Genomic DNA, 53640 nt, shown 5'->3' with positions numbered 1-53640 from the left:
TCAGCGAGCGTCTGGGGCTAACCCGGCTAAAGGTTTCTCGTCTGCTGGAGAAAGGGCATCAGTCCGGTATTATTCGCGTACAAATCAACTCCCGCTTCGAAGGGTGTCTTGAGTATGAAAATGCCTTGCGCAACCACTTCGCATTGCAGAATATCCGCGTGCTGCCGGCATTACCCGATGCCGATATTGGTCTGCGCTTAGGAATCGGCGCCGCCCATATGTTGATGGAGTCACTGCGGCCACAGCAACTGCTGGCCGTCGGCTTTGGCGAAGCCACGATGACCACATTAAAACGCCTCAGCGGATTTATCTCGGCGCAACAAATCCGACTGGTCACGTTATCCGGCGGCGTGGGGCCGTATATGACCGGAATAGGCCAGCTTGATGCCGCTTGTAGCGTAAGTATTATGCCCGCGCCGCTGCGCGCATCATCGCAGGAAATTGCCTGCACGCTGCGCAATGAAAATAGCGTGCGGGATGTGATGCTCACAGCGCAAGCTGCCGATGCCGCCATCGTGGGGATTGGGGCAATTAACCAGAAAGATCAAGCCAGTATCTTAAAATCCGGCTATATCACTCAGGGTGAACAACTCATGATTGGCCGCAAAGGCGCAGTAGGCGATATTCTGGGCTATTTTTTTGATGCTCATGGCGAAATTATTCCAGACATCAAAATCCATAACGAATTAATTGGCCTGAAGTTAAATTCACTTTCCACGATCCCAACCGTGATTGGCGTCGCCGGCGGCGAACAAAAAGCAGAAGCTATTATTGCCGCTATGCGCGGTAACTATATCAATGCGCTGGTTACCGATCAGAAAACCGCAGGGAAAATAATTCAACTTATTGAAAAATAAAAAAATAAAATAACACTTACCTCAATTCAATAAACAATAACTGACAGGATTTTATGTAACGATGTAAAAATAGCCGAGGATAAAAAAATGGCTCGACTCTGTACCCATACTGAATCAGGACATTACCTGATGGCTCTTGACGCCGGTACCGGTAGCGTCAGAGCAGTAATTTTTGATCTACAAGGAAAGCAAATAGCTGTCGGTCAAGCGGAATGGCAGCATCTGGCCGTGCCGGATGTGCCTGGTTCGATGGAGTTTGATCTTGCCAAAAACTGGCAACTGGCTTGCCAGTGTATCCGTCAGGCACTACAGAAAGCCGCCATTCCTGCAACGGCTATCGCTGCCGTATCGGCCTGCTCGATGCGTGAAGGCATTGTTATTTATGACAGTAACGGCGAACCAATTTGGGCCTGCGCTAATGTTGACGCCCGCGCGGCGCACGAAGTCAGTGAATTAAAAGAGCTGCACGATAACACCTTTGAGGAGGAAGTTTATCGTTGCTCCGGGCAAACGCTGGCGCTCAGCGCTATTCCGCGTCTGCTCTGGCTTGCCCACCATCGTCCGGATATTTATCATCGCGCGTCAACCGTCACTATGATCAGCGACTGGATGGCCTTTATGCTCAGCGGCGAACTGGCGGTCGATCCCTCCAACGCAGGCACGACGGGGTTATTGGATCTGGTGACCCGCAACTGGAAACGTAGTCTGTTACAGATGGCGGGCCTGCGTTCTGACATTCTCTCGCCGGTAAAAGAAACCGGGACGCTGCTCGGTCACATTTCACAGAAAGCGGCTGAACAGTGCGACCTGCAAGCGGGTACGCCGGTCATCGTTGGCGGCGGCGATGTGCAGTTAGGCTGTCTGGGGCTGGGCGTCGTACGCCCGGCGCAAACGGCCGTGCTGGGCGGAACCTTCTGGCAACAGGTGGTCAATCTTCCCGCGCCGGTCACCGACCCAAACATGAACGTTCGCATCAATCCTCATGTGATCCCCGGTATGGTACAAACCGAGTCTATTAGCTTTTTTACTGGGTTAACGATGCGTTGGTTCCGCGACGCCTTTTGCGCCGAGGAAAAACTAATCGCTGAAAGGTTAGGTATTGATGCGTATTCCCTGCTGGAAGATATGGCCAGCCGGGTTCCTCCCGGCGCGTACGGTGTGATGCCCATCTTCTCTGACGTTATGCGTTTTAAACGCTGGTACCATGCCGCGCCGTCGTTTATCAATCTGTCTATCGATCCTGAAAAGTGTAATAAAGCGACCCTATTTCGCGCGCTGGAAGAGAATGCCGCCATTGTTTCCGCCTGCAATTTACAGCAAATTGCCGCGTTTTCCGGCGTACAGGCCGACTCGCTGGTTTTTGCCGGCGGAGGATCTAAAGGCAAATTATGGAGCCAAATCCTTGCCGACGTTACGGGACTCACCGTTCACGTACCTGTCGTCAAAGAAGCTACCGCGCTAGGGTGCGCTATTGCCGCAGGCGTTGGCGTGGGTATCTGGCCATCGCTGGCGGAAACGGGAGAAAAGCTAGTGCGCTGGGATCGGGAGCATAAACCTAATCCTGAAAATTTCGCTGTCTATCAGCAGGCCAGAGAAAAATGGCAGGCCGTTTATCAGGATCAACGCGCGCTGGTCGATGGTGGCTTAACGACATCCCTCTGGAAAGCGCCAGGCCTGTAACAGGAGAATAAGCATGCAAAAAACGAATGAGAAGAATCATGAATACCGCTTTGGCGATAATGGCCCTAAATACTTAATCCGTGGGCCGGGCTGCGATATGGGCGTCGTTATACTACAACCAGGGCAGTCATTCCCTAACCATCGCCATAATACCGCTTGTGAGGTTTTTTATACCCTAAGCGGTGAAGTGTGCCTGTATCTGGAAGGAACACCTCATATCCTGCAAACTGGAGATGTTTTACAGTGCGAACCTGGGGAGGCGCATTACCTCATTAATAACGGCGATAAACCCTGGAAAGGCGTGTTTATTAAATCGCCGCATCTGGAAAATGACAGCCACCCCGCAGATCCACCGGCCTGGTAACGCCCGCGCCATCGCCAGATTTTGCCGGATAGCGCCACGAGAGCCTTGTCCGGCCTCCAAACGGTATTCGTTAATGCAATATCAAGCTGTCATTTGATGACCTGTTGGTTCAAGATATCACACTGATGATCCTGAATTTCCTCGGCAGAAGCGCGATTGAAGATCAGTAAATTACGCTCGGTCGCCAGCAGGACAAAAGAGCCATCGCTTTGGCGTACCACCGCCAGCGCGATACATCACAGCATCCCCGCCCGCGCAGGAGCTTTCCCTGGTCCCATCGCCACCACAGCAGCAAAAAACAGCAGTGCGGTCATAAACTCCGGCAGCAGCGAAGTCGCCCAGAGCAAAATGGTGATGCCAACGATGATAGAAGGAAGGAACAGAGGATGGGACAACCAGAGCGACATACCTGTCTCCTGACGATTTTTTCAGCAAGAATACGACGGACAGTCAGGCAGGTAAACGCCAGATATAGTGGGGTTATCGCAGGATTAAGCGGACAGATCAGTGATAATGAATTTCACCAAAGTATTCAGACAGCACGTAATAGCGACAATACTCAAAAGGGTTGTCTTGTCCGGCCTGAAACGTCTGTCTGGCAACGGATAGCAGCGGTTTATTCGCGGCAATTTGCAGTTTTTCACACAGGTCGGCGGAAGGTAAAATCGCCTCAACTTTTTCTATCGCCGAGTCGCTTGTGACGTTTAATAACGAATAGAGCGACGTATGCTCCAGCGCCTGCGGCGTCAGTTCCAGGCCGGGAAAGAAGCTGAGATCGAGATATATTTTCTCATGGTTAAATGGGCGGTTATTCAGGCAACGAATACGCGAAATATAGAGATAGTGATGCTGTGCGGGCAGGCTCAAGCCGTCTGCCTGAGCGTCGCGCGCGCGGCGCGGCGCGATTTCCAGAATACGGTTCTCAATCGCCACGCTGGCGTCCTGGAGATCGCGGGTAATACCGCGAAACGTGTGCCCGTAGCTCACGCCTTCCGGTACCGAGCACACCACCGAACCACTTCCGCGCTGCGACGAAATAATGCCCGCATTGATTAATTCGCTCCAGGCCTGTTTAACCACAATCAGCGAGACGTTGTAGGCTCTGGCAATCTCTTTTTGCGTCGGCAGCTGGCTGCCTAAAGGCAGGGATCCATTTTGGATCTGCTGACAGATGATAAAAAATAGTTGCTTATAAAGCGGAGTAAAGCTCGTTTTATCAACCTGCAAGCTGCGCACCTCACGTCTTCGCCAGCAGGGGACGTTTTACCGTCCCCGGCAGGGTGAAGTCGCTACCCTGCGATTTGCCTGGCCAGTTCTGCCAAATCGAAATGATTCATACGATCCAAAGTCGTTAAATAATCGGCGGGAAAAGCCTCCACGCCATGGAATGCGCCGGAAATCGCCCCGACCATGGTGGCGACAGTATCAGTATCATTGCCGATATTAACGCCGGAGATAATAGCATCTACGGCAGAATTCGGACAACACGCGAACAGGCCAAAGGCCGCCGGCACCGCTTCACTCACGTGCAGCCCGGAGCCAATAATATCAGCAAGTTCCACCACCGCCGTTTCCCAATGGCGATGACGTTTACCGATATCTACGGCCAGCTCAATGCGTCGGGCAACGGAAGGCCCGGCGACCATCATCGCCCCTTGCTCCTGCGCCAGCAGATAGCCCCTTTGCGCACCGTAAATACCGGCGGCAATAATGCTGTCTGCGTTGGTCTGCGCTCTTAACGCCTCGCTGGTTGCCGCCGCCATCGCCGCTGCGCCGGACATCGCCAGCACGTTATTATGGGTAAAGCGGCAAATCTGTAGCGCGCATTCAATCGCCGCGTCGATATCACCCGGATGCAGCACCGCCGCTGGCCAAATCTTCATGGCGGCACCGTTCGTTGCCTCCGCGTTACCCTTATTAATAATCTGTACCGACTGTTTTTCGCCTTCCAGCTCACCCTGTAAAGAGGCGCGGTTATCATTAAATATTGCCTTCATTGCCGCACGCGTCGTCGGACCGGTAAAGTTGGCGTAGTACGGGTAATCCAGCCACTGCTGAAAAGCCTCGCGCATCGCTTCGTCACTGACCTGACGCTGATGGCGCAGCAGCGCATCCATGATGTACTTCGCCTGAATAAAATCATCCGTGCACATCCCCGCTTCATTACAGCGGCCAAACGTGTCCGCAGGCGGTTTTTGAAAGGTCGTCACCCAGCCGCCAAAATAGTCTTTTATTTGCTGCTGGGTGCGTACTTCCGTCGCGGCTCCCATCGCGTCCGCGGCGGCGGCGCCCACCAGGCATCCCAGTATTTTGTTTTGATCAACGTGCATGATGACTCCTTATTTCACGGTCATGGCTTGTGCCAGCGAATGGCTGGAAAGAAAAGTGTTGAGTTGCTCAGGAAACGGCAGAGCGGTCATTGCGCCTTTTGCCGTTACCGCCATGGCGCCGCAGGCGTTGGCATTGCTGATGGCTTCCGCCAGCAGGGCATGATCCCAGCAATTTGCGCGGGAAAGGGTGAACAGCAGGCCGCCGACAAAAGCATCGCCTGCCCCGGTGGTATCGACGACATCGACGCGTGGTGCGGGAAAATGGAACTCCCCCTCGGCGGTAATCAACAGCGCGCCATCGGCCCCCAGCGAAATGATCGTGGTGTCACACCCAAGATCGCGCAGGTAATAACGCGCATCCTGCCAGTGACTGGCCCCGCTGAGCTGGCACAGCTCATCTGCCGAGACTTTGCAGATAGAAGCCAGTGCGGCGGACCGGGCGATCAGTTCAGGGATTTCATCAGTATTCCCCCACATTTTGCTGCGTAAGTTGACGTCGAATAACACGTAGCCACCGGCTTCTCGCATGCGTCTCGCCCCTTCCAGACATGCTTCGCGAGCGGGACTGTCGGTGAGGCCAATTGAGCTGAAGTAAAACCATTCGTACTGCCTGAACGGCGGCAAATCCTGCGGCGAAACGTAGGTATCAGCCCCCGGATGCACCAGATAGGTAAAGCTGCGTTCCCCGTCAGCCGTCAGGTTGACGAGCAGCACCGCGCTGGTCAGGTCCGCATCCAGCCTTAGAAACGTGACATCCACGCCGTTATCCTGAAAAACCTGGCGCAGGAAGCGGCCGGCGTCATCGTCACCAAGACAGCCAATAAAACCGCACTCTCCGCCCAGCCTGGCAACGCATACCCCCACGTTCGCCGACGCTCCGCCGGGGCATTTCAGATAGCTGTTCTGTTTTTCCGGCACCAGGTCAACGGAGGCATCGCCGATAACCCAAACCTTATTCATGGCCTTCATTTGCGCCTCCTTATGCCTGTTTCTGCGCCAGGGCAAGCTGAATATCACGATAATATTCGTTGTTAATCAGATACTTTTTCATAAGCAGCCCAACCGAAAGGTGAAACAGAGCCGGAATGAGCGTCATCATCAGCGCAATACCGGTGAGCGAACGCGCGCTCTGTTCAACATCGGCCTGATAGCCAAAGTGGCTCAGCAGGAATCCGAGTATCCCGCCCGCGATCCCCATCCCAAACTTCTGGAAGAAGAGGATGCCGCCAAACGCCAACCCGGAAACGCGCAGACCGGTTTTCTTTTCGCCGTAATCCACCGCTTCGGCGATAGAGGACCAGAACACCGGCATTTGCATATCGCAGAAGAAATTAATAAGAAAATAGAACGCAAACGCCAGGATAAGATTTTCACGCCCGACGGAGAAATACATCAGCGCGCTCAGGATAAAGGTAATAATCTGGGTGTAGCGGAACATCTTAATTTTGTCCCAGAACTTGGTTATCCAGGTGGTGGCGATCATCGCTAAAATAGAGGCAACGACACCGGTAGTCAGGAAGGGTGAAATCAGGCTATCTCCGCCGTTCAGATAATACTTGGCGTAATAAGCGGCAACGGAACCGCGAATAACATAACCGCACATCAGCAGCAGAATAACAACGCCGAGAATAATCCACTGATCGTTACGTAACAGATATTTAAACTGTTTCCCCACCGATAACGAGGTAATTTCCGGCTCGCTGCGTTCACGCGTGGTAAGAAAACAGAAGATAAACAGCAAGGCGCCCATCGCCCCCATCAGCCCCATCGAAAACTGGTAACCCAGCGCCTTGTTGCCCTGCCCCAGCCAGACGGCAAGCATCGGTACGACGATAGTCACCAGGAAAGCGGCAATCTTAGTCATCACAAAACGATAGCCGTTGGCGCTTAACCGTTCGACGGGGTCGCTGGTAATCACGCCAATCATCGAAATATAGGGAATGGTGATCGCGGTATAGACCAGGGTCATAAGAATATAGGTGCCATAGGCCCATGCCAGTTTGGCCATATAAGCCATATCAGGCGTAATAAACATCAAATACACGGCGAAACCAAAAGGAATGGCAAACCACAGCAGCCACGGGCGGTAACGTCCCCAGCGCGTGTTCAGTTTATCGGTCAGAACCCCCATGGCCGGATCGATAATGGCATCAATCATCCGCACAACCACAAACAGTACGCCAACATCAGCGGCGCTCAGGCCGTAGATATCGGTATAGAAATAGGCGAGGAGCAGCTGCATGGCGATAATCACAACGTTTATCGCCATATCTCCCGCGCCGAAGCCGATTTTTTCCACGATAGAAAGTTTCATGTTGATATTCCTTTACGCTTAACAGCGCAAATCTGGTGAACAATTAATGATGTCACTACATGAAATAAAAACGTTTTTATATAAGCCATCCACCAGACAATCTATGGAGGCTATGAAGAGAGTGTAACTAACCATCAAAAGATATAAAGATATACCTTTATATCTTTTGATCGGTTTCACATATTTTTATAGACACGATCTTACCCCAGTTTTAAACCGGGATAAGAATCAATAAGATAATGAGCAGGGGGTGTAACGAAAATCAGCGGGAAGACAAAATGGCGCAACTATGATCCTGAATCTCTTCCGCCGATGCGCGATTGAAGGTCAGTAAATTACGCTCGGTCGCCAGCAGGACAAAAGAGCCATCGCTTTGGCGTACCACCGCCAGCGCATAGCGTCCCATATGATCGCGCGCTTCCGGCACCTCTTCCGCCAGCATCATAAACGGACTACGCTGCGCCAGTTCGCTCTCGGTTACCCGGCGCGCCAGGTATTCATGCCCCATCAGGTCGCCCGGTAGCGGAAGCCAGCGAGTGCTGATACGCGTGAGATCGTTATCCAGTTGTTCCCGAACGTCAGGACGGATGCAAGAAATATGGATATGCAAATGGTCCTGTGAACGACCAAGCCGCGAATTAATCGCCAGCGAGACCGCGCTATCCGGAATATCATGCCCGTATTTTTTACTCATATAGCCGCGAGCCTGCCAGGCCAGCCAGAAAAAGTTGGGCGTAGCGGGTTCCAGCAATAGCGGGCTTTCTGTACCGTTGATACGGTAGGTGGGCATCAATAAATATTGCAACGGACCGTGACGATCTTTAAAGACGACATAGCCGGCGCGAGGTTTGACTTCCGCGCAAGGCGCTGGGTTTTGATGCTGTAACTGATCGGGCAGGCATTGTTCAAGCACGATTTCCCGTAATGCATCAGGGTTGCCGGAAAATTTCCAGTAACCGACGCCCGCCGCGGCGACAATCACTATCACCGCCAGTAAAAAGTAGCCTGTTTTTTTCATGATATGCGTTCCCTGTGACCCATAGACGGGGAAGAGTAACGCAAAATTGTGGCAAAGAAAAAACCCGGTAACATAATACGTTACCGGGTTTATAAACGGTTTAGCGTTTGCTGATTTGGTCGAACGTACCGCCATTAGCGAAGTGATATTTTTGCGCCTTCGCCCAGCCGCCAAACACCTCGTCAATGGTGAACAGCTTCAGCTTCGGAAACGCATCGTCGTATTTTTTCGCCACGTCAGCATCGCGCGGACGGTAGAAGTTTTTCGCTGCTATCTCCTGCCCTTCCGGCGAGTAGAGATACTTCAGATACGCTTCCGCCACCGCATTCGTCCCTTTCTTCTCAACGACTTTATCCACCACGGAAACGGTCGGCTCTGCGAGAATAGATTCACTCGGGGTCACTATCTCGAATTTATCTTTACCCAGTTCGTTCGTCGCCAGTAGCGCTTCGTTTTCCCAGGCAATCAGCACATCACCGATACCGCGTTCAACGAAAGTATTGGTTGAGCCGCGCGCGCCGGAGTCCAGCACTTCAACGTTTTTAAACAGGGCTTTGACAAAGTCCTGCGCTTTGGCCTGATCGTTATTGTTGTGGTGCAGGGCGTAGCCCCATGCCGCCAGATAGTTCCAGCGGGCGCCGCCGGAGCTTTTCGGGTTTGGCGTAATAACGGACACGCCCGGTTTAATCAGATCGTTCCAGTCATGAATTTGTTTTGGATTACCTTTGCGGACCAGGAAAACGATGGTGGAGGTGTAAGGTGCTGAGTTATCCGGCAGACGCTTGATCCAGTTTTTATCGATACGACCACGTTCCGCAATAGCGTCCACATCGTAAGCCAGCGCCAGCGTCACGACATCGGCTTCAATGCCGTTAATGACGGAAGTCGCCTGTTTACCCGAACCGCCGTGCGATTGACGGATCACGACGTTGTCGCCGGTTTCCTGCTTCCAGTGCGCGCTAAACGCTTTGTTGTACTGCTCGTACAGCTCACGCGTTGGATCGTATGATACGTTAAGTAACTGAATATCCTTTGCCAGAATGCTGGTTGACGCCAGCAATAATGTGAACCCCACGCCCCACTTTTTCATCGCCCGACTCGCTTATGTTGTGTTGTGATGAGCAAAGCGTGCCAGAAAGCGATCCAAACATTAAAGAATAAAAAAAGATTGGCTATAACTTCGAGGAATAAATCTGAGGGATTGCCGGATGGCGGCTAGCGCCTAATCCGGCCTACACGTTTCTGCAACCTGTAGGCCTGATAAGCGTAGCGCCATCAGGCGCGCAAAAACAATCAGTACAGTTTTTTCGCGCACTCCATCCAGTCGCTTTTGAACGGACGCTTCATGTTTTCAATCGCATCGATGATGTCATGATGAACAAGCTGCTCGTTCTGGATACCGACACAACGACCGCCATGGCCTTCCAGCAGCAGGTCAATAGCATACGCGCCCATACGGGAAGCCAGAATGCGATCGTAAGGTACCGGGGAACCACCGCGCTGAATGTGGCCGAGCACCGTCGCACGCGTTTCACGGCCCGTTTCTTTTTCAATAAAGTGCGCCAGCTCGTCAACATCGCACATATGTTCGGTGATAGCGACGATAGCGTGTTTTTTCCCTTTCGCGATCCCGGCTTTGATTTCCGCCACCAGATCTTCGCGATTAAATTCAACTTCCGGCACCACGATAAACTCACAGCCGCCAGCGATAGCCGCCGCCAACGTCAGGTCGCCGCAATAACGGCCCATCACCTCAACGATAGAGATACGCTGGTGAGAAGAGGAGGTGTCACGCAGACGGTCAATCGCTTCCACTACAGTGCCGAGAGCAGTGAAATAGCCGATAGTGTAGTCGGTGCCTTTGATGTCGTTATCGATAGTGCCTGGCAGACCGATGCACGGGAAGCCCATTTCAGTCAGACGTTTTGCACCCATATAAGAACCGTCGCCGCCAATAACTACCAGCGCATCGATACCGCGTTTTTTCAGGTTTTCGATCGCGACAGCGCGAATATTTTCGTCACGGAATTCCGGGAAACGGGCAGAACCGAGGAAAGTACCGCCACGGTTGATCATGTCAGATACGCTGTAACGGTCAAGCTGCACCATACGATCTTCATACAGGCCCAGATAGCCGTCATAAATGCCCATGACTTCCAGCCCTTCCGTCAACGCTGCGCGCACAACACCGCGGATTGCCGCGTTCATGCCCGGCGCATCACCGCCGCTTGTCAACACACCGATTTTCTTAATCATGACTACCTCTGAACTTTGGAATGCAAAATGAAATCTATTGCCGGAAGCCGATTTCGCACTTCGAAACGATCCAACGAATATACAGATAGTATAACAATCCCTTCCTGCTGAATTGATTCAGGTCAGGCCAAATGGCGGTAATTTATACACAAAATGCTGGCCTGGCTCACTTTTTAACAATCAATTATACAAGCTCGAACTTCCTGCCTTCCCTGGGGACGACTGAACAGGGATCCTGATGAATAATGACATCTGAACCCGGAAAACGCCGCAAAATCGCCTGCTCTACCTGGTCAGCCACAAAATGCGCCTGAACGAGCGGCAGATTATCTTCCATTTCCAAATGAATCTGAATAAAGCGAGTCGGCCCTGACTGCCGCGTGCGGAGATCGTGCGCGCCGCTGACTCCCGGCCATGACGTCACGATATCAATAATTTCCTGTCGTTCCGCATCGGGCAGCGCGCGATCCAATAATGACTGCACCGCCTCATACCCCATACGTAACGCGCTATACAAAATATAGATGCCGATACCTAACGCAAACAGGGCATCCGCACGATGCCAACCGTACCAGGATAACCCAAGCGCGATAAGAATCGCTCCGTTCATCATAACATCAGACTGATAATGAAGCATATCCGCCCGTACCGCCTGACTTTGGGTCTTGCGTACCACCCAGCGCTGAAACGTGACCAGTATAATAGTGCATATCAGAGCGATGACGGTAACGCCAATCCCCACGCCGGGGTCGTTCATTGGCGTCGGCTTAATCAGATTCTGGATACTGGTCAAAAACAGAAACAACGCCGAACCGGAAATAAACATACTTTGCGCCAGCGCCGCCAGCGACTCCGCTTTACCGTGCCCAAACGTGTGTTCATCATCTGCGGGTTGCAGCGAATAACGCACGACCAACAAATTCGTCAATGACGCGGCAATATCCACCAGCGAGTCCACCAACGCCGCCAGAATACTCACCGATCCCGTATACCACCACGCAAAAATTTTGATCAAAAGTAACGCTGATGCCATCGCCGTTGCCGCGATAGCCGCCCGGCTAACCAGCCGTCCATAGGTTTGATTCATAAATACTCCCGCTATCTTCTGCCGGTAGTATAACGGATGGTTTAAAACAGTAAGCTAATAACAGAATGACAAACTGGAGATAAAAAAACCCCCACATCATGTGGGGGAAGACAGGGATGGTGTCACAAAAAAGCACCTAACCTGATGATATAAATGGATTTATGTCAACCACTGTCCACATAGCGTCCACATCGACCATAAATAAAGCCCCTCAACTGAGGGGCTATTTTTGTGATCACATCCACATAATTTGCTGCCCTGACGGCAACGGGTGCGGCCTTACGGCGTGGACTTCTCCCGGCTTCACGATGTATCTCTGTACCGACTCATACGTGATGAACGTGGCGCTGCAATTCACGTTCTGGCACTGGTGATAACGCTCTTTTGTCGTGTCAGTGATATAGCGGCTTGTACGCGCATGTGCGGCATGCTGGCATAAAGGACAATGAAACATCGCGAGCACCTCTTCCGGTTTTGTTGATGGTGCTATTTTAGTTAATTTATCCTTATAAAACAAACAGATAAATAAACCACATCACTCATCATCTTCTGTTTCGTACTCCACATCAGAAAGCCTGACCTCAAGCTCCAAGGACGTCGTGAAGCCGCTATTATTCAGAAAATGTGTCACCTTAGTGATTGTCCAGTCCTGCTCGTCTATGACGCGCTTAAAGCCTGACACCTTAACCGGTGTTTCCGTGTAAATATCTGCCCGACCGGTAGCCAGGCTGATGGAGAACTCCGCAACGCCCCGTTGCAGTTTATCCCACTTCGCCTGAGCAGCGCGCATGGCCTGCGCTTTCGTGGCATATACCGTGGTCAGGGCAAAAACATTGTCAGCCTCACCGGCCATGTATTCACCTTCGCGCGCTTCCGGCGCTTTTGGCGCTTTCTTCTGCGTGACTGGTTTCGCTTTCGGGTGCTCCAGTGCGCGCAGGTGTTTTTCTTTCTTTTTGCGTTTCAGTTTTACCTTCTGCTTTTGCGGCTTCGGGTCTTTGGTGTGAAGCCACTTTGCCGTTACGCCGGTATAGGCTCCACGGTCAGCAATCGCAAAATGATGGCGGTCGCCGTCGCTGCGGGTTATGGTGACCTGCGGGATTTTTTTACCGCTGGCCGTCACTCCCTGCCCCGCTTTGAGAAACAACAGTTTTCCCATTTTTACCGACACCTCACCGCCGTTGCGTTCTGCAAGACGGGTCAGGAATTTCGCATCAGACTCCTGCGACTGGTCGATGTGTGGAATTTTTATTCCGGCCAGTGACGGAGCGACACTGGCTTCCAGCCTGTTACGGGTGGCTATCGCCTTAACAATCGCACCGAGCGTGGTGTCATGCCAGGAGCCTTCCCGGCGGGAATTGAGCGTCCCGCGAAAATCTGCACTCCGGGCGCGGATGGTGACTACATCCGGTGCGCCCCGATGTTCAACCTCATCAACGGTAAATTTCCCTTTGCATACCAGGGCAAAACCTTTCCAGCCGATATACACCGTCAGGACAGCGCCACGAACCGGCAGCCCGACCTGCCCGTCGGCATCGTTCAGTTCAATATCAAGCTGGTCAGCCTCAAAGCCCCGGTTATCCGTCAGGGTCATGCTCATCAGACGGTCGCTGATATTGCCGGTAATATCCCTGCTGTCGAGCATCAGCATGTAATCCGGCGTCAGCGTACTGCCTGCATCAAATGTCAGCGCATCCAGCATTATCCCGCCCCCGTCATACCTGTGAATCTGGTCGCCATACTGCCGGCCTTACCGATGAGCGATTCCGCCTGTTTACCGATATCGCCATAAAGCGCGGCCAGTGATTCATCAACGCGGGTGAGTGACAGCGTAAAATCAATTTTCCGGGGTGTGCCGTCTGCAAAGAAAATACTCCCTGTTTCACTCACCCTGCTGATGACATACATGCCGTAAATCATGCCGGTGCCATCCAGCAACGGCCACGCCCGCCCCTCCTCTGCCATCAGCCTGAGCGTGGTCATCGTCAGCTTGCCGCCGGTCAGTTCGGGATAAAGCACACCGGCCAGCGTGATGTTTTCCTCACCCACACCGAGAAACTGAAAAGCGTCCCGTTTACCGATACGGGAATTTGACGGCCAGCGATAATCTGATTCACGCTGCATGGTCTGGTGTGGCAGCGTCTGGCGCATAAAAACAAACATACCTAACGCGAGCATCATTTTTCGTCACCTCCTTAACCGTCATGCATCATGCTGGCACGGGCGCGCGCACGTTTATCCCGCTCGTATTTTTCGAGCGCATCCTGTAACTGGCGGTCAAGCTGTGTCCCCGGTGCAGTACCACCCGTCAGGCTGATGTGATATTCGTTTTTACTCTGGTCCACATAAGAGCGGCCAGCCGGTGCCGTGACCGGCTGATAAGCCTGATAGCCTGCATAAGAGCTGGTCGCCGGAATATAACCACCGGTGCCATACGTGGCGGCATGAGTTCTGGCGGCGGTCTGGTCAAGTGTGTCTGACTCTTTGTTGATGACACCGAGTTTTTCCAGTACCCAGTCAATACCACTGCGCAGTTTGTTGAACGCATTAAGCGGCAGCATCAACGCGTCAGCCAATGCCTGCCCGAACATGACGCCCGTGTCACGGCAACGGTTCAGGGTGTCCTGTGTGGCTTTAACCGGGGCAATCAGGTTTTTAAACCACTGCCACGCGGCCTGTAACTTTTCGCCCAGCCAGTCAAACACCGGCTTAAGTGGCGTGAACAGTTCCCCCACCGGCGCAAATGCCGCTTTCAGCCCTTCCACCACACCGCCAAAGAATGCGCTGACAGGCTCCCAGTATTTACGGATAAGCAACGCCCCGGCGACAATTGCGGCCACCACGGCCACAACCGGCCAGCTAATCGCCCCGATGGCCGTCATAACAGCACTGCCAACCGTCGTGAAGATTGCCCCCATTGCGCCTGCTGCCGCGATGATGGCATTAATGCCGGTGATAACCGGCCAGGCTACGAGGCCAATGGCACCGATGACACCAGTCAGTGCCAGTGCACCACCGACAATGATGCCGATGGTTGACGCCAGTGATTTGTTTTTCTGGATCCAACCGTCGAGTTTTAACACATACTTTGTGGCCGTCTGCGTGAGCTTACGCAGTGCGCCTTCCTGCTGGTCAAACAGGTCAGTCCCCACCGCCTCATAAGCGGACTGAAACTCCTTAAAGTCACCGCCGAGATTGTCCTGCATGATATTTACCAGCTCTGCGGTCTTCCCGTCTGAGGCTTTAAACGCAGCGGTCAGTTTGTCCAGCTTTCCGGTTGAGGCGGCAGTCATCAGCACGGCGGCGGCTGAGCTGGCCTCCTCCCCGAAAATAGTTTTCATGTATTCAGCCTGCTGGGCAGTACCGAGCCGGTTTTTCTCAAAACTGGCCTGCATTTCTTTCAGAATGGTAAATATTGGCCGGGTGTTTCCCTTGCTGTCTGAGGTTTTCACTCCAAGCTCTTTGAGTGCATCCCATGCTTTTCCCGTCGGTGCCTGCAGGCGGCTTAACACGGCACGGCTTCCCGTCCCCGCCATTGAGCCTGTGATTTTTGCATCATGCAGCGCCCCGACCATTGCGGCGGTTTCTTCAATGCTGACACCGGCATTTTTTGCCACAGGTGCGGCATAGGTCAGCGCATCGCTCATGCCGTCAAAATCGGCGGCGGTTTTGTTCATCGTCATGGAGAGAACATCCCCGATATGAGCGACCTTATCGTTTGAAAGCTGAAAGGCGGATTTCATCCCCATCAGCAGGGCGGCGTTTTCTTCCATCGTGCGGCGGTTCGCCAGCGCCATATTCAGCGTGACCGGCGTTGCCGCCTGAATGGCATCAACATCCCCACCCGCTTTCGCGATGATTATCTGTGCACCGGCCGCATCATCCGCTGAGGCGGCGGTATTGTCGCCGAGCTGGCGCGCCTGTTTGCGTAGTGCTGCCATTTCGGCGGAATCTTTTGCCACTCCGAGCACGGCCTGCAATTCTGAGTTTTTCTGCGCAAACTCATAACCGGGCATCAGCAACTTAACTCCGGCCATCGTTCCCGCCGCCGCAATCCCCACACCGGCAGCGCCCACTGAGGCCATATTTCCGGCCAGTTCCTTTCCGGCCTGATAACGCTGTTTTACTGCGTTAAGTTTTGCCTGTTGCGCACTGACACGCGCCAGCGCGTCACGCTGACGGTTAAGCTGTGCGGTGGTTTCACTGATACGGTTTTTCAGTCCCTGCTCATCATGTGCAAGATTGCGGGTATTAATTCCCACAACGGCCAGTTCCCGCTGCTGGCGTTTAACGGAATCCGTCAGGCGGTTATATTTCGCCTGTAAGTCCTCCGCCGCACGCTTTGCGGATTCCAGCACTTTCGCCTGAGCACGGGTCGGACGTTCGGTGTTTTTAAACTGTGTGGCAAGGGCTTCGGCCTCCTGCCGTGCCTTTTCAAGTGCATGACCAGTCACGGCGAGCTGTGCACTGGTCTTGCGAAATCCCTCAATACGGGATGCGTGACCGTTCAGCTCGCGCAGTGATTTTTGTGTTTCCCGGATATCCCCCGACAGCGATTTGCTCGCTGTGCGGATGGATTTAAACGGGCGGGATGCCTGGTCAACAGCCCTGAGCAATACCTGTAATTTTACATTGTTACTCATTCGTGTTTCCGCTTCGCCGGAGCGCCTTTTCGCGCCATGTGATGAGTTCGGTCAGGCTCATGGGATACAGTTCTGATGGCGGCCAGTGAAATATCACAGCCACATCCGCCATCAGGTCATCGACCGAGAGATTTTTCGGAAACGTCACTGCACCGAGTTCGGCGACAAAAAACCGACCACCTTACCGGCCAGAGCCACAAGGTCAGGCAGTTCCAGCGCGGCGACTTCCTGCTCGGTCAGCATCGGTGCCGTCATGCGCGGCAGCACCTTAATCAGTGCATCGACTTCGGAGTTCGCGACCGCAGCCAGACTGACACCGCGCAGCGTCCCGGCATTGGGTTTCATCAGCGTGACCTGTTCGATAACCTGCTCACCACGTTTGACCGGATTGTCCAGGGTAATGACATTTTCTTTGTTCATGGTTTTCTCACTTCTGAATCGGGGTTACCGGTCAGCCTGGCTGACCGGATGAAAATCACAGGCCGATATTGCGGCGGTGTTGCTCCAGCCGGTCGACGCCGTTCACCTTCTCAATCATGTTGATGGTGTCAATTTCGACCAGCTCCTTACCGTCCATCGTCAGCCGGAAATAGGTGCAGACCACGGAGATTTTCGACTCGGTGTCTTCTCCCTGTTTACCCTCGCCGGTGTCGATTTCTTTCTGACGTCCACGCATGACCACTTCAACGGCCACCGTTTCGCCGGTATCGTCACGCTGGTAAGAGCCTGCAAAACGAATCGGCACGGCATCCACACCAGTTGCAGCGTAAAGTTCCCAGATAACCGAATCCGGGAAACCACCGAGCGACCACTCCATTGACAGCGCATCGTCATCAAGGCCGAGGTCTACCGGTGCGCTGCCGTTCATCCCCGCACCGCGATAGTTTTCGAGCTTACGGGTCAGTTTTGGCAGCGTGACGGACTTTGCGACGCCCTGATAGCTGTAGCCGTTCAGAAAGACGTTCATTAACTTGAGTTTGCGCGGCATTGCCATCGGTCAGGCTCCTTAATTGCTGTTAACCGAGGTGACCAGATTTGCCAGATATTTATCGGTAATACGCTGGCGCAGGGTCAGGTTTTCGAGAGGAGGCACCGGGGTATAGTCGTAGTCGATATACAGTTTTCCGGCCTTGAGGGTTTCCGCATCGTTGGATTCTTCGCTGAACCAGCAGGTCGCATCCACGATATAGCCGTTTGTTTTCAGCTCACGGAATTTGGCATTGATGCCGTCAACGATGTCGCGAATCAGCGTTGCGGTGATGGGCTTGTCCACCGCCCACATGTGCGCCTCAGCCATCGTGTCGGCCAGCACCTGCGCGGTGCGGGTGTAGTTTTCAAAGAGGAACAGCGGGTCATCGGAGCAGGTACGGTTACCCCAGAAGCGGAAACCGTCGCGGCGAATCAGCGTTGTGACGCCTGACTCGTTAAGCAGGTCAGCATCGGTGCCGGACTCCTGCAAATCCCAGAATACAGATGCGCTGATGCCGGTAACACCGTTCACCCCGACATTGGACAGCGTTTTATGCCAGCCCTGCTCCTGGTCGATTTTAGCGCGCAGACCCAGCGCACGGGCGGTGGCATACGCGGTGGCGGTGGTACTGGTGACCGTATCCCATGCGAGGAAATCCGGCCAGATGACCATCAGCTCACGCTGGCTGAAATTCTGACGGTAGGCTTTCACCTCGGAAATAGTTTTACAGCCCCATGCGCTGATATACCCGAAAGCGCGCAGCTTCTGACAGACTGATGCCAGTGCAACAGCCACCTCTTTGGTATCCAGTCCCGGCACGCCGAGAATGCGAGGTTTAACACCGGTTACCGACTCCGCCGCCAGCAGGGCTTTCAGTCCGGTGTACTGACCATTTTCGTCGGTGGTGCCGATGATATTGGAAACGGTCTGCGCGAGCTTCGTTTCTTCGTCATCGCCGGTGCCGTCTTCCACGCGCACGACAACGGTGACCGGTTTTGACTGGTCAGCGATGGCCTGCAACGATGCCGCCAGCGTGCCTTTTTTACCGGCCTTTGCAATTGCACTCTGCACATTGGTAATCAGCACCGGTTTATTGAGGGGGAAGGTTTCCGCATCCGCATCGCTGGCCGTGCAGACCATGCCGACAATGGCGGTGGATACGGTGGAAATGACGCGGGTGCCGTCGTTAATCTCCAGCACCTGCACGCCGTGATGATAGTCACTCATCCGTTTAACTCCGTGGTTAATGGGTGAGTGATATTTTCAGTTGTGCCGGAGATGTCAGGCTATTTGTCCCGGTTGGCTAAGGGATGACACAATTTATTCTTTGTCGCTGATGAGGGGAATTTTTTATAGAGCGTGGACAGGCCAATATCAAAAATCAGCGCCACGCGTTGACGTGATTCACCCGCAGCCAGCAACCGTCCTGCCTGTTCCCACTCACTCGCGGTGAGCTTCGGACGTCTGCCACCAATACGACCTTTAGCTCTGGCCGCTTCCAGTCCGGCGCGTGTCCGCTCGACAATGAGTTCTCGTTCCATTTCAGCCAGGGCACCCATCACATGAAAGAAAAAACGCCCCATCGGCGTGCTGGTATCAATAGCATCTGTCAGGCTGCGAAAATTAACGCCGCGTTCGCGCAGTTCCTCAACCAGAATGACCAGATGCCGCATACTACGCCCCAGCCTGTCCAGCTTCCAGACTACCAGAGTGTCACCTGCTGATAATGTTCTGAGCAGTTTTTTCAGTCCCGGTCGGTCAGACTTCGTGCCGCTGATTTTATCCTCAAAAATCAGCTCACATCCTGCACACTCCAGCGCATTACGCTGCAATTCCGTGTTCTGGTCATTTGTTGACACGCGTACATAGCCAATAAGCATGAGCATCCCCCTGAATAAAAACCGGAGATGATGCCAGTTGCCCGTTATCTCTGCATTTTCATAAACGTTGGTTTGGGAGAAGTGCTATTTAAGGGGGACGGTAGGTTCCTCGCAGGAACATTTGTCAGTGACGCAATTGACCGAACATCAATTGGTGTTCGGGCGGCTACAGGTTGTCAGTTTATGCGCGCGTACAAAGCGCCTGATGCACCGAATCAAACAAGTTACTGGCAGATTGTTGTATTGCCTGAAGCGACTTCAGGAGCTGTCGCATGTCTCGCGATGAGCGGAAATGTAATTTATCTTGGCAGCGGAACTACGGCAGCTATTACAACATGGACGCCACTCACAGGAAGGCAACCGCTGGATGCCACGCTCACAGCCCTTTCGGGGAAATCCCCGTCCGATATAGTGAATTATCTGGGCATTTCGTCGAATCTGATCCCGGTCGGCGTCCCTCTCCCGTGGCCGCTTGCTGCACCGCCTTCGGGCTGGCTGCTCTGTAATGGACAAACATTCACTGCGACACAGTATCCGGCGCTTGCTGTCGCTTATCCGGCCCTTGCCACCCCTGATTTACGCGGTCTGTTTATTCGTGGGCTGGATAATGGTCGTGGTTATGATCCGTTGCGTGATCTGGGAACCGAGCAGCTTGATGCCTTTGCATCGCACCGACACCAGCCAGAACAGTCAGGTGCCGGTAACAGATTTGTTGCTGACTATTCAGAAGATGGTACAGGCTCAGGCGCGCAGATTGCGATGGGGGCAAACAACTATGCTATGTGTCGGTATACCAACTATGTCGGCGGTACTGAAACTCGCCCGCGTAACTTCGCGCTTAACTACATTGTGAGGGCCGCATAATGGATAAAAAAATTGCTGTAATGACTGATGGGTTTGCATCAAGTGAAGGCTGGCTCGACGTGTATCACTTTAATTGTGAAACGTTCGAATACACAGGAACAACAAACGAGTGGATATCTTTTGCCACCGGCGTTCCTGCATGGTCTACGGATATCGCGCCGGGAGACGCAAGGCAGGGTTTTACGCAGGTTTTTGACACTGATAAAAAAACGTGGGGTTATGTAGTCGATCATCGGGGGAAAACCGTTTATTCAACAGCCAGCGGCGAATCGTCAGAGGTTGATTATATCGGTGATATAGCACTTGGCTATGTTACCAGTGCCCCTGCAACAGCTTATGATAAATGGGATGGTAAAAAGTGGGTGACTGATACGGATGAGCAGCACGGCGGGGAGGTAGCCAACGCTAAAGTGCTTCAGGAGAAATACATTGCTGCTGCAAATGACGTTATGAACAGAAAGCAGTGGCCAGGTAAAGCGGCGATTGGTCGCCTGAAAGGTGACGAACTGGCGCAATACAATTTGTGGCTGGATTATCTTGATGCGCTGGAGGCGGTCGATATCTCCAGCGCACCAGATATTACCTGGCCTGCTCCCCCGGAGGCGTAGGCCATACGGGTTTTTCTGTATCAACGCGCATCAGCAAGACCCGGTACTTTTTCCACTCAGTTAACGCGGCGGTTTCTTCTGCCGTCGCCATTGCAAAATCAACCGCATCCTGCAACGTTGAAACCATAGTGTTTGCTTCCTGCATCAGGCTTTGTTTCCTTGAGTCAGCCTGTTGTTGTAACTCTTTTTCCGTAGAGGCTGGGCGTTCTGTCAACACAGGATAGCCGTCACTCCCTGCGGTGATTACCATTCCTGCCTGCTGACCTGAAAACAAGGTTTTATAATCCTCATCCGAAACAGGAATGGCATCTTTCGGCCAGCCTTTTCCGGCTTCGTATAATTTTTTATCGGCAGCGAAATAAAAACCTGATTCTTTTGCACTGTAATAATATTTGCTCATCAACTATCTCCCAAAAGCCATAAATGCCACCGGATATGGACTAACGTTTCCACCATCATTTTTGTTCGATGCAAAGAACTGGCTATTACTTAATGGATATCCAAATGCGTTATCCACACCGCTGCCCTGGGCGCTCGTATTGGTGACCAGAACGGCAAAGCACTGATTTGGGAATCCTCGTGGGAAATTGTACGTCCCGTTTGCACCGGCGATGAGTCCCCACTGCGTAATCAATCCAGTGGACTCATCGCGATGCCAGCCGTTTGTATCCAGACTTGCCGTATTTTTCTTGTTGAATGTATTTTCTAAATACGCCTTTAAGCCGATTCCAGTCCCCCAGGCACTGCCCTGAAGATTCCCCGTCTGGTCAAGCCAGGCATTACCACTGCGAACATTGCCGTCAGCTTTTAAATCTCCTCTCAGCCCAATTTCTCCCGTTCGCGTATTGAAATAAATACGTGTGGTGCAGTCATAAGTACACGTCAGGCCGATACCATTCCACGAACCAATTTCAACATTATTACCGCCAAACCCCGCATCATCAGCGGCGGTATGCCTGAGGAAATGTGTCAGGCCACCAAGAAGCAATGCGCCATTTACCAGACTCGCATTGCCAATAATCTTAAATTCAGTGTTAGTGAGTTCAGCGATTTTCTGACTGTTCGCATAAACACCAATAACCCCGTCTGACTCGAACACAAAACCACTATCTGAATCACCGATGTTGATTGCAGGTTTTGAACCATCAAACGGCCCAGTTCCCAGCGTACCAATACTGACGCGTTTTGACGGATTAAGGGTTTCGTTTAAACCAAGGTATGCGAGAAGACCGGCAACATCCTTTCCACTCAAATGAGTCAGCGTATTGTCCAGCGGTTGTTTACCTGCCAGCGCATTGTTAATGGTGGTGCTGAATTTCGGGTCATTGTTAATGGCCGCGGCAATTTCTTTCAGTGTGTCCAGCGTGGCTGGCGCGCCGTTAATCAGAGCGGTAATAGCAGCCTGAACAAACTCAGTGGTCGCAATCCGCGTGGTGTTATTTCCTGCGGCAGGCGTCGGCGCTTTTGGTTCTCCGGTAAATGTCGGATTATGTTTCTGCGCATACTGGGTATGAGGGTCCTGTGCGGCAATGTGTTTGCTCATCTGGTCATCCACATACAGCCTTAATTCCAGGACTTCATCATCCACGTATTTACGGGTCGCCAGTACCACCGACGGGTCGATTTTCAGCGTGATAGCTTCGGTATTCGTGACAACCAGAATCATGCGGATAGTCTGGGTACGACCACTGCCTTCCTGCAACTGCGGTTTGTACGTTTCCGGGCAGTTCGCCACCGCAATGAGTACGCCTTCATCATCATAAAGCCCAATCTCACGGATCCAGAATCCGCCCTCGTTCTCAGGGATGATTTGCTCCGCAATAATCTGGCTCTGGTTGTTCGGGTCAACACTCAGAAGATTCAGCGGCGCGATGCGTTTCTGGTTAATCAGTTTTGTCTGTGCCGGGTCTGGTGTCGGCAAGACACCATTCGCATCACCAACGGCCATTTGCGTCAGATTCAGCTTACTGCCGAGCATCGTCGCGTTAGCCAGCCGTGCTGCGCCCTGATTAGTCAGAATGGCGTAGTATTTCACTGTCATGCGTTTACTCTCAGGTTATCAATTAAATGAATGGCCGAGGCCGGGAAATAATCCCCTCCGACAATAATGGCCTCCGGGGTGTAGGGATAAACCGTCAGGGCGTCGCCGTGATAGCATCCCGCACCGGCAAAAATGTTGCCGGTTGTACTTAAACTGATAGCCAGTCCCGTCAGATGGCGGCTTGCCGGTTTTGCATCAGCAACGAGGCGCTCCAGCTCCTGATACATTTCCTCGGTAATACCCTGCTCAAGCACGCCAACAACGATACGGAACGTCCCCGGCTCCTCGTTGAGCTGCCACCACTCCCTCACCTCAATCAGATAGCCGAGCGGCTCCACCACACGCCGGATTGCGCCTATAGTGCCCTTATGGCAGTGAATGAAATACGCATCGCGGATAACAGCGCGTTTTGTCGCTTCCGGCCACTTATCATCCCAGCGGTCAACCGAAAATGACCACGCCAGCCACGGCAGCAGATTTGCCGGGCAGGTGTCCGGGTTCCACAGCTCACGAATACTGACCGGCGTTTTTTCAATTTCCGCACAGGCTTTTGCGGCGGCAACTTCAAGCGGCGATGAGCCGGTTGGCAGCAGGCGCGAATCACTCATCCGAGCCTCCGGTCACGACGCGGTATTCAGTACAGAAAGACGCCTGCGTATTGTTGAGCACGATGTCGGCCAGCGGTGCAGCCAGTTCGACACGCTGCACGCCTTCCACATGCAAAGCGGCATAAATGGCAGACAGACGGATATCGCGCCCCAGCCGGTGCTGTGCCGTGATATACGCTTCCAGTTTTTTCACGGCGGCGGCGCGGATGGGTTCGCTTTCTGGACCAGGGTAAAGATACAGCGTGGCGTTTATCTGGTATTCAACGATGGCGGCAGACTGCACGGTCACACGGTCAGCCACCGGCCTGACGTCCTCGCCATTAAGGGCGTTACGCACCACGGCCAGCAGGTCTTCGGATGCGACACCGTTATTTTCACGTGACAGCACAGAGATAGTGACGCAGGCCGGAGACGGACTGGTGACAGAGATATCCGCGACACGCCCGTCGGCACTGCGGCCATGATACTGATAGGCACCCACCGACCCGGCGACGCTTAAACCTTCAAACGCCTGCTGAATACGCAGACGATAATCGGTGTCAGATTCCATCACTGCCGGTGTCGGCGGGATAGTCGAATCATCTGCCGGAGTGATAATCAGGCGCGTGGTGTTGTAATTGGCACCAATCACATCAAGGTCATTACCGGCTGCACAGGCCAGCATCACAGCCCGTGCGGCCTCATTCACACGCTGACGCCAGATAAGCTCACGATAAGCATTTTCCTCCAGCAGTTTGACGAGAGGCTCAGATTCCAGCGTCAGGGTACGGGCGACCGCCTCCTGCTGGTCTTCCGGGTAAAGGGAAATCAGTGTCGCCTTGCGTTCGGCGAGAATGGTTTCAAAGTCCAGCTCCTCGACCACATCCGGTGCGGGTAGCTGGTTCAGGTCGATAATCGGCATGGTTTCAACTCACAGGGATGGTTAACGAAAGTGGCTGGCCGGTGTCGTTGTGCTGACCGGTTAACGTGACCGTCATTCGCCCGTCAAAACTGCGCGCCGTGGTGACGGATGACAGGGTGACGCGGGGTTCCCATTTCAGCACTGCCATGTAACAGGCGACCTTAATCTGCAACTCAAGCGCCGGAGTCTGCGGCTGGTCAATCATTGACGCCAGCAACGAGCCGTAATCACGACGCATCACCCGTGAGCCGACCGGTGTGCGCAGGATATCGCCGATACTCTGGCTGATATGCTCAAGGTCAGTGACCGTCAGGCCATCACTGCGATTCATTCCGAGATAACGCGCTGTCATAAAGGACTCCCGGTTGTGCCGCCGCTGTCGCCGGGGTGTTTGTGGGTATGCAGTACCTTACCGTTTGATGAGAGTTCACCGCCGGTGTGTTCAATGTTGCCGCGCATCGTCCCGCCCTTCTGCACTTCCAGCGTGCCGGTAGTCAGTTTGTTAGTGCAGACCACTTCCGGTGTGTCCAGAGTGACACGGGTTGACGCTTTCACCGTGACCACCGGTACCGTGGCAGTAACAGAATCAGAAGCCGTCACGCTGGCCGTTTTAATTCCGCTTACCGTGAGTGCACTGGTTTCGGGTTCATATTCAATCACCGCCCCGTCAGGGAAACGGATATGCAGGGCATCCGCCGACGCAGACGGCGCGGGGTTATCGCCGGAATAAATCCCCGGCAGAACAAACGCCGTGTCAAGTTCACCGCCCACGGCCAGAATCAGCACCTGCTCCCCCACGGAAGGTGCCCACCATGTGCGCGAACGCCCGGCACGACAGGTCAGCCACTGAAGCCAGTCGGTGCACATGCCGCCGGTCTGCACACGGCAGCGACCGGCGTTAAGGTCGGTTTCGACGATAATGCCGGTGCGTATCATGTTGCGCAGTGCGCGCGCGAGTTCCTGAATATTTGCGAGAGTGTTCATAACGGGAAGGATGCCGCCGGGTCATACCGGCGGCAATGTGACGATGAGGTGTCGGGAATGGCACAACTAACGGTCGAGGTGAGCCAGGATAATCTCTTCAATCATCTGCACATCCTCACCGGTAAAGCCGAGCAGAGGACGCGCCGGATAATCAATTTTCTTACCGTCTTTCCGGGTTTCTTCCGACAGACCGAACTGATGCACACTGGCGATTTTCGGTGACTTCCCGCCGTAAAACTCCATTGATGCCTGTTCCGGGCTGGCGCGGATATGCAAAAAACGACTGGTGATAAGTTTCGCAAACATTTTTCGCTTAACACGACCAGTCTTTTTTCTGGCGCTCTGCTGCTGGCGTGGCGCGTAGGGTGTGCCGTCCGGGGCTTTCTGAGCCATCACCCGACGCTGCTGACTCTGCCGCAGACGTTTCGCCAGTTCGGCACTCAGTCGCCGACGCCCTGACGGTGACAGCGACTCAATCAGTCCGGTCAGCCGGTCTTCAAAACGCTTAAACTCATTCATCCCACTTGCTCACCAGTTCGCCATTGATATACAGCTCCATCGGGCGGGTGACCGGCTCCGGCGGCGAAGGTTCCGGGATATTCTTCACATGCAGCGCGCCGTCCACCTCACTGACCAGCGTGCGCTCGGTCAGCATCAGGCTGATGCTGATATCAAAGCTGCTGTCATTGTTGATGTCTGCATAAAACGTGAAGCCCTTTTTCTGGCCTTCGTCGGTGGTCATGATGTCGGGCTGATTTTCCCGCAGCCACGCCAGCACCGGCACGATGAGCAGGTCAAAATCACCGGTAAAGTCGGTCACAATGACATTGAGCGTGTAACGCTTTTCAAATGACAACGACGCCGCCAGTGTGGAGGCAATACTCCCGTTATCCACGAATATCCGCAGCATCTCGGGACTGGTTTTCAGCACCGTGACGGCATCAGTCAGCGCCCTGCGCAGGCTGTCGGGTTTGAGCATCGTTTTCGTCCTGACAGTGTTTAATCATTTTTACCTGGCTGGCACAGCGTGCCAGCGCGTTCTCAAGCTGCCGGATATCGGCACTTAAATCGCCGTTCGTCTGCGGGTCACTGCCCGGCATCGGGCAAAGACTCACTTTCGGGCAGGCGTTGGCGACAATCACTGGCGTCGGTGCAGGCCGGACGCTGGTGCAACCGGCGCACAGCATCAGGCAGGTCAGCGCCATACCAGCGGCGAAAATCCTCGTTTTCATTCAGTAACCTCGTGATGGTTTTCTCGCGCTGTGCTTCACGCTTCGCGGCGTTTTCCAGTTCCTGACGCAGTGCCACCTGCGCCAGCTCGTTTTTGTCTGCCCTGGTGATGGCAACATGAAGCTGATTTTTCAGCATGGTGATGGTCGCCTGCTGTTCACTGGCGACGTTATTCGCCCTGTCCAGCGAGGCGCGCAGGCTGGCGTTTTCATGCTTCGCCAGAAACAGCCCCGCCACCGCCAGCGATAACAACACAACCAGCACAGTCATCAGCTTTGACATGGTTCCCGCCCCTCAAAACGCTGACGGCAGGCCGTACGTACCAACCGGAAGAACAGCGACGCCATGAGATAAATCAGCGCGGTAAAAATCCACCCGGCAGCAATCAGCGAGACAAACGTCGCCACCATCACCACCAGAGCCGTCGCCCGTCTGCGCCACGGCACCGGCTGCAAAAACAGCGACGAGACAATCTTCACGGCCAGCGATTCCGGTGGCTGCTCCCGCCCGTAGAGTTCCAGTACATACTCCGTGGCATACACGCCGACACCACCGGCAACCACACAGATAACCGTCGCCAGAATCGCCCAGGCGGCGACAAAACTGACGGCCACGCTCTGCGGGTAAATCAGGGACAGTGCCAGCATCAGCGTCAGCGACACATTCAGCATCAGTGAAAGGGATAATTTCTTCATGGTGTTTACTCCGTTTAAGCCGGTACACCGCCAGCGGTACGCCAGACGGTGACCAGTTTTTCCAGTGAATGCTCACGCTGACCGTAACCGGCACCCGGCAGGGACGCCCAGATATTGCGACAGCGTGAAATGGCGCGCTCAATGCGTCCCGCCCGGATGTCATCCAGTGCACCGCGTTCGCGGATCAACTGAATGGCGAGCCTGTCCTGTGACAACGGACTGAAATCCGGCAGGGCAAGCTGTTTGCGGTAGTGCGGCCAGAACAGGTAAAGCTGCTGATAGCGACCGGAGGCCGTGGATTTTTCACCGCGACGGTTAAACACCTTCGCCGGTCGGCCATGCGCGAACGGGTGGTCACTGTAGTCAGTGAAAATTTCCGGCTTCCCGTCCAGTCCGGTGACTATCACGTCATAGCCCCGGTTTTTCGTCAGCGGATGATTCGCCGTCCCTTCGGACACGGCCAGCATGTCGAGAAAGGCCGCGATATTCTGATGCGTGTTAATTACCGGCATTACGGTTTCCCCCTGCCCTTAAAACGGCGCTGAATGGCAATCTCAATCACCTGATAACCGGCGATACCCAGCATGGAGCCGATACCGCACACCGCAGGCAGTGACAGGTCAGGAAACTGCACCAGAACAACACCGGCAACCATCGAGACAAAACCACCGAGCAACATGCGCCCGATAAACAGACGCGGGGTGATGGGTTCACCACCGGCAAGCACCTTGCCGACAACAATCAGCACCCCAATCATGAAAAGCGACAGGACGCTTTTTTCTTCTGCTGTCATGCGTTACTCCCACAGATTGACAGTTTCAGCCACGGGCGCGGTCTGAACGTCGGGCAGTTCGACGGCGGTGCCATGCGGCAGCACCGCACCCAGTTCAGCCAGTCCCGGATTTGCGGCGAGCACGGTCTCAACCACGCCCTCAGTGCGCCCGTAATACCGGACACAGATGGCGTCGAGCGTGTCGCCCTGTAGCGCAAAGGTCTTCATCAGATTTGACTCACGATGCAGCGCGGCTTGTCCTGGATACGCGCCACCGCCCAGCGCATATCCCGCCACAGTTCATCAATGGTGCTGTCAATGCTGTCAGCCTTCTTGTCGCCTTTCGAACTGGCATCCACGCCGCGGTAACGCTCATAAAGCGACGCGGTCGCCATCGCACACACGGCGCGCTCGTAGTAAAAAACTTTGATGCTTTCACCGTCGATGTCGTCCGCCGGGACGTCCGCCAGACGCGTAAAACCGGCGGCAATTTTCTGTTCGCGGTACTCGTACAGCTCCGCATTTGTTTCCGCCATGCCTGACTTGATGGCCTCACGCAGACGGGCGGGGGCGACGGTCTGCTCAAGGCGCATACGTTCCCGGACGCGCTTCGGGTCGATATCGGGAAAAAAGAACGTGTTTTTAATCACCGGCTCGTCGCCTGCCGGTTGCGGGATGACCACCGTACCCTCACCGGACACGGGAGCCTCCTTTCGCGGAATAATCAGCGTCATCATGACTACCTCAGAAAAGTCGGGCGGTGGACGCCGGTACAGCGTCAGGTGATTCACCCACACTGACCGGCGTGCCGCCCTGGCGCGGGGCGCATTCGGTTGTTAACTGGCTTTCTTTTTCGGGCGTCCACGTTTTGCCGGTGTCACGCTCCGGGTCTTACGCGGGGCGCGGGTGGCCGCTTTGGGCTGCGGCTCCGGCTTCGGTTTCAGCTCCCGCTCCAGTCGTTCAATCTCTTTTTTGACGCCTGCCTGACAGTCGAGCTGTGTCGCACGTTGCAGGTGAGCCAGCGCACCGGCGGCATCACCACCGTCACGCAGAAACAGACCGGTGATTTTGTGCAGCTTTGCGCGCACTTCATCAGGCATGTCAGCCGTGGCGGTCAGTTCAAGGGTGTCCGTCAGCAGGCGGGTATCCACAGACTCACCGGCAGCGTGAGCGCGCATGGCCGCAAGCGCTACCTCCTCGGTGAACATGTACGGCGGGGTACGGCGGTGTTTACCCGGCATGGTCAGACCGTACTTCAGGGCATAACGGGCAATCTCCAGCGCACCGGCAATATCGCCGGTATCCAGACGCCACAGCATGACCGTCATCAGAATGTCATCCTGTGCACCTTTGCCCTGCTCCAGCACGCCGTTCACCCACGGCAACCAGAACGGCAGCAGTTCGCGTTTTTTCGCGGCCTTCAGCTCTTTTGAATAAATCGCTTTCAGTGTGCGCTGGTCTGCGGCGAGCTTAACCAGCATCTGCTCATAGACAGTTGCATGTCGCAGCGGGGCGGCTTCCCGCTGCGCGGTCATCGCTGCCGAGACCCGCATCATGTGGCGCTGTGCGGGACTCGTCATCGGTTACGCTCCCGGCTCTGCGGTCGCTTTAGCCAGTGTGGAGAAATCACCGACCTTAATTTTTTCCACCAGACAACCGGCGGCGTAGTCTTCCACCACGTAATCAATGTTCATTGACTCGTAGTTCTCCACGCGGTCGAGTTTCGGGTTTTCCTCAATCACGCGGCGATGGCTGTCATCCATGTAGTAGATGGACAGGTTTTCCAGCTTCGTGATGAGCATCGCATCCGCCGGGAAGTACGGGACGCGTACCGCTGGCAGGTTACCGATGCGTTTCTGGCTGATGATGACGTCAGCGGCCAGCATTTCGCTGTTGTCCTGCTCCTTGTTAACGATGGGGAAATACTTGTCCGCCAGTAACTGACGTCCCACTATCACCACAAGGTCAGGGTCTTCCTGATACCACGGTTCGATCAGATTGTTGGTCGCATCCATCACCAGTGCATCAAGGCTGGCATAATCACCGCCCTTACCCACGCGGATGACCTCAGAGGTCGTGTGACCTTCCTCGTCAGTGACCTTGCTCATCACGCGCGCCGGGGCTTCATTGCGGTATTTCTGCAGCCAGCCGACCGCCACATCCTGCAGCATCGGATTACTGTTGCGGTCAGAGGTTTCGGCACGCTTCACGCCGTTAAAACCGGCCATGATGAAATCAAGGGACTGGCGTTTGATAATGGCGTTACGGATACGGAGCTGGAAATCCTGATAACGCGCCCACAGGTCCAGCGTTTTGTAGCGGATATAAAAATCGAAGTTAACCTGGTCGCATTCGTACTTGTTGGACGCCAGCTTCGAGAAGTCCTTCGGCTGACGCTCGGTGCCACCGGCGGTGTCGGTGGTGCTGGCGATGGAGCCGGTGACACCGATACCAATTTTTTCCCCTTTCATTTCGCTGACCGGCACAATGTTGATGCGGGTCAGAAAGTCAGAGGACTCCTGCATGGTGTTCATCAGGGTCTGGGTGACCGACGGTTCAACGGTGAATTTTTTCGACACATCACCGGCGTCGATGCCGTTCAGTTCGGCAACACGGGACAGGTAGGCATTAAATTTAAAGCGGGTTTCCTGGCGCATAGTTTTTCCTGAAATTAAGGGTTAATCGTGAAGGTTTTCCCGGACTGACTGACGCCGGTCAGCAGTTCGTCATCAGGGCGTCACCGCCACCGCCGGTGGCTTTACTGCGGCGCTGCTGGGTCAGACTTTCGGTGTGGTCGAGACTGTTTTTCAGGCGGGTGAATGCCTGACTGGTTTCATCCGCCCTGTCAGTCACATCCTGCTTAAGTGCGGAAAAGGCGGTTTCCATCTCAGCAAGGCGCTGCTCAGTGGCGCTCAGTTTTTCCTGCACATGTTCAGCAACAGCGGTCACCGCTTCATGCACGTCATTCAGACGGGCGTCATCGCTGGCCTGTTTGCGGCCAAAAATGGATTTCACCTTTTCGGTCAGGGCGGTGAACACGGTTTCAGGCAGGTCTTCAAATTCCAGCTCAACAGGCGTTGCCACTGAAATCAGGTTTTCAGGGCTTAATTTGAAGCGGTTCAGGGGGTTGTGTTTTGCCGTGCGGCAGAATTCCAGGTATTCCGTGCCGAGGCTTGCCGGGTCATCGGTGACGGCCAGACCCACCAGATAACATTTGCCTGTATTGGCAAAGTTCGGCTGAATTTCCATTGAGGTATAGACCTTCTGCGCGGCCTTGTTCATCGCGATAAGGTCATCGGTCGGGGTGATTTTCGCAAACAGCGCCCATTTGCCTTTCAGCGCCGAATCATCGTCAATCTTTTCGGCCTTCAGTTCGACCACATCGCCATAACGCTTAAAAATACCGTCAGGCAGGATGCCGCGCAGATGTTCCAGGTTAATGCGGCAACCATAGACTCGCGGGTCAAAGGTTTCGGCCATTTCCTGAATATCCTGCGCACTGATGACACGCCCGTCACAGGTGTCACCCTCAACGCCGATACGAAAGAATTTTGATGCTTTTTTTGCCATTGTCAGGAGTCCTGAATAGTGATTAGAGGAGTCACATGTCGGCATCAGTTTCCCGACGATGCGCATCCTCCGCCATCAGTCCCGGATGGCTTATCACTGACACAACAGCACCTTAGCGAATCGCGGGGCGCGACTCAGTAGCCTTGCCGTGTATTCATCACGGCGAGGTATTCATGACCATCACCACAGACACCACTCTTTTACACGACCCGCGTCGTCAGGCGGCGCTGCTGTACTGGCAGGGGTTTTCCGTGCCGCAGATTGCCGCCATGTTGCAGATGAAACGCCCGACGGTGCAGAGCTGGAAACAGCGCGACGGCTGGGACAGCGTTGCCCCCATCAGCCGTGTCGAAATGAGCCTGGAAGCGCGGCTGACCCAGCTCATCATCAAACCGCAGAAAACCGGCGGTGACTTCAAGGAAATTGACCTTCTGGGACGCCAGATTGAACGACTGGCACGGGTAAACCGTTACAGTCAGACCGGCAACGAGGCAGACCTTAATCCGAACGTCGCTAACCGCAACAAAGGCGGGCGTCGCAAACCGAAAAAGAATTTTTTCAGTGACGAGGCCATCGAAAAGCTGGAGCAGATTTTCTTTGAGCAGTCTTTCGACTATCAGTTGCACTGGTATCGCGCCGGGCTTGAGCACCGCATCCGCGATATCCTGAAATCCCGCCAGATTGGCGCGACGTTTTATTTTTCCCGCGAGGCGCTGCTGCGTGCCCTGAAAACCGGTCATAACCAGATTTTTCTGTCGGCCAGTAAAACGCAGGCGTATGTATTCCGCGAATACATCATCGCCTTTGCCCGGCTGGTTGACGTTGACCTGACCGGTGACCCGATTGTCCTGGGCAATAACGGCGCAAAACTGATTTTTCTCGGCACCAACTCCAACACCGCGCAGAGCCATAACGGCGACCTGTACGTCGACGAGATTTTCTGGATCCCGAATTTTCAGGTACTGCGTAAGGTGGCATCAGGTATGGCCTCACAGAGTCACCTGCGCTCGACCTATTTCTCCACCCCGTCCACGCTGGCGCACGACGCCTACCCGTTCTGGTCGGGTGAACTGTTCAACCGGGGACGCGCCAGCGCCGCTGAACGCGTGGAGATCGACGTCAGTCATAACGCCCTTGCCGGAGGGCTTCTCTGTGCGGACGGTCAGTGGCGGCAGATTGTCACCATTGAGGACGCCCTGAAAGGCGGCTGCACGCTGTTCGACATTGAACAGCTCAAACGCGAAAACAGCGCCGACGATTTTAAAAACCTGTTCATGTGTGAATTTGTTGACGACAAGGCGTCGGTGTTCCCGTTCGAGGAGCTGCAACGCTGCATGGTCGACACGCTGGAAGAATGGGAAGACTATGCGCCGTTTGCCGCCAATCCGTTCGGCTCACGTCCGGTATGGATTGGTTACGACCCGTCACACCGTGGCGACAGCGCCGGATGCGTGGTACTGGCACCGCCGGTGGTGGCCGGTGGCAAATTCAGAATACTTGAGCGTCACCAGTGGAAAGGCATGGACTTTGCCACCCAGGCGGAATCCATCCGCAAACTCACCGAAAAATACAACGTCGAATACATCGGTATTGATGCCACCGGCCTCGGTGTCGGCGTGTTCCAGCTCGTGCGCTCGTTCTATCCCGCCGCGCGCGACATCCGCTACACGCCGGAAATGAAAACCGCAATGGTGCTCAAGGCAAAAGACGTCATCCGCCGTGGCTGTCTGGAATATGACGTCAGCGCCACCGACATCACCAGCTCGTTTATGGCTATCCGCAAGACCATGACCAGCAGCGGACGCAGCGCCACCTATGAGGCCAGCCGCAGCGAGGAAGCCAGCCACGCCGACCTCGCCTGGGCGACCATGCATGCCCTGTTAAATGAGCCACTCACCGCCGGTATCAGCACCCCGCTGACATCCACCATTCTGGAGTTTTACTGATGAGCAAGAAAAAAGGGAAAACACCGCAGCCAGCGGTGAAAACAATGACCGCCAGCGCCCCGAAAATGGAGGCATTCACCTTTGGTGAGCCGGTGCCGGTACTCGACCGCCGTGACATTCTGGATTACGTCGAGTGCATCAGTAACGGCAGATGGTATGAGCCGCCGGTCAGCTTTACCGGTCTGGCAAAAAGCCTGCGTGCTGCCGTGCATCACAGCTCACCGATTTACGTCAAACGCAATATTCTGGCCTCGACATTTATCCCGCATCCGTGGCTTTCACAACAGGATTTCAGCCGCTTTGTGCTGGATTTTCTGGTGTTCGGTAATGCGTTTCTGGAAAAGCGTTACAGCACCACCGGTAAGGTCATCAGACTGGAAACCTCACCGGCAAAATATACCCGCCGTGGGGTGGAAGAGGATGTTTACTGGTGGGTGCCGTCCTTCAACGAACCGACAGCCTTCGCGCCCGGCTCCGTGTTTCACCTGCTGGAGCCGGATATTAATCAGGAGTTGTACGGCCTGCCGGAATATCTCAGCGCCCTTAATTCTGCCTGGCTGAATGAGTCGGCCACGCTGTTCCGCCGAAAGTATTACGAAAATGGCGCACATGCCGGATACATCATGTACGTCACCGATGCCGTGCAGGATCGCAACGATATCGAAATGCTTCGCGAAAACATGGTTAAGTCGAAAGGCCGCAATAACTTTAAAAATCTGTTTCTCTATGCCCCGCAGGGGAAAGCCGACGGCATTAAAATTATCCCGCTCAGTGAAGTGGCGACGAAGGACGATTTTTTTAATATCAAAAAAGCCAGCGCCGCTGACCTGCTGGACGCACACCGCATCCCCTTTCAGTTGATGGGGGGCAAGCCGGAGAACGTCGGGTCGCTGGGTGATATTGAGAAAGTGGCAAAGGTCTTTGTCCGCAATGAGCTTATCCCGTTACAGGACAGGATCCGCGAGATAAACGGCTGGCTCGGTCAGGAGGTCATCCGCTTTAAAAACTACTCACTGGACACTGACAACGGCTGAACATCGCCGCCTGCGGGCGGCTTTTTTACAGCACGTCATCACGCCCTCACACGCTCACCACCGCACAAAACACCCCGCAGACACACCAACGCCCCAGCAGGCCAAGTAAACACCTTCACGACGCGCTCAGACGCTGAAAAAATAAAATCAGCACCACCGCCAGCGCGCAGTGCTTTCCCCGCCTCGCCTGCCCGCTTTATGGGTCGGTTTTAATGCAGTTGCATGACCACTCTGGATCCGCGCCAGCACTGGCGGCGCACGGCCAAGACGGGCAGGCCTGACGCATGCAAAACAATGCACCTGTTGCATGCACGGCTTAAAAACGGGAAATTCGCGGAAAAATGGCATAAAAAAACCGGCTTTAATCGTGCCGGGTGGGGCGGTCTCTACGGGGCAGGCTAACGCCTCGCGGGGCTCGTTGTTCAACCCCGCCAGCACTGAAAGCAAGTTTCAGCACCGGCGGCGTTTGCTCGGGTCAGATAGGTCACCTCCCGTCAAAGCGACCATACCCCTTCACCATGCACTTATTGTTTATAAAAACAGCCGTGGTTTTCAGCTCTGTTGCTATCCGTTCCTCACAGTCTTTGCGGTCTTGTTCACCCGCCCAACCAAGAAGCAGAAAGAAAAGCCACAGCCCAGCAATCCACCCAACAATCACACAGATTTTTCTCACAATTACCCCCATTCAGATATACCAGTAAACCCCGGCCACTCATCAGCGACCGGATATGTGAATCTCTGCCCGCCGTATGTCACGGTCGCACCACGCGCCAGCGCCTCAAGCTCCCAGCGCTTCGGGGTGATGCCACGCTGCGCAAGGTCAAAGCGGATACGCGGTATTTGCGCGCGTTCGGATTTAGTCAGCCTGCCTGATGGGGCAACGTCATGCGGTTTTAATGGCTCTCCGCTTCTTTGCTGGCGATTTTGCTGCGGCGCGTCGTGTTTTAGTGCGCCCTTGAGCGCCGTCACGACTTCGGGGTCATCCCATGCGATAACCCCGTCATCAACAAGATTTAACACCGCTGCGGCATGCTCAGACGGTGTAGGGGTCATAACCGGAACGTCACCGCCGGTGAGCTTTCCACAGTTATTGACAGGACTCCGAGGCGCGGCGATGCCGCTTTTTAAAGTCAAAGGCTCAACGACCGGAACTTTCGGCACAATGCGCCAGTCCGTCGTTCTGGTGATATGAATATGACGCGCGCCGAGATGCGGCGCGTAAATGCCGACCACTCTCTCGACTTCTTCCTCGTACTCGTTAACGTCATCCGACGGGCTACGGGCAACCCTGACAGTCTGACAATCGCGTGGGACATTTGCCCCGCCCTGCGCGCTGATATACAACGCAAAATCACCACTGTCTGCGGCGGCGCGTGCAGCCTCGACGCGTTCGTCAAACTCATCAGCAATGCTGACGCCGCGAGGCAATTTGCGTAGTTCACGGTAAGCCCCCATTGTCGGCAGACCAACCGTTTTAAATTGCGGGATACGCCACGTTGACGCCCATGCGGTAACAGCCGCTGCAGTGTCTTTCAGCGGTCTGCCGGTATCGTTATCGAGCTGCTCATCCAGTGCATAGCCGTCGATATTTTTTGAGATGTATTTCGCGATATACCCCGCAGCACCGCCCCGATTAAGATGTTTTGCCTGAAAACGGTTTCGCGCAGCTCCTCTTTCGTCGCCATCCTCTTTGAGCGCGTAGCGACGCATGATTTCGATAATCTGGTTACGCTGGCGTGGATTACAAAAAAGCATCATATGCCAGTGCGGCGTTCCGTCGTGGTGTGGCTCGACGACTCGCAAACCGTAGACCTGTAAATCATTATCCTTGAATGCCGTGCGCATCAGGCTCCAGATACGGCAGAGATAACGCTGCGCATCCTTTGGATTAAATGCCTCATCGTTCCAGCCGTGATTTAGCTGGACGGTTTTACTTTCGCCTTTTCCAACCTGACGTGTCGGGTGATACTTTGACGGCGCGGTCAGCGTGATAAACATCCCCACATCACCTTCTGCGGCGGCGTAACGCTCAATACCGGCAATGGTGTTCATCAGCTCCATCCGGCGAATTTCAGGATTAGAAATACTGCCCATCACCTTACTGATAAGGTCGATGCGCTCGCCTGTTTCCCTGTTTTCGAGATCACACGATTTAAGAAATTCCAGATTTGCCTGGCGGCGTGCACGCACATCACGAATGGCATGTTTACTGGCATAAGGAGAACGGTCTTTATTGACCTCCCCGACAGCAATCAGTAACGCCTCATGCCAGCGCATACGCTGGCCTTTAAGCTGACTAATCCACCACTCATCGTTAAACAGACGGGCAATGGCAGAATATGCCTGCCTCGTGGTCATCTGTCCTTTACGGTATTTTTTCCAGTAGAGAGGGGAAATATTGAAAGCACGTGCAGCGCCAGCAACATGACCATAGAGGTGAGCCTGCGCCTCATCCGTAAACAGCGATTCTTTTTCGCCATGCGCATCCACCCAGGCATCGCTGAGTTCCTCATACATCATGAAAAGCTGCGATGAGATACGGGCGGCAAACTTTTTCAGCTCCTTGTCATTCATTCCCTGCAGGCGCGCATAGTGGTCACGCTCAGCCAGAAACAGCATCGACGCGTCGGTGTTCATTTCATGGCGCTGATTCACACGCTCAATGCGCGGCCATAAACGACGCTGAAAAGTAGATGTGAGGAAATAAAACCCGTGCACCGGGCTTTTATTGCGCCGGATGTAGTCATAGCGTGACGTAAACAGCGAGCGCAAAAAGTAAGGCAGGCGGTTAATCGTGGATAAAACACCTTGCACCTGACGCATCTCGTCACGTGTAAGGGGTCTTTCGCGCCCGACAGCCTCGCGTGGCGCGTTCCATGCATAAGCACCGGTAAACGCCTTACCGGTGCCTGCAGCAAATGCTGACGGAGGGACAAAACGCCCGGAGGCTTTAACGGCCATATGAGCCAAAAGCCTCTGAACAACGCTTGCTGAGTTGCTCAACCTGCGCGTTTAAATCAGCAAAAGACTTTGCGCTTCCGGTCAGAATATCGTGATGCATCAGGCCGGAAACGAGCTGGCTTAATTTCGGGTAATAACCAACCACCGCCAGCCATTCCTGACCGGCGTTTTTACCGCTTTCCGCTCTCTTTTTCTCGTGGAGAATAAACTGGAAGCTGTCACTGGTAACGACATAACGTTCGCCAATTTCAATACGAATACTCATGCCGTTCTCCGGTAATGTTTGTTTTTTGCTTCAAAGACTGACTGACAGGAAACACAACGCGTGGCTGACGGATAAGCCGCACGACGGGCAGCAGGTATTGGCGCGTCACACTCTTCGCAAACCAGCGCAGAAGCACCGCAATGTTTTACCCTTGCCGCGTTAATCTGGCGCTCCAGTAATTCAGCCTGTTGTTCCTGAATAAAATCTACGTTGTCCGGCATTATCAGCTCCTTTTATCGTTAAGTTTCCTGGATACATCAGCGCAATAACTGGCAAGTTCTGTCGTTAATTTTGTCAGTTCATCCACTGAGGAAATTTGCTTGTGGAATACAGCGCGTTTAACAAGTAAATTGACCACATCAGACAGGAGGTTTAATTCATTCTGATAAATCGCGATAACAGATTCAGTGATGTCGCGTTTTTCTTTATCAAGACAAAGTTGAATAAGAGACAAATCGCCATTTTTCATAACGGCGATTTTTAAGGCGTTATTCAGTAATACAACTGAATGAGAACAGGACATCAAAGCACCTCCCCGCGAGACAATCCGATATTGTGAAATTTTTCCGACTCCTGACTGAGCAGCTCGACTATCTCCACGCGGGATAACTCCGCCTTTGTGATATGGCGAATCATGGCGTCAAGATGAGAAGAAAAGCGCGTCGCAGCGTCGGCCTGTGCTTCGGTTCTGGCCTGTTGCAGCAGTAATGCGTATTTACCGCACTGATTTTCAGAAACTGTATGCATGACTTTCTCCAGGCAAAAAGAAGCCCCGCACGATTAAGTGCGTTAAAAACTCTGGTTAATTATTTAATGCAAATATTGCTCTGGTTTTACCGACGTCAGAATTGTCGGTGCATACTCAAACAGACTGAATAGTTCACGTAATGCACGGAATAAAGCATCACGCCAGTAACATGACTCTTCATTAATTCGCCAGTATGGCTGATTGAATTCTTTTTCAGTCAATCCGGCATGCATAAATAAAGTACGACGCTGACTGACTGTTAAAAAACTAATATATGCATACTCACTTGCGCCAACCTGACGGCGTTTTGAGAATGCCCCACGCAATTCATCAATTGCACAAACCAGCCGTTCACGTTCGACGTCGTTCATTTCTTCAAAACGCATCGTTGCGTGACGTTGTTTTAACTGCGCATGAAAGCAAACTGTTAGCCGTTCGCGCTCCATCATCTGATTATAATAATCACATGTATCCTGCCAACGAGGGACGGCAAGATGCTTACCAATTATCCGGCGCATAGCTGCTGGCTGTTTTTCGACGAGATTGAGCGTCATCACTGTCATTTCCAGACCCTCCGGCTTTTCAGAAAGGTCAGAGCCTTCTTTAACGGACTCTGTTTTTTGGTGCGGATAATGATTCCCTTACGCCCCTTACCGTGGGTGATGGTGAAGTCAATCGCCCTGGGGCTTTCGTTACGCAATAACTGAGCAATACAACGCGGCTCATTCATAATCACAACCCCATCCACAAAAGCCATGCATCACGCTGTTCAACCGGTCGGTTATAAAACGCCTCACGTACAGCGCGATTAAACTCAGGAATGAAAACCCATTTTTCACCGGCACGAGCCTTCGGTTTGCAAGGATCACGCAATTCAATAATTGGTAATTTATTTGCCTTCACCATTTCACTGACGGCTGTCTTTGGCTTCCCTAATAAATCAGCAAATTTATCCACATGAACCGCATCAAGCGGATACTGAATCACATAATTTTCAGCGTCCATATATGGTACCCTCATAGGATCCAGCTCTTTCTAAACCACTCAAAACCGTTTAGACGCTGGTTTATTCTCAAATCAATGGAACCTATATAGGTTCCAGTTTTGAGGGAATTTAGTCCCTATATAGGCACCATGTCAAATGAAATTAAGCGAAAAGATTAAGGCCTTGCGTGAGGCTGAAGGGCTAAGCCAATCAAAATTCTGTGAAATCATAGAGTTACCGCTAAGCACACTTAAAAAATATGAAGGAGGAAACTTTGAACCCGGTGGCACAGCTTTGCTAAAAATCACTATGCATCCCACATTCCAAAAATATGCTCTATGGCTTATGACAGATAAAACCGCGCCGGACGCAGGACAAATCGCACCGGCTCTCGCGCACATTGGGCCAGAGTCAACAGAGTCCAACCACTCCGCGAAAAGGATTGGCTAACTCTATATAAAGATTACATTTTCACCATTTGCTACCAAGATGGTGAATACAGCGCCGGAGGGCTTTCTTATGGCAATTAAGAAGCTCGATGATGGTCGCTATGAAGTGGACATTAGACCTCGCGGTCGCGACGGAAAACGCATCCGCAGGAAATTCGAAAGAAAAGCTGAAGCACTAGCATTTGAGCGATACACAATCGCCAATGCCAGTCAGAAAGAATGGGGAGGCCAGCGAGCAGACCGCCGGACTTTGAGTGAGTTGCTGGACATCTGGTGGAAATATCACGGGCAAAACCACGAGCATGGAACAAAAGAGTTTAATCATCTACTCAAAACCATCAGCGGCATAGGTGATATACCAGTGAGCAGGATGAGTAAAAGGGCTTTGATGGATTATCGTTCCATGCGACTACGTGATGGTATCAGTGCCGCAACGATAAACCGTGACATGTACAGATTATCCGGCATGTTCACAAAATTAATTCAATTGGATGAATTTTCCGGGCAACACCCAATTCACGGACTGCCGCCACTGGCGGAGGCCAACCCTGAAATGACGTTCCTGGAAAAAGCAGAAATCGAAAAACTGTTAAATGTTTTGGCTGGTGATGACTTACTTGTCGCGCTTTTATGTCTGAGCACTGGAGGAAGATGGACGGAAGTTGCCACGCTAAAACCAGCACAGATTACAAATTGCAGGGTTACCTTCCTGAAAACCAAAAACGGTAAAAAGCGAACCGTGCCGATTTCTGAGGAACTGGAGAAAAAAGTTAAAGAGGAGGCCAGCGCCAAATTATTCAAAGTTGATTATGAGAAATTTTGCGGGATTTTACGCAGAGTGAAACCTGATATACCACCCAATCAGGCAACCCACATCCTGCGGCATACATTCGCAAGCCATTTCATGATGAATGGGGGCAATATAATCGCACTGCAACAGATTCTGGGACATGCGAGCATTCAGCAGACGATGGCCTATGCGCACCTTGCGCCTGACTATCTGCAAAATGCCGTCGCTCTGAATCCACTAAAAGGCGGAGTGACGTTATAAATTTCCCCCTCTGAGTGTCCACATAGTGTCCACACTCAAGAAATTTTGAAACCGCTCCAAACCCTTACAGCTTTCGATAAGTAACTGTTTTTACTTTTGATTGCATGTAAGTATTTGATAAAAAAAACCCCCACATCATGTGGGGGAAGACAGGGATGGTGTCTATGGCAAGGAAAACAGGGTTGTTACTGGGAACGTGAGTTGCTACTACTCAATAATTTCAACGATGAACTTTTTTGCCATTGCGCCACGTCGCGCAGTTGCTCCATTCGTTGCTGATGCTTTTCATTCAAAACCGCTTGCTGCTCCGGCGTTAACAGGCGATACATCTGGTTACGCACGCGGGCCATTTCGACCTGGCGGGCAACCTGCTCTTGCGCCATTTTTTCTGCCTGAGCGCGCACAGCGCTTTCATCAAATTTTTCTGCGGTGACAAGCCGATGCATTGTCTCCATTTCGCTAACATTAACAGGAGGCTGTTCGTGCCTTGCCTGTTGCATAAGATCTCGCATCTGCTGACGCTGATGTTCGGTTAAACTTATGCCGTCAAACATATGATTTTGCGCGCTACGCTGCGTGGCCCCGTCACCGAGGTGCCAGTTATCGCTTGTAACAACTTCAGCTGCGTGGCTTAAAAAACTGAATGCCAGCGTTGAGGCCATAACAGCAGCGGTAACTTTGCGCATCGCTTGCTCCCAAAATCTTTTCTGTCGCGATTCAACGAGAGACAGTTTACGATTCGGGCTGCAAACATGCGTCAGGGGGTGTAAAACAACGTAAAGTCATGGATTAGCGACGCCTGATGACGTAATTTCTGCCTCGGAGGTACGTAAACAATGAATAAAATCCTGTTAGTTGATGATGACCGAGAGCTGACTTCCCTGTTAAAAGAGCTCCTCGAAATGGAAGGTTTTAATGTCCTGGTGGCCCACGACGGCGAGCAGGCGCTTGAGCTTTTGGATGACAGCATCGATTTACTTTTGCTTGACGTCATGATGCCGAAGAAAAACGGTATCGATACGTTGAAAGCGCTTCGCCAGACACACCAGACGCCTGTCATTATGCTGACCGCGCGCGGCAGCGAGCTGGATCGCGTTCTCGGCCTTGAGCTGGGCGCGGACGACTATTTACCCAAACCGTTTAACGACCGCGAGCTGGTAGCGCGCATCAGGGCTATTTTGCGCCGTTCCCACTGGAGCGAACAGCAGCAGAGCAGCGACAACGGCTCGCCGACGCTGGAAGTTGATGCGCTAAGCCTTAATCCGGGCCGCCAGGAAGCCAGTTTCGATGGCCAAACGCTGGAGCTGACCGGTACGGAGTTCACCCTGCTCTATTTGCTGGCGCAACACCTCGGCCAGGTGGTTTCCCGTGAACATTTAAGCCAGGAAGTGCTGGGTAAGCGCCTGACGCCGTTCGATCGCGCTATTGATATGCATATTTCTAACCTGCGCCGCAAACTGCCGGAACGCAAAGACGGTCACCCGTGGTTTAAAACATTGCGTGGTCGCGGCTATCTGATGGTTTCCGCTTCATGATAGGAAGTTTAACCGCGCGCATCTTCGCCATCTTCTGGTTGACGCTGGCGCTGGTGCTAATGCTGGTACTGATGTTGCCCAAGCTCGATTCACGCCAGATGACCGAGCTGCTGGACAGCGAGCAGCGCCAGGGATTGATGATAGAGCAACATGTAGAAGCTGAACTTGCGAACGATCCGCCCAACGACCTGATGTGGTGGCGTCGCCTGTTCCGCGCGATCGATAAGTGGGCGCCGCCTGGACAGCGGTTATTACTGGTGACCTCTGAAGGACGCGTGATCGGCGCTGAACGCAGCGAAATGCAGATCATTCGTAACTTCATTGGTCAGGCGGATAACGCCGATCATCCGCAGAAGAAAAAATATGGCCGCGTAGAGATGGTGGGGCCGTTCTCCGTTCGCGACGGAGAGGATAATTACCAGCTTTACCTGATTCGACCGGCCAGCAGTTCGCAATCCGATTTTATTAATCTGCTGTTTGACCGCCCGCTTCTGTTGCTCATTGTCACGATGCTGGTCAGTTCGCCGCTCTTGCTATGGCTGGCATGGAGTCTGGCGAAACCGGCGCGTAAGTTGAAAAACGCGGCTGATGAAGTGGCGCAAGGCAACCTGCGTCAGCATCCGGAGCTGGAGGCGGGTCCGCAGGAGTTCCTCGCCGCTGGCGCCAGTTTTAACCAGATGGTGACGGCGCTGGAACGGATGATGACCTCGCAGCAGCGTTTGCTGTCAGACATCTCCCATGAGCTGCGAACGCCCCTTACGCGCCTGCAACTGGGTACCGCGCTGCTGCGTCGTCGTGGCGGCGAAAGCAAAGAGCTGGAGCGTATTGAAACCGAAGCGCAGCGTCTGGACAGCATGATCAATGACCTGCTGGTGATGTCGCGTAACCAACAGAAAAATGCGCTGGTCAGCGAAACGATGAAAGCCAATCAGCTATGGGGCGAAGTGCTGGATAACGCCGCCTTTGAAGCCGAACAGATGGGCAAGTCGTTAACGGTAAATTATCCGCCGGGGCCGTGGCCGCTCTATGGCAACCCAAACGCGCTGGAAAGCGCGCTGGAAAATATTGTTCGTAATGCGCTGCGCTATTCACATACGAAGATTGAAGTCGGCTTCTCGGTGGATAAAGACGGTATTACGATCACGGTCGATGACGACGGGCCGGGCGTCAGCCCTGAAGACCGCGAGCAGATCTTCCGTCCGTTCTATCGCACAGATGAGGCGCGCGACCGCGAGTCTGGCGGCACCGGACTGGGGCTGGCGATTGTCGAAAGCGCCATGCAGCAGCACCGCGGCTGGGTTAAGGCTGACGATAGCCCGCTCGGCGGGTTGCGGCTCACGCTGTGGCTACCGCTGTACAAGCGAACCTAATGTTATTCATGGCTCGGTAATACTTTCCCTTACCGAGCCTTAACCATTTAAAGCGTATCAAGGATGCTGTCCAATTCATCACCATTCACGCCATACTTTTCCGTTATGAACTTAAACTGTTGATACAACTCAGCTAAAAACTCCTCATCCAGAGACCGCTCCCAAAGCTCCTCAATAGATTTGAGGTGATACTCTTCGAATAAGATGTGCTTAACTTCTTCCGTACAAGCCTCGAGAATATGTGCGTCCATAATTTACATATCTTTTGTGAATAATTAATAGGTTACCAGCGGAATAAGGCAAACGCCGTCATCCGGCAATGTACACCTGACAGCCTGACGGCGCTACGCTTATCCGGCCTACGCACCACGCTATCGGGAGATTTCCGGCGCTAAAATCCACTCGGCGCTGTCATTCCACACGTCCATCCGGGTAATTTTGCCATCGCGCACTTCGAAGCGGTCGATAAAGCGGTTATCGGCAAACGGGCGACCGTCGGGCCATTCGCCATACAACGTACCGTTGGAATAAATCACAACGTAATCATCATGCTGCACCGCATCAAACTCGCCCAGCGCCTTCTTCACCCACTTGTAGCGAGCGCCGTTAAACTGCGCGATATCTGCCGCGCCCGCCATTGCCCGGCCTCCGGTGAAGGTAATTTTCACCTCCGGGTGCATATACGTTGCGGCGCGTTCAGCATCGGGAATCATCGAGGCCACCAAAAATTCTTTTACGATCGCCACCGCATTTTCAGCTTCAGTCATAATCCTTCCTTTCATTTTGGCGGAGTTTTATCCCCCCACAGTCGTCTGGCGCTATCTTCAATTTTGCCGCTCAAACGACGCTTCTGCATGGTGCGGCTCCAGCTCGCCGACAGCCCGGCGGCGCTCAACAGCCGGTGATATTGTTCGTCATCAAACGGCATAGACCAGGCGATAACACCCGCTTCATGAACCGAGACATCGCTCAGACGCGACGCCAGTTCCAACGGCGCATCGCTGGAGACCTTACCTGGCGCAATGACCCGATACAGCCAGCCGGTTTTTCCGCTGTTCTGCATAAGGAGGGCCATGTCGCTGATGACAAGGTGGAAATTAAGTTTAAAGCATGGAGAGCGCGGCTGAGTGACCTGGATCAACGCCTCGCCCCAGCGGTAGATGTCGCCAATAAACACGTTGTGTTCGGTCATTCCGTCCGTCGACAGATTCTCGCCAAACGCCGGGGCGCAAAACAGCGTCGCCTGCTCGGGGAACTGGCGAATCCAATCAGCATAGTGTTCGCGGGGGTAATGGCATAGCGCGCGGTCGGGGCCGCCGTGGATTTTCTTTTCGGCCTGCTCATCGCCTGCCAGACCCAGCTCGGTCAGCATAAGTTCGCCATCGGCCTGCACTTTGGCGATAGCGCTCGGGCGGCTGCCGTCATAGTCACGAATTTTGCCAATAAACACGTCAACCGGATAATGCATCTGCTGCTCCTTACGCGGATACAAAAAAAGCGAGTCATCAGACTCGCTTCTACAGTCGTGCAATGCAAATTATTTTTTAGCGGCGAAACGCGCTGCTGCTTCGTCCCAGTTCACCACGTTCCAGAACTCTTTGATGTAGTCCGGGCGGCGGTTCTGGAATTTCAGGTAGTAAGCGTGTTCCCACACGTCCAGACCCAGGATCGGGAAGCCGGAAGCGCCGGAAATGGCTTCACCCATCAGCGGGGAATCCTGGTTTGCGGTAGAAACCACAGCCAGTTTGTCGCCTTTCAGCACCAGCCACGCCCAGCCGGAGCCGAAACGGGTTGCTGCTGCTTTTTCGAATTCAGCTTTGAAGTTGTCAACGGAACCGAAGTCACGCTCGATAGCCGCTTTCAGATCGCCCTGCAGAGTGGTGCCTTTTTTCAGCCCTTTCCAGAACAGGCTGTGGTTAGCGTGGCCGCCCGCGTTGTTACGCAGCACGGTTTTTTTGTCCGCTGGCACCTGATCCAGTTTAGTAATCAGTTCTTCAACCGGCAGGTCAGCAAACTCAGGCAGGTTTTCCAGCGCCGCGTTAGCGTTGTTGACATAGGTTTGATGGTGTTTGGTGTGGTGAATCTCCATCGTCTGCTTATCGAAGTGCGGTTCCAGTGCATCATAAGCGTACGGCAGGGATGGCAGTGTATAACTCATAATCATCTCCATTATTGTCGAGCGGCACAGTGTTAACGCCGCGTAAGCAGTTGGTTCATTATAGTTAATTAAATGATATTGAAAATGATTATCAATGCCGTACTTTTTCCAGGGTTATAAACGTTACGGCATCCGCTGAAAAAAACCGATTTTTACGCCTCCAACCGAAACCGCCTGTTGATGAATTCCTGGAAATCATGAAATGTGAAACAGGGTTTCAAAATCTTTCTTTTGGTGCCAATTTTTGTCAGCGGTGGCAAAATCAAGAAGGTTATAATTTCACCATGCAATTACATTCCCGGTAAATTATTACAATTGCGAGGGAATTATGAAGCAACCTGGTTTTATACGTCTGGCTACGTTGGCCTTACTCTCCACACTCTCTTTCTTCTCCCACGGCGAAACCATTTTGCGCCTGGCCTACGCTGAAAATAGCCAGCCGGTAAAAGATGCGTTGCACTTCCTGGGGCAGCAAGTTGAAGAGAAAACGGGCGGCGATATCAAAGTACAGTACTTCCCGGACGGACAGCTTGGCGGAGAGCGCGAACTGGTGGAGTTGACGCAGGTCGGCGTCGTCGACATCACTAAAGTGTCGTCCGGGCTGATGGAGAGTTTTTCGCCTGAGTACGGCGTGTTCTCACTTCCCTACCTGTTTGCCACCGTCGATGAATACTACCGCGTAATGGATAACCCACAGGTGATGGAGCCTGTTTATCAGTCCACCGCCGCGCAGGGGTTTGTCGGCGTAGGCTGGTATGATTCCGGCGCGCGTAATTTTTATATGAGCAAAGCGCCGGTTAAACGCATTGAGGATTTACGCGGGAAGAAGATCCGCGTCATGCAGAGTGAGACGGCGATCCAAACTCTCAAACTGCTGGGCGCTTCGCCCATCGCCATGAGCCAGGCGGAGGTCTATACCTCGTTACAACAAGGCATTCTCGACGGCGCGGAAAACAATGAGTTCGCTCTCACCATCGCCCGCCACGGCGAAGTCGCCCGTTATTACACCTACGATATGCACACCCGCATTCCCGATATCCTGCTAATGAGTACCCTCACGCTGGAAAAGCTGACGCCGGAACAGCAGCGCATCGTCGAAGCCGCCATCAAGGCGTCGATCGAATTTGAGAAAGCCGCATGGGACAAGGAAATAGAGAAAACCAGGCTGGCGGCGGTAAAAGATTTCAACGTTGAATTCTACGAGATCGACAAAAAACCCTTCCAGAAGGCAGTACAGCCTATTTACGACGGTCTGAAAAACAAACCGCGGCTTTACGGGCTGTATCAACGTATCCAGACAGCAAAAAATTAATCTAATCAGGAAATTAAGATGAACACATTCAGAAAAGGACTTGATTTATTGCTGGGCGCTATCTGTTGCCTGGTGCTGGCGATAATGGTGGGCATCGCCTGTTGGCAGGTGGTGAGCCGCTACATTCTGGGCGTTCCCAGCACCCTTACCGAAGAGATGCTGCGATTTCTCCTGGTGTGGGTATCAATGCTGGGCATGGCTTTTGTCGCCGGTCAGAAACAGCATATCAGCCTGACTCTCTTACTGGATAAGGTGTCGCCGACGATTCGTGGCTGGTGGGATATTATTCTGCAGGTCATTTTTATCGCGTTTTCCATTTGGGTATTGATTATCGGCGGCTTAAAGATTTCTGCGATTTCTATGCTGCAAATCTCCCCTGCGCTGGGCATCCCGATGGGGAAAATTTATTACGCGCTCCCCTGCGCGGGCGTACTGATCATCCTCTATGGGCTGCTGAATATCGTTGACGCCCTGAAAGCTATCCATTCCGCCACGGATACCACTGAGCACACTCTGGAGAAATCACATGATTGACCCTATTTTTGCGTCCTGTACGCTAATTGCCGTCTTTGTTGTTTTACTGGCCATGGGCGCGCCTATCGGGATCTGCATCGTTATCGCCTCTTTCAGCACTATGATGCTGGTACTGCCTTTCGATATTTCGATGTTCGCCACCGCGCAAAAAATGTTCTCCAGCCTGGACAGTTTTGCCTTGCTGGCCGTGCCGTTCTTCGTTTTGTCCGGGGTGATCATGAATAGCGGGGGAATTGCCGCCCGGCTGGTCAATTTTGCCAAACTGTTTACTGGCAAACTGCCCGGCTCGCTCTCTTATACCAACATCGTCGGCAATATGATGTTCGGTGCAATTTCCGGATCGGCGATTGCCGCCTCAACCTCCATCGGCGGCGTGATGGTGCCGATGAGCGCGCGCGAAGGTTACGATCGCGGCTTTGCGGCCGCGGTGAATATCGCCTCCGCGCCGACGGGAATGTTAATTCCGCCCACCACGGCTTTTATCCTTTACGCGCTGGCAAGCGGGGGAACATCGATTGCCGCTCTGTTCGCCGGCGGTCTGGTTGCGGGTGTGCTGTGGGGCGTTGGCTGTATGCTGGTCACGCTGGTGGTCGCTAAGCGTCGAAATTATCGGGTTTTCTTCACCGTCCAAAAAGGTATGGCGCTAAAAGTTGCCGTTGAGGCCATTCCCAGCCTGCTGCTGATCGTGATTATTGTCGGCGGCATTGTGCAGGGGATTTTCACCGCCATTGAAGCCTCCGCGATTGCCGTGGTGTATACGTTATTGCTGACGATGGTGTTTTACCGCACGCTGAAAATTAAGGATTTGCCTTCGATTTTGCTCCAGACAGTGGTAATGACCGGGGTCATCATGTTCCTGCTGGCAACCTCTTCGGCGATGTCCTTCTCGATGTCGATCACCAATATTCCTGCGGCGCTGAGCGATATGATCCTCGGTATTTCCGCCAATAAACTGGTTATCCTGTTAGTCATTACCGTCTTTTTGTTGATTATCGGCGCATTTATGGATATCGGTCCGGCCATTCTGATTTTTACCCCGATTCTGCTGCCGATCATGGCTAAACTGGGCGTCGATCCGGTGCATTTCGGCATTATCATGATCTATAACCTGGCGATTGGCACCATTACGCCGCCAGTTGGCAGTGGTTTATATGTCGGGGCGAGCGTCGGTAAGGTCAAAGTTGAGGAAGTGATTAAACCGTTGCTGCCTTTTTACGGCGCGATTATCGGCGTTCTGTTATTAATTACCTACATTCCGGAAATCACACTGTTCTTACCCCGTCTACTGGGCATCATGTAAGCGCATAGTTTCCTGCACATCTCGTTGCCGGATGGCGATTCGCGTCTTATCCGGCCAACACACGATAATAATTATCCGCAGGTCATCACCAGGTAAAAAAAACCGGCTACCTATAAAGTAGCCGGAAAAGGGAATAAATAATAAACAGGGATAATGATTAGAATGTGTAGCCTATACCCACACGGAAACGGGTTTGTCTTTCATCGCTGTTGCTATTGACGGAAACATTACCTACCTCAACGAATGGCGACCATTGATCAATAATATAGGCAGTTCTGAAGTTATATTCATAGTTATCTTTGCCGCCATCGTAAAGATCATATTTATCGGCTTTCTTATAAATTCCTTCGATTGTCCAGTCAAAATTGTTCCATTTATAACCCGCCCAGACATCCATACGATTGATGGTATCATCATCACGGATATCAGAAGAACGGCGTACATATTCAAAACGATAGCGCGCGCCAACCCACCAGCTTTCATTTAATGTCCACGTCGCGCGGAAGTAAGGCTTATAGGTAGAGTAACCGTTGCCTGTTTCCAGCACAAAACCCGGTTGCCAGGCGACATCACCGGTTTTAAATTGGTAGCTTATCGTATATTCGTTGCCCTGTGTTTCCAGGTCATTAAACGCTTTATTGGTGTCATCCCCGCCTGATTTTGAGATAGCTTCTATCGCAAAACCAACACCATTCGCAAACCGATGAGAAATATACGCACGGTCATAGTTAGCTTTACTGTCATCAAGATATTCATGACGAACATCGACATATACTGCATGCGCATTTGTTACAACAAGAGGTAATAGTAAGAAAAGAGATTTTCTCATAACAGAATCCATTTAATTTAAAATTAAAACGTTGTTTCATGTCAGACCGTTACAACCATAATACGCAATGTGAATGGCGACAATATAGACAAAGATCTTTAATTTAAAATTGGGATAATGTTCAAAAAGCAAAATAAAATAAATGAAATTCATATTCGTCATATAAAATAAAAATCAAAACACCATCAACAACGCCAATATAGGGATTTCCTTATATTTATATTTCATTGATTCCTAACGTTAATTTCAATATATTTAAATTGTAAATACAAATAAAACAACTAAATAATTACTGTATAACTACCCTTTTATCAAACGGTAAGTCAGACTATTCCCATTATGTGATCTCACGCAGCGTTTTCTTTGCATTGTTGCCAGCTAAGTCGTTTCGTGTCTTTATGATGAAGGTATTTTAGAAAACAAATATTACCCACTGATTTAAATAACATCCAGACGGTCACGATGCGCTCCGACTTTTTTAAAACGTGAAGTTAATCACTTCATTAACGTGCTGATTGCCAGAATACACCCAACGGCGGCAATCGTTATAAGGTTACCGGGCTGCGTAATTTTTAAACTCATGCAAACGGAAGGGGTATCCCGTCCATAAAAAATAATGAGGAACATGTCATGAGTAACGCGATTACGATGGGTATTTTCTGGCATTTGATAGGGGCGGCCAGTGCAGCCTGCTTCTATGCCCCGTTCAAGCAAGTGAAACAGTGGTCATGGGAAACCATGTGGTCAGTGGGCGGCATCGTCTCATGGCTTATTCTGCCGTGGACAATTAGCGCTCTGTTACTGCCTGATTTCTGGGCCTATTATGGGCAGTTTAACCTCTCCACCCTTTTACCGGTTTTTCTGTTCGGCGCCATGTGGGGCATCGGCAATATTAATTACGGTCTGACCATGCGTTATCTCGGGATGTCGATGGGTATCGGCATCGCTATCGGCATTACGCTTATCGTCGGCACGCTGATGACGCCTATCATCAACGGTAACTTCGATGTGTTAATCCATACCGAAGGGGGACGCATGACGCTACTTGGCGTTTTTGTCGCGCTGATCGGCGTCGGGATTGTGACGCGCGCCGGACAGTTAAAAGAACGCAAAATGGGCATTAAAGCGGAGGAGTTCAATCTGAAGAAAGGGCTTCTGCTGGCAGTGATGTGCGGTATTTTCTCGGCGGGGATGTCTTTTGCCATGAACGCCGCGAAACCGATGCATGAAGCTGCTGCCGCGCTTGGCGTTGACCCGCTCTATGTCGCGCTGCCGAGTTACGTGGTGATTATGGGCGGCGGCGCGCTGGTGAACCTCGGTTTCTGTTTTATCCGCCTGGCAAAAGTGCAAAATCTGTCGATAAAAGCCGACTTCTCGCTGGCAAGGCCGTTGATTATCAGCAATATTCTGCTGTCCGCGCTTGGCGGTCTGATGTGGTATTTGCAGTTCTTTTTCTATGCCTGGGGTCACGCGCGCATTCCAGCGCAATATGACTACATGAGCTGGATGCTGCACATGAGCTTCTATGTGCTGTGCGGGGGGCTTGTCGGTCTGGTGCTAAAAGAGTGGAAAAATGCTGGCCGCCGTCCCGTTGCCGTATTAAGCCTCGGCTGCGTGGTAATTATTATCGCGGCGAATATTGTCGGTTTAGGCATGGCCAGTTAATCGCTTTGATTACTGAGATGACGCCATTGGCTCGGCGTCATCCCGGTTTCCCGCGTGAACACCACTGAAAAATAATTACTATCTTCAAAACCGCACTGCATCGAAATCTCGCTAACCATCAGCGGGCTATGCTGAAGCAGATACTGCGCGTGGCAAATACGGACCTGGCGTAAATATTGATTAATCGTCATCCCGGTTTGGGCGCGAAACTGCTGCCGCAGCACCCGCTCGCTGCATTGTTCCTGCTGGCAAAACGCATCCAGCGCAAAGGGACACTCAAGGCTATTAGCCAAAGCGGTAATTAATTTATCCAACAGGGTTTCTCGGGAGGTTGCCGGAAGATCGTCGGTCGCGTAGCGATGCCGTTTTAACGTCATTACCAGTTGACCAAACAGCAATTCCGCCATCTCATTCGCCAGCGGATCGCGTCCATTACTCTCATGTTCAAGCTGGTTAATGACCTGCCGCGCCTGATTCATTCCCATACTGCCCAGCCGCCAGTGAGGATGCCACTGCGCTCCCTGAAAGCCGGGAATCATCGCCTGCCAGTTTACATTGAGTTTCAAACGCTCCGGGCAGTAAATAATATTTTGCAGCACCAGATCGTTAACGGAGGTATAGGAGTGTTTGTCTTCAGCACGAATGTAAAACAGATCGCCGCGGGTAATTCTGTATGGGCGCTCATTAAGAACGTGTAGGCCATTGCCCCGCCAGACCATCACCAGTTCACAAAACTCATGCGTATGTTCCGCAAAAACATCCTGTGGATAGCGATCGGCAACCGTAACGGCCTGCTGCTCATCAGTAAAAAAATCTTTTTTCAAAAGGATTAACTGATTTGCCACCGCAGCACCTCATGTTGAATGCTTGCCGGATGGCGCTACGCTTATTCTGTCTACCGCTCGCCGCCGTAGGCCAGGTAAGGCGCAGCCGCCATCCGGTATTAAAGGGTATAATTATCAGCATATTGGCGACGAAAACGTTGATAGCGTTCGCGTTACTGGATTATCGCATCGCGTCCCTGACGGATATCCCGCGGCGACCAGTTAAATTCTCGGCGAAACAGAGTCGAAAAGTGGTTACTGTCGCCAAAACCGCAGCGGTACGCGATTTCTGTCACGCTATGATCGCTATGGCGCAATAAATGCCGGGCTTTGATCAAACGCAGGCGATTAAGGTAACGTTGCGGCGTCAGCCCGGTATGCTGTTTAAGCTGACGATGCAGCGTGCGTAGCGACAGCGAAAACTGTTCAGCTACCGCCTCCCAGCAGACCTCCTCCGCAAAATGGTCTTCCAGCCATGCCATCAGTTGGTTGAGTTTGGCGTCGTTATTGGTCGCGCCTTCCATCAGGCTACTGCGGCGTAACAACACCAGTAGTTGCATAAACAAAATTTCGCGATTCGCCACGGCAGGCGCATCCATGCCGTCTCCGGCGTGCTCCATCAGACCGACCAACTGGCGCACCTGCTGCAACACACTCTGATTCACCCGCCAGTGAGAAGGATAGTAACCATCCTGCTCCTGCGGCAGCAATTGATCCAACCCCGCCAGGAACTGGAAGGCGTCCGGTGAACGCCACAGTACATTCGTCAGGCATAGGTTGTCGGTATGTTCATATAAATGCCGGTCGTGATCGCGAACAAAACACACGGTACCGCCGCTGATGGTATACGGCTGCCCGTTGAATACATGAATGCCCGTACCGTGTTCCACAATCACGATTTCATGAAAATCATGATGATGTTCAGGGAAAGCGGCTTGCGGCAGACGAGGTTCAATCGCCACGGGCGCTTTACCTGATGGAAAAAAATCCACGCTATGCAGTACG

66 protein-coding genes and 2 pseudogenes (2 of these 68 running past the window's edge) are annotated in these 53640 nt (G+C 52.9%); 15 read left to right on the top strand and 53 right to left on the bottom strand.

Annotated elements, in window-relative coordinates; translation table 11 throughout:
* From lsrR to ACLJQJ_RS21435, 3 genes are all read left to right on the top strand, one after another.
* Positions 1-857, top strand: the 3' portion of a protein-coding gene (lsrR, locus tag ACLJQJ_RS21445; protein ID WP_001283049.1) for a transcriptional regulator LsrR. It extends 103 nt beyond the left edge of the window; only the last 857 of its 960 coding nucleotides appear in the window; its start codon lies off the left edge, out of view; its stop codon occupies positions 855-857.
* Between the two features lie 87 nt (positions 858-944).
* A complete protein-coding gene (lsrK, locus tag ACLJQJ_RS21440; protein WP_000113084.1) occupies positions 945-2537 on the top strand; it encodes an autoinducer-2 kinase in 1593 nt (530 codons plus the stop codon).
* A 13-nt stretch (positions 2538-2550) separates the two neighbouring features.
* A complete protein-coding gene (locus tag ACLJQJ_RS21435; RefSeq protein ID WP_001173083.1) occupies positions 2551-2901 on the top strand; it encodes a cupin domain-containing protein in 351 nt (116 codons plus the stop codon).
* 89 nt (positions 2902-2990) lie between these two features.
* Here ACLJQJ_RS21435 and ACLJQJ_RS21430 read toward each other — a convergent pair.
* From ACLJQJ_RS21430 to ACLJQJ_RS21340, 19 genes and pseudogenes are all read right to left on the bottom strand, one after another.
* Positions 2991-3131: pseudogene (locus ACLJQJ_RS21430) on the bottom strand (CDP-diacylglycerol diphosphatase); the annotation flags it as partial.
* 51 nt (positions 3132-3182) lie between these two features.
* Positions 3183-3308 (bottom strand): annotated as a pseudogene (locus ACLJQJ_RS21425) (hypothetical protein); the annotation flags it as partial.
* A 97-nt stretch (positions 3309-3405) separates the two neighbouring features.
* Positions 3406-4128 carry a GntR family transcriptional regulator gene (locus ACLJQJ_RS21420; RefSeq protein ID WP_001533426.1) on the bottom strand — a complete coding sequence of 241 codons (723 nt, stop codon included), beginning with the start codon at positions 4126-4128 and terminating at the stop codon, positions 3406-3408.
* Between the two features lie 62 nt (positions 4129-4190).
* Entirely contained in the window at positions 4191-5231 is a 1041-nt protein-coding gene (locus tag ACLJQJ_RS21415; protein WP_000557884.1) for an ADP-ribosylglycohydrolase family protein, read from the bottom strand.
* A 9-nt stretch (positions 5232-5240) separates the two neighbouring features.
* On the bottom strand, positions 5241-6200 hold the full coding sequence (locus ACLJQJ_RS21410) for an aminoimidazole riboside kinase (protein ID WP_063809152.1): 960 nt from the start codon (positions 6198-6200) through the stop codon (positions 5241-5243).
* A gap of 10 nt (positions 6201-6210) precedes the next feature.
* The gene (locus ACLJQJ_RS21405; RefSeq protein WP_045900668.1) at positions 6211-7545 is read right to left on the bottom strand and encodes an MFS transporter; all 1335 of its coding nucleotides are present in this window, start codon (positions 7543-7545) and stop codon (positions 6211-6213) included.
* Positions 7546-7807: 262 nt separating this feature from the next.
* Positions 7808-8563, bottom strand: coding sequence for a CDP-diacylglycerol diphosphatase (locus ACLJQJ_RS21400; RefSeq protein WP_000750756.1), 756 nt, complete (start codon positions 8561-8563; stop codon positions 7808-7810).
* Between the two features lie 100 nt (positions 8564-8663).
* Positions 8664-9653 carry a sulfate ABC transporter substrate-binding protein gene (locus ACLJQJ_RS21395; protein ID WP_063809153.1) on the bottom strand — a complete coding sequence of 330 codons (990 nt, stop codon included), beginning with the start codon at positions 9651-9653 and terminating at the stop codon, positions 8664-8666.
* 203 nt (positions 9654-9856) lie between these two features.
* Positions 9857-10819 (bottom strand): 6-phosphofructokinase, encoded by a 963-nt coding sequence (gene pfkA, locus ACLJQJ_RS21390; RefSeq protein WP_000591793.1) that lies wholly within the window; start codon positions 10817-10819, stop codon positions 9857-9859.
* A 184-nt stretch (positions 10820-11003) separates the two neighbouring features.
* The gene (gene fieF / locus ACLJQJ_RS21385; RefSeq protein WP_001077321.1) at positions 11004-11906 is read right to left on the bottom strand and encodes a CDF family cation-efflux transporter FieF; all 903 of its coding nucleotides are present in this window, start codon (positions 11904-11906) and stop codon (positions 11004-11006) included.
* Between the two features lie 235 nt (positions 11907-12141).
* A complete protein-coding gene (gene ogrK, locus ACLJQJ_RS21380; protein ID WP_000468308.1) occupies positions 12142-12360 on the bottom strand; it encodes a prophage transcriptional regulator OgrK in 219 nt (72 codons plus the stop codon).
* A gap of 81 nt (positions 12361-12441) precedes the next feature.
* Positions 12442-13605, bottom strand: a complete 1164-nt coding sequence (locus ACLJQJ_RS21375; protein ID WP_001749286.1) for a phage late control D family protein — start codon at positions 13603-13605, stop codon at positions 12442-12444.
* Complete coding sequence (locus ACLJQJ_RS21370) at positions 13605-14084, bottom strand: phage tail protein (protein WP_000978897.1); 480 nt, start codon at positions 14082-14084, stop codon at positions 13605-13607. Before ACLJQJ_RS21370 ends, ACLJQJ_RS21375 begins: the two co-directional genes overlap by 1 nt.
* A 14-nt stretch (positions 14085-14098) precedes the next feature.
* Positions 14099-16546, bottom strand: a complete 2448-nt coding sequence (locus ACLJQJ_RS21365; RefSeq protein WP_001749285.1) for a phage tail tape measure protein — start codon at positions 16544-16546, stop codon at positions 14099-14101.
* Positions 16539-16694 (bottom strand): GpE family phage tail protein, encoded by a 156-nt coding sequence (locus ACLJQJ_RS21360; RefSeq protein WP_000143830.1) that lies wholly within the window; start codon positions 16692-16694, stop codon positions 16539-16541. Before ACLJQJ_RS21360 ends, ACLJQJ_RS21365 begins: the two co-directional genes overlap by 8 nt.
* Positions 16691-16966, bottom strand: a complete 276-nt coding sequence (locus ACLJQJ_RS21355) for a phage tail assembly protein (protein ID WP_001031303.1) — start codon at positions 16964-16966, stop codon at positions 16691-16693. The genes ACLJQJ_RS21360 and ACLJQJ_RS21355 overlap by 4 nt, the downstream gene beginning before the upstream one ends.
* Positions 16967-17021: 55 nt before the next feature.
* Complete coding sequence (locus ACLJQJ_RS21350) at positions 17022-17540, bottom strand: phage major tail tube protein (RefSeq protein WP_001251408.1); 519 nt, start codon at positions 17538-17540, stop codon at positions 17022-17024.
* A 12-nt stretch (positions 17541-17552) separates the two neighbouring features.
* Positions 17553-18743 (bottom strand): phage tail sheath protein, encoded by a 1191-nt coding sequence (locus ACLJQJ_RS21345; protein WP_001286716.1) that lies wholly within the window; start codon positions 18741-18743, stop codon positions 17553-17555.
* A gap of 59 nt (positions 18744-18802) precedes the next feature.
* On the bottom strand, positions 18803-19396 hold the full coding sequence (locus ACLJQJ_RS21340; RefSeq protein WP_001749283.1) for a recombinase family protein: 594 nt from the start codon (positions 19394-19396) through the stop codon (positions 18803-18805).
* A 282-nt stretch (positions 19397-19678) separates the two neighbouring features.
* Between ACLJQJ_RS21340 and ACLJQJ_RS21335 the strand changes: the two genes are divergently transcribed.
* Positions 19679-20260: a tail fiber protein gene (locus ACLJQJ_RS21335; protein WP_161976932.1), complete on the top strand. Its 582-nt coding sequence runs from the start codon at positions 19679-19681 to the stop codon at positions 20258-20260.
* Positions 20260-20868 carry a tail fiber assembly protein gene (locus tag ACLJQJ_RS21330; protein ID WP_107973971.1) on the top strand — a complete coding sequence of 203 codons (609 nt, stop codon included), beginning with the start codon at positions 20260-20262 and terminating at the stop codon, positions 20866-20868. Before ACLJQJ_RS21335 ends, ACLJQJ_RS21330 begins: the two co-directional genes overlap by 1 nt.
* Here ACLJQJ_RS21330 and ACLJQJ_RS21325 read toward each other — a convergent pair.
* From ACLJQJ_RS21325 to ACLJQJ_RS21240, 18 genes are all read right to left on the bottom strand, one after another.
* Positions 20840-21268, bottom strand: a complete 429-nt coding sequence (locus ACLJQJ_RS21325; protein ID WP_107973972.1) for a tail fiber assembly protein — start codon at positions 21266-21268, stop codon at positions 20840-20842. The two genes, ACLJQJ_RS21330 and ACLJQJ_RS21325, sit on opposite strands and share 29 nt — an antisense overlap.
* A gap of 3 nt (positions 21269-21271) precedes the next feature.
* Positions 21272-22909 (bottom strand): phage tail protein, encoded by a 1638-nt coding sequence (locus ACLJQJ_RS21320; RefSeq protein ID WP_198895296.1) that lies wholly within the window; start codon positions 22907-22909, stop codon positions 21272-21274.
* Positions 22906-23517, bottom strand: a complete 612-nt coding sequence (locus tag ACLJQJ_RS21315; protein WP_001285340.1) for a phage tail protein I — start codon at positions 23515-23517, stop codon at positions 22906-22908. Before ACLJQJ_RS21315 ends, ACLJQJ_RS21320 begins: the two co-directional genes overlap by 4 nt.
* Positions 23510-24418 carry a baseplate assembly protein gene (locus ACLJQJ_RS21310; RefSeq protein ID WP_001121473.1) on the bottom strand — a complete coding sequence of 303 codons (909 nt, stop codon included), beginning with the start codon at positions 24416-24418 and terminating at the stop codon, positions 23510-23512. Before ACLJQJ_RS21310 ends, ACLJQJ_RS21315 begins: the two co-directional genes overlap by 8 nt.
* A 4-nt stretch (positions 24419-24422) precedes the next feature.
* Entirely contained in the window at positions 24423-24770 is a 348-nt protein-coding gene (locus ACLJQJ_RS21305; protein WP_000127163.1) for a GPW/gp25 family protein, read from the bottom strand.
* Positions 24767-25402, bottom strand: coding sequence for a phage baseplate assembly protein V (locus tag ACLJQJ_RS21300; protein ID WP_001093697.1), 636 nt, complete (start codon positions 25400-25402; stop codon positions 24767-24769). The genes ACLJQJ_RS21305 and ACLJQJ_RS21300 overlap by 4 nt, the downstream gene beginning before the upstream one ends.
* A 66-nt stretch (positions 25403-25468) precedes the next feature.
* Complete coding sequence (locus tag ACLJQJ_RS21295) at positions 25469-25921, bottom strand: phage virion morphogenesis protein (RefSeq protein WP_001001786.1); 453 nt, start codon at positions 25919-25921, stop codon at positions 25469-25471.
* Complete coding sequence (locus ACLJQJ_RS21290) at positions 25914-26381, bottom strand: phage tail protein (RefSeq protein WP_001749231.1); 468 nt, start codon at positions 26379-26381, stop codon at positions 25914-25916. Before ACLJQJ_RS21290 ends, ACLJQJ_RS21295 begins: the two co-directional genes overlap by 8 nt.
* Positions 26344-26607 carry an Rz1-like lysis system protein LysC gene (gene lysC, locus ACLJQJ_RS21285; RefSeq protein ID WP_223228211.1) on the bottom strand — a complete coding sequence of 88 codons (264 nt, stop codon included), beginning with the start codon at positions 26605-26607 and terminating at the stop codon, positions 26344-26346. Before lysC ends, ACLJQJ_RS21290 begins: the two co-directional genes overlap by 38 nt.
* The gene (lysB, locus tag ACLJQJ_RS21280; protein WP_001697717.1) at positions 26489-26914 is read right to left on the bottom strand and encodes an Rz-like lysis system protein LysB; all 426 of its coding nucleotides are present in this window, start codon (positions 26912-26914) and stop codon (positions 26489-26491) included. Before lysB ends, lysC begins: the two co-directional genes overlap by 119 nt.
* The gene (locus ACLJQJ_RS21275) at positions 26902-27327 is read right to left on the bottom strand and encodes a DNZ54_00345 family protein (RefSeq protein WP_001749230.1); all 426 of its coding nucleotides are present in this window, start codon (positions 27325-27327) and stop codon (positions 26902-26904) included. The genes lysB and ACLJQJ_RS21275 overlap by 13 nt, the downstream gene beginning before the upstream one ends.
* Before the next feature lie 14 nt (positions 27328-27341).
* Positions 27342-27839, bottom strand: a complete 498-nt coding sequence (locus ACLJQJ_RS21270) for a glycoside hydrolase family 104 protein (protein WP_001144101.1) — start codon at positions 27837-27839, stop codon at positions 27342-27344.
* Positions 27839-28120: a phage holin family protein gene (locus tag ACLJQJ_RS21265; RefSeq protein WP_000123123.1), complete on the bottom strand. Its 282-nt coding sequence runs from the start codon at positions 28118-28120 to the stop codon at positions 27839-27841. The genes ACLJQJ_RS21270 and ACLJQJ_RS21265 overlap by 1 nt, the downstream gene beginning before the upstream one ends.
* A 3-nt stretch (positions 28121-28123) precedes the next feature.
* Positions 28124-28327: a tail protein X gene (locus ACLJQJ_RS21260; RefSeq protein WP_000846409.1), complete on the bottom strand. Its 204-nt coding sequence runs from the start codon at positions 28325-28327 to the stop codon at positions 28124-28126.
* The gene (locus ACLJQJ_RS21255; protein ID WP_000988638.1) at positions 28327-28836 is read right to left on the bottom strand and encodes a head completion/stabilization protein; all 510 of its coding nucleotides are present in this window, start codon (positions 28834-28836) and stop codon (positions 28327-28329) included. Before ACLJQJ_RS21255 ends, ACLJQJ_RS21260 begins: the two co-directional genes overlap by 1 nt.
* A 99-nt stretch (positions 28837-28935) precedes the next feature.
* The gene (locus ACLJQJ_RS21250) at positions 28936-29679 is read right to left on the bottom strand and encodes a terminase endonuclease subunit (protein WP_000203444.1); all 744 of its coding nucleotides are present in this window, start codon (positions 29677-29679) and stop codon (positions 28936-28938) included.
* Positions 29680-29682: 3 nt separating this feature from the next.
* Positions 29683-30756: a phage major capsid protein, P2 family gene (locus ACLJQJ_RS21245; RefSeq protein ID WP_001248595.1), complete on the bottom strand. Its 1074-nt coding sequence runs from the start codon at positions 30754-30756 to the stop codon at positions 29683-29685.
* A 58-nt stretch (positions 30757-30814) separates the two neighbouring features.
* Positions 30815-31669, bottom strand: a complete 855-nt coding sequence (locus ACLJQJ_RS21240) for a GPO family capsid scaffolding protein (RefSeq protein WP_001074420.1) — start codon at positions 31667-31669, stop codon at positions 30815-30817.
* A 173-nt stretch (positions 31670-31842) separates the two neighbouring features.
* Here ACLJQJ_RS21240 and ACLJQJ_RS21235 point away from each other — a divergent pair, with 173 nt between their 5' ends.
* A complete protein-coding gene (locus ACLJQJ_RS21235) occupies positions 31843-33615 on the top strand; it encodes a terminase ATPase subunit family protein (protein WP_000156861.1) in 1773 nt (590 codons plus the stop codon).
* Positions 33615-34649: a phage portal protein gene (locus tag ACLJQJ_RS21230; RefSeq protein ID WP_000038188.1), complete on the top strand. Its 1035-nt coding sequence runs from the start codon at positions 33615-33617 to the stop codon at positions 34647-34649. The genes ACLJQJ_RS21235 and ACLJQJ_RS21230 overlap by 1 nt, the downstream gene beginning before the upstream one ends.
* A gap of 675 nt (positions 34650-35324) precedes the next feature.
* On the opposite strand, the gene ACLJQJ_RS21225 is transcribed toward ACLJQJ_RS21230, so the two are convergent.
* From ACLJQJ_RS21225 to ACLJQJ_RS21190, 8 genes are all read right to left on the bottom strand, one after another.
* Positions 35325-37610 (bottom strand): replication endonuclease, encoded by a 2286-nt coding sequence (locus tag ACLJQJ_RS21225; protein ID WP_198895297.1) that lies wholly within the window; start codon positions 37608-37610, stop codon positions 35325-35327.
* Positions 37600-37875: a DUF5405 family protein gene (locus tag ACLJQJ_RS21220; RefSeq protein ID WP_000027664.1), complete on the bottom strand. Its 276-nt coding sequence runs from the start codon at positions 37873-37875 to the stop codon at positions 37600-37602. Before ACLJQJ_RS21220 ends, ACLJQJ_RS21225 begins: the two co-directional genes overlap by 11 nt.
* On the bottom strand, positions 37872-38096 hold the full coding sequence (locus ACLJQJ_RS21215) for a TraR/DksA C4-type zinc finger protein (RefSeq protein ID WP_001113264.1): 225 nt from the start codon (positions 38094-38096) through the stop codon (positions 37872-37874). The genes ACLJQJ_RS21220 and ACLJQJ_RS21215 overlap by 4 nt, the downstream gene beginning before the upstream one ends.
* A gap of 2 nt (positions 38097-38098) precedes the next feature.
* Positions 38099-38398 carry a DUF5405 family protein gene (locus tag ACLJQJ_RS21210; RefSeq protein WP_001277898.1) on the bottom strand — a complete coding sequence of 100 codons (300 nt, stop codon included), beginning with the start codon at positions 38396-38398 and terminating at the stop codon, positions 38099-38101.
* Entirely contained in the window at positions 38398-38622 is a 225-nt protein-coding gene (locus ACLJQJ_RS21205) for a DUF2732 family protein (RefSeq protein ID WP_000557703.1), read from the bottom strand. Before ACLJQJ_RS21205 ends, ACLJQJ_RS21210 begins: the two co-directional genes overlap by 1 nt.
* Positions 38623-38685: 63 nt before the next feature.
* Positions 38686-39186, bottom strand: a complete 501-nt coding sequence (locus ACLJQJ_RS21200; RefSeq protein WP_000217670.1) for a hypothetical protein — start codon at positions 39184-39186, stop codon at positions 38686-38688.
* Entirely contained in the window at positions 39183-39353 is a 171-nt protein-coding gene (locus ACLJQJ_RS21195; RefSeq protein ID WP_001005162.1) for a hypothetical protein, read from the bottom strand. Before ACLJQJ_RS21195 ends, ACLJQJ_RS21200 begins: the two co-directional genes overlap by 4 nt.
* Positions 39354-39355: 2 nt before the next feature.
* Positions 39356-39628, bottom strand: coding sequence for a Cox family DNA-binding protein (locus ACLJQJ_RS21190; RefSeq protein ID WP_001308179.1), 273 nt, complete (start codon positions 39626-39628; stop codon positions 39356-39358).
* Between the two features lie 136 nt (positions 39629-39764).
* Here ACLJQJ_RS21190 and ACLJQJ_RS21185 point away from each other — a divergent pair, with 136 nt between their 5' ends.
* Positions 39765-40058: a helix-turn-helix domain-containing protein gene (locus ACLJQJ_RS21185; protein WP_000777029.1), complete on the top strand. Its 294-nt coding sequence runs from the start codon at positions 39765-39767 to the stop codon at positions 40056-40058.
* Positions 40059-40127: 69 nt separating this feature from the next.
* The gene (locus ACLJQJ_RS21180; RefSeq protein WP_000985246.1) at positions 40128-41108 is read left to right on the top strand and encodes a tyrosine-type recombinase/integrase; all 981 of its coding nucleotides are present in this window, start codon (positions 40128-40130) and stop codon (positions 41106-41108) included.
* Between the two features lie 185 nt (positions 41109-41293).
* Here ACLJQJ_RS21180 and cpxP read toward each other — a convergent pair whose 3' ends face one another.
* Positions 41294-41794: a cell-envelope stress modulator CpxP gene (gene cpxP / locus ACLJQJ_RS21175; protein WP_063809154.1), complete on the bottom strand. Its 501-nt coding sequence runs from the start codon at positions 41792-41794 to the stop codon at positions 41294-41296.
* Positions 41795-41944: 150 nt separating this feature from the next.
* On the opposite strand from cpxP, the gene cpxR reads away from it, so the two are divergent.
* On the top strand, positions 41945-42643 hold the full coding sequence (gene cpxR, locus ACLJQJ_RS21170; protein ID WP_001033731.1) for an envelope stress response regulator transcription factor CpxR: 699 nt from the start codon (positions 41945-41947) through the stop codon (positions 42641-42643).
* Positions 42640-44013 carry an envelope stress sensor histidine kinase CpxA gene (gene cpxA / locus ACLJQJ_RS21165; RefSeq protein WP_000580402.1) on the top strand — a complete coding sequence of 458 codons (1374 nt, stop codon included), beginning with the start codon at positions 42640-42642 and terminating at the stop codon, positions 44011-44013. The genes cpxR and cpxA overlap by 4 nt, the downstream gene beginning before the upstream one ends.
* A gap of 47 nt (positions 44014-44060) precedes the next feature.
* Here cpxA and ACLJQJ_RS21160 read toward each other — a convergent pair whose 3' ends face one another.
* The 4 genes from ACLJQJ_RS21160 to sodA form a co-directional block, all read right to left on the bottom strand.
* Positions 44061-44264 (bottom strand): hypothetical protein, encoded by a 204-nt coding sequence (locus tag ACLJQJ_RS21160; RefSeq protein WP_000338672.1) that lies wholly within the window; start codon positions 44262-44264, stop codon positions 44061-44063.
* Between the two features lie 120 nt (positions 44265-44384).
* Complete coding sequence (locus ACLJQJ_RS21155; RefSeq protein WP_000133442.1) at positions 44385-44780, bottom strand: nuclear transport factor 2 family protein; 396 nt, start codon at positions 44778-44780, stop codon at positions 44385-44387.
* Between the two features lie 11 nt (positions 44781-44791).
* The gene (gene yiiM, locus ACLJQJ_RS21150; RefSeq protein WP_063809155.1) at positions 44792-45481 is read right to left on the bottom strand and encodes a 6-hydroxyaminopurine reductase; all 690 of its coding nucleotides are present in this window, start codon (positions 45479-45481) and stop codon (positions 44792-44794) included.
* 69 nt (positions 45482-45550) lie between these two features.
* Entirely contained in the window at positions 45551-46171 is a 621-nt protein-coding gene (gene sodA / locus ACLJQJ_RS21145; RefSeq protein WP_000122632.1) for a superoxide dismutase [Mn], read from the bottom strand.
* 328 nt (positions 46172-46499) lie between these two features.
* Here sodA and ACLJQJ_RS21140 point away from each other — a divergent pair, with 328 nt between their 5' ends.
* Genes ACLJQJ_RS21140 through ACLJQJ_RS21130 form a run of 3 tightly spaced genes read left to right on the top strand, consistent with a single transcriptional unit; the run spans position 46500 to position 49317 of the window.
* The gene (locus tag ACLJQJ_RS21140) at positions 46500-47483 is read left to right on the top strand and encodes a TRAP transporter substrate-binding protein (RefSeq protein WP_000812816.1); all 984 of its coding nucleotides are present in this window, start codon (positions 46500-46502) and stop codon (positions 47481-47483) included.
* Between the two features lie 18 nt (positions 47484-47501).
* A complete protein-coding gene (locus ACLJQJ_RS21135) occupies positions 47502-48017 on the top strand; it encodes a TRAP transporter small permease (protein ID WP_001091413.1) in 516 nt (171 codons plus the stop codon).
* Positions 48010-49317, top strand: a complete 1308-nt coding sequence (locus ACLJQJ_RS21130) for a TRAP transporter large permease (protein WP_000566800.1) — start codon at positions 48010-48012, stop codon at positions 49315-49317. The genes ACLJQJ_RS21135 and ACLJQJ_RS21130 overlap by 8 nt, the downstream gene beginning before the upstream one ends.
* Positions 49318-49474: 157 nt before the next feature.
* On the opposite strand, the gene ACLJQJ_RS21125 is transcribed toward ACLJQJ_RS21130, so the two are convergent.
* Positions 49475-50158 carry an oligogalacturonate-specific porin KdgM family protein gene (locus ACLJQJ_RS21125; protein WP_000378721.1) on the bottom strand — a complete coding sequence of 228 codons (684 nt, stop codon included), beginning with the start codon at positions 50156-50158 and terminating at the stop codon, positions 49475-49477.
* A 618-nt stretch (positions 50159-50776) separates the two neighbouring features.
* Here ACLJQJ_RS21125 and rhaT point away from each other — a divergent pair.
* Positions 50777-51811, top strand: coding sequence for an L-rhamnose/proton symporter RhaT (rhaT, locus tag ACLJQJ_RS21120; protein WP_000063541.1), 1035 nt, complete (start codon positions 50777-50779; stop codon positions 51809-51811).
* Here the strand turns inward: rhaT and rhaR are convergent.
* Both rhaR and rhaS read right to left on the bottom strand, forming a co-directional pair.
* Positions 51808-52656: an HTH-type transcriptional activator RhaR gene (gene rhaR, locus ACLJQJ_RS21115; protein ID WP_000013291.1), complete on the bottom strand. Its 849-nt coding sequence runs from the start codon at positions 52654-52656 to the stop codon at positions 51808-51810. The genes rhaT and rhaR overlap by 4 nt on opposite strands.
* A gap of 152 nt (positions 52657-52808) precedes the next feature.
* Positions 52809-53640, bottom strand: partial view of an HTH-type transcriptional activator RhaS gene (gene rhaS / locus ACLJQJ_RS21110; protein ID WP_000217109.1) — the 3' portion only. The gene runs 5 nt beyond the window's last position; 832 of the gene's 837 nt are visible here — the last part of the coding sequence; its start codon lies beyond the right edge, outside the window — the gene reads right to left on this strand; its stop codon occupies positions 52809-52811.

Source organism: Salmonella sp. SAL04202 (assembly GCF_046550775.1).
GTDB lineage: Bacteria > Pseudomonadota > Gammaproteobacteria > Enterobacterales > Enterobacteriaceae > Salmonella > Salmonella enterica.
This window is presented reverse-complemented; position numbering and strand designations above follow the sequence as displayed.

What these genes read in the sequence shown, in the direction of transcription:
- ACLJQJ_RS21325 (WP_107973972.1), bottom strand. Translation starts at nt 21,268, where the DNA reads ATGAGCAAATATTATTACAGTGCAAAAGAATCAGGTTTTTATTTCGCT.
- lysB (WP_001697717.1), bottom strand. Translation starts at nt 26,914, where the DNA reads ATGTCAAAGCTGATGACTGTGCTGGTTGTGTTGTTATCGCTGGCGGTG.
- ACLJQJ_RS21415 (WP_000557884.1), bottom strand. Translation starts at nt 5,231, where the DNA reads ATGCACGTTGATCAAAACAAAATACTGGGATGCCTGGTGGGCGCCGCC.
- ACLJQJ_RS21315 (WP_001285340.1), bottom strand. Translation starts at nt 23,517, where the DNA reads ATGAGTGATTCGCGCCTGCTGCCAACCGGCTCATCGCCGCTTGAAGTT.
- ACLJQJ_RS21230 (WP_000038188.1), top strand. Translation starts at nt 33,615, where the DNA reads ATGAGCAAGAAAAAAGGGAAAACACCGCAGCCAGCGGTGAAAACAATG.
- ACLJQJ_RS21435 (WP_001173083.1), top strand. Translation starts at nt 2,551, where the DNA reads ATGCAAAAAACGAATGAGAAGAATCATGAATACCGCTTTGGCGATAAT.
- ACLJQJ_RS21225 (WP_198895297.1), bottom strand. Translation starts at nt 37,610, where the DNA reads ATGGCCGTTAAAGCCTCCGGGCGTTTTGTCCCTCCGTCAGCATTTGCT.
- lsrK (WP_000113084.1), top strand. Translation starts at nt 945, where the DNA reads ATGGCTCGACTCTGTACCCATACTGAATCAGGACATTACCTGATGGCT.
- ACLJQJ_RS21255 (WP_000988638.1), bottom strand. Translation starts at nt 28,836, where the DNA reads ATGATGACGCTGATTATTCCGCGAAAGGAGGCTCCCGTGTCCGGTGAG.
- ACLJQJ_RS21330 (WP_107973971.1), top strand. Translation starts at nt 20,260, where the DNA reads ATGGATAAAAAAATTGCTGTAATGACTGATGGGTTTGCATCAAGTGAA.
- ACLJQJ_RS21125 (WP_000378721.1), bottom strand. Translation starts at nt 50,158, where the DNA reads ATGGATTCTGTTATGAGAAAATCTCTTTTCTTACTATTACCTCTTGTT.
- rhaT (WP_000063541.1), top strand. Translation starts at nt 50,777, where the DNA reads ATGAGTAACGCGATTACGATGGGTATTTTCTGGCATTTGATAGGGGCG.
- ACLJQJ_RS21350 (WP_001251408.1), bottom strand. Translation starts at nt 17,540, where the DNA reads ATGGCAATGCCGCGCAAACTCAAGTTAATGAACGTCTTTCTGAACGGC.
- ACLJQJ_RS21135 (WP_001091413.1), top strand. Translation starts at nt 47,502, where the DNA reads ATGAACACATTCAGAAAAGGACTTGATTTATTGCTGGGCGCTATCTGT.
- ACLJQJ_RS21185 (WP_000777029.1), top strand. Translation starts at nt 39,765, where the DNA reads ATGAAATTAAGCGAAAAGATTAAGGCCTTGCGTGAGGCTGAAGGGCTA.
- ACLJQJ_RS21355 (WP_001031303.1), bottom strand. Translation starts at nt 16,966, where the DNA reads ATGAACAAAGAAAATGTCATTACCCTGGACAATCCGGTCAAACGTGGT.
- ACLJQJ_RS21190 (WP_001308179.1), bottom strand. Translation starts at nt 39,628, where the DNA reads ATGGACGCTGAAAATTATGTGATTCAGTATCCGCTTGATGCGGTTCAT.
- pfkA (WP_000591793.1), bottom strand. Translation starts at nt 10,819, where the DNA reads ATGATTAAGAAAATCGGTGTGTTGACAAGCGGCGGTGATGCGCCGGGC.
- ACLJQJ_RS21250 (WP_000203444.1), bottom strand. Translation starts at nt 29,679, where the DNA reads ATGACGAGTCCCGCACAGCGCCACATGATGCGGGTCTCGGCAGCGATG.
- ACLJQJ_RS21245 (WP_001248595.1), bottom strand. Translation starts at nt 30,756, where the DNA reads ATGCGCCAGGAAACCCGCTTTAAATTTAATGCCTACCTGTCCCGTGTT.
- cpxA (WP_000580402.1), top strand. Translation starts at nt 42,640, where the DNA reads ATGATAGGAAGTTTAACCGCGCGCATCTTCGCCATCTTCTGGTTGACG.
- ACLJQJ_RS21375 (WP_001749286.1), bottom strand. Translation starts at nt 13,605, where the DNA reads ATGCTGGATGCGCTGACATTTGATGCAGGCAGTACGCTGACGCCGGAT.
- cpxR (WP_001033731.1), top strand. Translation starts at nt 41,945, where the DNA reads ATGAATAAAATCCTGTTAGTTGATGATGACCGAGAGCTGACTTCCCTG.
- ACLJQJ_RS21275 (WP_001749230.1), bottom strand. Translation starts at nt 27,327, where the DNA reads ATGAAGAAATTATCCCTTTCACTGATGCTGAATGTGTCGCTGACGCTG.
- cpxP (WP_063809154.1), bottom strand. Translation starts at nt 41,794, where the DNA reads ATGCGCAAAGTTACCGCTGCTGTTATGGCCTCAACGCTGGCATTCAGT.
- ACLJQJ_RS21240 (WP_001074420.1), bottom strand. Translation starts at nt 31,669, where the DNA reads ATGGCAAAAAAAGCATCAAAATTCTTTCGTATCGGCGTTGAGGGTGAC.
- ACLJQJ_RS21310 (WP_001121473.1), bottom strand. Translation starts at nt 24,418, where the DNA reads ATGCCGATTATCGACCTGAACCAGCTACCCGCACCGGATGTGGTCGAG.
- ACLJQJ_RS21405 (WP_045900668.1), bottom strand. Translation starts at nt 7,545, where the DNA reads ATGAAACTTTCTATCGTGGAAAAAATCGGCTTCGGCGCGGGAGATATG.
- ACLJQJ_RS21180 (WP_000985246.1), top strand. Translation starts at nt 40,128, where the DNA reads ATGGCAATTAAGAAGCTCGATGATGGTCGCTATGAAGTGGACATTAGA.
- ACLJQJ_RS21340 (WP_001749283.1), bottom strand. Translation starts at nt 19,396, where the DNA reads ATGCTTATTGGCTATGTACGCGTGTCAACAAATGACCAGAACACGGAA.
- ACLJQJ_RS21265 (WP_000123123.1), bottom strand. Translation starts at nt 28,120, where the DNA reads ATGACAGCAGAAGAAAAAAGCGTCCTGTCGCTTTTCATGATTGGGGTG.
- sodA (WP_000122632.1), bottom strand. Translation starts at nt 46,171, where the DNA reads ATGAGTTATACACTGCCATCCCTGCCGTACGCTTATGATGCACTGGAA.
- ogrK (WP_000468308.1), bottom strand. Translation starts at nt 12,360, where the DNA reads ATGTTTCATTGTCCTTTATGCCAGCATGCCGCACATGCGCGTACAAGC.
- ACLJQJ_RS21305 (WP_000127163.1), bottom strand. Translation starts at nt 24,770, where the DNA reads ATGACAGCGCGTTATCTCGGAATGAATCGCAGTGATGGCCTGACGGTC.
- ACLJQJ_RS21345 (WP_001286716.1), bottom strand. Translation starts at nt 18,743, where the DNA reads ATGAGTGACTATCATCACGGCGTGCAGGTGCTGGAGATTAACGACGGC.
- ACLJQJ_RS21395 (WP_063809153.1), bottom strand. Translation starts at nt 9,653, where the DNA reads ATGAAAAAGTGGGGCGTGGGGTTCACATTATTGCTGGCGTCAACCAGC.
- lysC (WP_223228211.1), bottom strand. Translation starts at nt 26,607, where the DNA reads ATGGCGCTGACCTGCCTGATGCTGTGCGCCGGTTGCACCAGCGTCCGG.
- ACLJQJ_RS21220 (WP_000027664.1), bottom strand. Translation starts at nt 37,875, where the DNA reads ATGAGTATTCGTATTGAAATTGGCGAACGTTATGTCGTTACCAGTGAC.
- ACLJQJ_RS21235 (WP_000156861.1), top strand. Translation starts at nt 31,843, where the DNA reads ATGACCATCACCACAGACACCACTCTTTTACACGACCCGCGTCGTCAG.
- ACLJQJ_RS21130 (WP_000566800.1), top strand. Translation starts at nt 48,010, where the DNA reads ATGATTGACCCTATTTTTGCGTCCTGTACGCTAATTGCCGTCTTTGTT.
- ACLJQJ_RS21400 (WP_000750756.1), bottom strand. Translation starts at nt 8,563, where the DNA reads ATGAAAAAAACAGGCTACTTTTTACTGGCGGTGATAGTGATTGTCGCC.
- fieF (WP_001077321.1), bottom strand. Translation starts at nt 11,906, where the DNA reads ATGAATCAAACCTATGGACGGCTGGTTAGCCGGGCGGCTATCGCGGCA.
- ACLJQJ_RS21260 (WP_000846409.1), bottom strand. Translation starts at nt 28,327, where the DNA reads ATGAAGACCTTTGCGCTACAGGGCGACACGCTCGACGCCATCTGTGTC.
- ACLJQJ_RS21155 (WP_000133442.1), bottom strand. Translation starts at nt 44,780, where the DNA reads ATGACTGAAGCTGAAAATGCGGTGGCGATCGTAAAAGAATTTTTGGTG.
- ACLJQJ_RS21365 (WP_001749285.1), bottom strand. Translation starts at nt 16,546, where the DNA reads ATGAGTAACAATGTAAAATTACAGGTATTGCTCAGGGCTGTTGACCAG.
- ACLJQJ_RS21200 (WP_000217670.1), bottom strand. Translation starts at nt 39,186, where the DNA reads ATGACAGTGATGACGCTCAATCTCGTCGAAAAACAGCCAGCAGCTATG.
- ACLJQJ_RS21140 (WP_000812816.1), top strand. Translation starts at nt 46,500, where the DNA reads ATGAAGCAACCTGGTTTTATACGTCTGGCTACGTTGGCCTTACTCTCC.
- ACLJQJ_RS21335 (WP_161976932.1), top strand. Translation starts at nt 19,679, where the DNA reads ATGAGCGGAAATGTAATTTATCTTGGCAGCGGAACTACGGCAGCTATT.
- ACLJQJ_RS21205 (WP_000557703.1), bottom strand. Translation starts at nt 38,622, where the DNA reads ATGCATACAGTTTCTGAAAATCAGTGCGGTAAATACGCATTACTGCTG.
- yiiM (WP_063809155.1), bottom strand. Translation starts at nt 45,481, where the DNA reads ATGCATTATCCGGTTGACGTGTTTATTGGCAAAATTCGTGACTATGAC.
- ACLJQJ_RS21320 (WP_198895296.1), bottom strand. Translation starts at nt 22,909, where the DNA reads ATGACAGTGAAATACTACGCCATTCTGACTAATCAGGGCGCAGCACGG.
- ACLJQJ_RS21195 (WP_001005162.1), bottom strand. Translation starts at nt 39,353, where the DNA reads ATGAATGAGCCGCGTTGTATTGCTCAGTTATTGCGTAACGAAAGCCCC.
- ACLJQJ_RS21160 (WP_000338672.1), bottom strand. Translation starts at nt 44,264, where the DNA reads ATGGACGCACATATTCTCGAGGCTTGTACGGAAGAAGTTAAGCACATC.
- ACLJQJ_RS21290 (WP_001749231.1), bottom strand. Translation starts at nt 26,381, where the DNA reads ATGCTCAAACCCGACAGCCTGCGCAGGGCGCTGACTGATGCCGTCACG.
- ACLJQJ_RS21300 (WP_001093697.1), bottom strand. Translation starts at nt 25,402, where the DNA reads ATGAACACTCTCGCAAATATTCAGGAACTCGCGCGCGCACTGCGCAAC.
- ACLJQJ_RS21370 (WP_000978897.1), bottom strand. Translation starts at nt 14,084, where the DNA reads ATGATGCTCGCGTTAGGTATGTTTGTTTTTATGCGCCAGACGCTGCCA.
- ACLJQJ_RS21215 (WP_001113264.1), bottom strand. Translation starts at nt 38,096, where the DNA reads ATGCCGGACAACGTAGATTTTATTCAGGAACAACAGGCTGAATTACTG.
- ACLJQJ_RS21295 (WP_001001786.1), bottom strand. Translation starts at nt 25,921, where the DNA reads ATGAATGAGTTTAAGCGTTTTGAAGACCGGCTGACCGGACTGATTGAG.
- ACLJQJ_RS21270 (WP_001144101.1), bottom strand. Translation starts at nt 27,839, where the DNA reads ATGCCGGTAATTAACACGCATCAGAATATCGCGGCCTTTCTCGACATG.
- ACLJQJ_RS21410 (WP_063809152.1), bottom strand. Translation starts at nt 6,200, where the DNA reads ATGAAGGCCATGAATAAGGTTTGGGTTATCGGCGATGCCTCCGTTGAC.
- ACLJQJ_RS21210 (WP_001277898.1), bottom strand. Translation starts at nt 38,398, where the DNA reads ATGTCCTGTTCTCATTCAGTTGTATTACTGAATAACGCCTTAAAAATC.